56 protein-coding genes and 1 tRNA gene (2 of these 57 cut by a window edge) are annotated in these 57,157 nt (G+C 67.2%); 32 read left to right on the top strand and 25 right to left on the bottom strand.

The genetic code is table 11. The features are described 5' to 3' along the window. Window positions 1–727, bottom strand: partial view of an ABC-F family ATP-binding cassette domain-containing protein gene (locus IG65_RS0113320; protein ID WP_030515216.1) — the start only. 1,076 nt of this gene lie to the left of the window's left edge; 727 of the gene's 1,803 nt are visible here — the first part of the coding sequence; its start codon is at window positions 725–727; the stop codon falls past the left edge of the window. A 637-nt stretch (window positions 728–1,364) separates the two neighbouring features. Here IG65_RS0113320 and IG65_RS34665 point away from each other — a divergent pair. Beyond that, a complete protein-coding gene (locus tag IG65_RS34665; RefSeq protein WP_231509183.1) occupies window positions 1,365–2,231 on the top strand; it encodes an LLM class flavin-dependent oxidoreductase in 867 nt (288 codons plus the stop codon). 133 nt (window positions 2,232–2,364) lie between these two features. Here IG65_RS34665 and IG65_RS0113310 read toward each other — a convergent pair whose 3' ends face one another. Further along, window positions 2,365–3,291, bottom strand: a complete 927-nt coding sequence (locus tag IG65_RS0113310) for a 4-(cytidine 5'-diphospho)-2-C-methyl-D-erythritol kinase (RefSeq protein ID WP_030515215.1) — start codon at window positions 3,289–3,291, stop codon at window positions 2,365–2,367. A 285-nt stretch (window positions 3,292–3,576) separates the two neighbouring features. Between IG65_RS0113310 and IG65_RS0113305 the strand changes: the two genes are divergently transcribed. From IG65_RS0113305 to IG65_RS0113285, 5 genes are all read left to right on the top strand, one after another. Continuing rightward, on the top strand, window positions 3,577–3,783 hold the full coding sequence (locus IG65_RS0113305; RefSeq protein ID WP_030515214.1) for a heavy-metal-associated domain-containing protein: 207 nt from the start codon (window positions 3,577–3,579) through the stop codon (window positions 3,781–3,783). Further along, a complete protein-coding gene (locus tag IG65_RS0113300) occupies window positions 3,784–4,665 on the top strand; it encodes a hypothetical protein (RefSeq protein WP_030515213.1) in 882 nt (293 codons plus the stop codon). After that, window positions 4,662–6,899 (top strand): cation-translocating P-type ATPase, encoded by a 2,238-nt coding sequence (locus IG65_RS0113295; protein ID WP_030515212.1) that lies wholly within the window; start codon window positions 4,662–4,664, stop codon window positions 6,897–6,899. The genes IG65_RS0113300 and IG65_RS0113295 overlap by 4 nt, the downstream gene beginning before the upstream one ends. 149 nt (window positions 6,900–7,048) lie before the next feature. Beyond that, a complete protein-coding gene (locus IG65_RS0113290) occupies window positions 7,049–7,456 on the top strand; it encodes a hypothetical protein (protein ID WP_030515211.1) in 408 nt (135 codons plus the stop codon). Window positions 7,457–7,555: 99 nt separating this feature from the next. Continuing rightward, complete coding sequence (locus tag IG65_RS0113285) at window positions 7,556–8,257, top strand: VOC family protein (RefSeq protein ID WP_051755900.1); 702 nt, start codon at window positions 7,556–7,558, stop codon at window positions 8,255–8,257. On the opposite strand, the gene IG65_RS0113280 is transcribed toward IG65_RS0113285, so the two are convergent. From IG65_RS0113280 to IG65_RS0113255, 6 genes are all read right to left on the bottom strand, one after another. Beyond that, on the bottom strand, window positions 8,224–8,568 hold the full coding sequence (locus IG65_RS0113280; RefSeq protein ID WP_156055576.1) for a hypothetical protein: 345 nt from the start codon (window positions 8,566–8,568) through the stop codon (window positions 8,224–8,226). The genes IG65_RS0113285 and IG65_RS0113280 overlap by 34 nt on opposite strands. Window positions 8,569–8,580: 12 nt before the next feature. Further along, window positions 8,581–8,727 (bottom strand): hypothetical protein, encoded by a 147-nt coding sequence (locus IG65_RS39780; protein WP_369801534.1) that lies wholly within the window; start codon window positions 8,725–8,727, stop codon window positions 8,581–8,583. 95 nt (window positions 8,728–8,822) lie between these two features. After that, window positions 8,823–9,746 carry an amidase domain-containing protein gene (locus IG65_RS39570; protein WP_051755898.1) on the bottom strand — a complete coding sequence of 308 codons (924 nt, stop codon included), beginning with the start codon at window positions 9,744–9,746 and terminating at the stop codon, window positions 8,823–8,825. After that, window positions 9,743–10,063: a type VII secretion target gene (locus tag IG65_RS0113265; protein ID WP_030515206.1), complete on the bottom strand. Its 321-nt coding sequence runs from the start codon at window positions 10,061–10,063 to the stop codon at window positions 9,743–9,745. The genes IG65_RS39570 and IG65_RS0113265 overlap by 4 nt, the downstream gene beginning before the upstream one ends. Window positions 10,064–10,163: 100 nt before the next feature. Next, window positions 10,164–11,045: a 16S rRNA (adenine(1518)-N(6)/adenine(1519)-N(6))-dimethyltransferase RsmA gene (gene rsmA, locus IG65_RS0113260; protein WP_030515205.1), complete on the bottom strand. Its 882-nt coding sequence runs from the start codon at window positions 11,043–11,045 to the stop codon at window positions 10,164–10,166. Between the two features lie 22 nt (window positions 11,046–11,067). After that, window positions 11,068–12,225 (bottom strand): alpha/beta fold hydrolase, encoded by a 1,158-nt coding sequence (locus tag IG65_RS0113255; RefSeq protein WP_036524292.1) that lies wholly within the window; start codon window positions 12,223–12,225, stop codon window positions 11,068–11,070. Between the two features lie 220 nt (window positions 12,226–12,445). Here IG65_RS0113255 and IG65_RS0113250 point away from each other — a divergent pair, with 220 nt between their 5' ends. Continuing rightward, a complete protein-coding gene (locus tag IG65_RS0113250) occupies window positions 12,446–13,207 on the top strand; it encodes an SDR family NAD(P)-dependent oxidoreductase (RefSeq protein ID WP_030515203.1) in 762 nt (253 codons plus the stop codon). On the opposite strand, the gene IG65_RS0113245 is transcribed toward IG65_RS0113250, so the two are convergent. Both IG65_RS0113245 and IG65_RS0113240 read right to left on the bottom strand, forming a co-directional pair. Beyond that, window positions 13,208–14,335 (bottom strand): resuscitation-promoting factor, encoded by a 1,128-nt coding sequence (locus tag IG65_RS0113245; RefSeq protein ID WP_030515202.1) that lies wholly within the window; start codon window positions 14,333–14,335, stop codon window positions 13,208–13,210. A 196-nt stretch (window positions 14,336–14,531) separates the two neighbouring features. Next, window positions 14,532–15,368 carry a TatD family hydrolase gene (locus IG65_RS0113240; RefSeq protein WP_030515201.1) on the bottom strand — a complete coding sequence of 279 codons (837 nt, stop codon included), beginning with the start codon at window positions 15,366–15,368 and terminating at the stop codon, window positions 14,532–14,534. Window positions 15,369–15,481: 113 nt separating this feature from the next. On the opposite strand from IG65_RS0113240, the gene metG reads away from it, so the two are divergent. After that, the gene (metG, locus tag IG65_RS0113235; RefSeq protein ID WP_030515200.1) at window positions 15,482–17,044 is read left to right on the top strand and encodes a methionine--tRNA ligase; all 1,563 of its coding nucleotides are present in this window, start codon (window positions 15,482–15,484) and stop codon (window positions 17,042–17,044) included. 17 nt (window positions 17,045–17,061) lie between these two features. Next, window positions 17,062–17,709 carry a TetR/AcrR family transcriptional regulator gene (locus IG65_RS0113230; RefSeq protein WP_030515199.1) on the top strand — a complete coding sequence of 216 codons (648 nt, stop codon included), beginning with the start codon at window positions 17,062–17,064 and terminating at the stop codon, window positions 17,707–17,709. 76 nt (window positions 17,710–17,785) lie between these two features. Here the strand turns inward: IG65_RS0113230 and rsmI are convergent, their stop codons facing one another. After that, entirely contained in the window at window positions 17,786–18,631 is an 846-nt protein-coding gene (rsmI, locus tag IG65_RS0113225; protein ID WP_030515198.1) for a 16S rRNA (cytidine(1402)-2'-O)-methyltransferase, read from the bottom strand. A gap of 173 nt (window positions 18,632–18,804) precedes the next feature. On the opposite strand from rsmI, the gene IG65_RS0113220 reads away from it, so the two are divergent. Next, window positions 18,805–20,391, top strand: coding sequence for a dolichyl-phosphate-mannose--protein mannosyltransferase (locus IG65_RS0113220; RefSeq protein WP_030515197.1), 1,587 nt, complete (start codon window positions 18,805–18,807; stop codon window positions 20,389–20,391). Between the two features lie 12 nt (window positions 20,392–20,403). On the opposite strand, the gene IG65_RS0113215 is transcribed toward IG65_RS0113220, so the two are convergent. Continuing rightward, window positions 20,404–20,769, bottom strand: a complete 366-nt coding sequence (locus IG65_RS0113215; protein WP_030515196.1) for a GntR family transcriptional regulator — start codon at window positions 20,767–20,769, stop codon at window positions 20,404–20,406. Window positions 20,770–20,775: 6 nt separating this feature from the next. Continuing rightward, entirely contained in the window at window positions 20,776–22,002 is a 1,227-nt protein-coding gene (gene arcA, locus IG65_RS0113210; protein WP_051755928.1) for an arginine deiminase, read from the bottom strand. A 147-nt stretch (window positions 22,003–22,149) separates the two neighbouring features. Between arcA and soxR the strand changes: the two genes are divergently transcribed. Further along, window positions 22,150–22,710 carry a redox-sensitive transcriptional activator SoxR gene (soxR, locus tag IG65_RS0113205; protein WP_081879455.1) on the top strand — a complete coding sequence of 187 codons (561 nt, stop codon included), beginning with the start codon at window positions 22,150–22,152 and terminating at the stop codon, window positions 22,708–22,710. A 7-nt stretch (window positions 22,711–22,717) separates the two neighbouring features. Here the strand turns inward: soxR and IG65_RS0113200 are convergent, their stop codons facing one another. The 6 genes from IG65_RS0113200 to IG65_RS0113175 all read right to left on the bottom strand — a co-directional run bounded on the left by IG65_RS0113200 (window position 22,718) and on the right by IG65_RS0113175 (window position 29,230). After that, window positions 22,718–23,614 carry an SDR family oxidoreductase gene (locus IG65_RS0113200; protein ID WP_051755896.1) on the bottom strand — a complete coding sequence of 299 codons (897 nt, stop codon included), beginning with the start codon at window positions 23,612–23,614 and terminating at the stop codon, window positions 22,718–22,720. Between the two features lie 84 nt (window positions 23,615–23,698). Beyond that, window positions 23,699–24,826, bottom strand: coding sequence for a glycosyltransferase (locus tag IG65_RS0113195; RefSeq protein ID WP_030515192.1), 1,128 nt, complete (start codon window positions 24,824–24,826; stop codon window positions 23,699–23,701). A 98-nt stretch (window positions 24,827–24,924) separates the two neighbouring features. Then, a complete protein-coding gene (locus IG65_RS0113190; protein ID WP_030515191.1) occupies window positions 24,925–25,980 on the bottom strand; it encodes a GAF domain-containing protein in 1,056 nt (351 codons plus the stop codon). Window positions 25,981–25,989: 9 nt separating this feature from the next. Next, the gene (locus IG65_RS0113185; RefSeq protein WP_051755924.1) at window positions 25,990–27,804 is read right to left on the bottom strand and encodes a bifunctional diguanylate cyclase/phosphodiesterase; all 1,815 of its coding nucleotides are present in this window, start codon (window positions 27,802–27,804) and stop codon (window positions 25,990–25,992) included. A gap of 554 nt (window positions 27,805–28,358) precedes the next feature. Then, entirely contained in the window at window positions 28,359–28,790 is a 432-nt protein-coding gene (locus IG65_RS0113180) for an effector binding domain-containing protein (protein ID WP_030515189.1), read from the bottom strand. Further along, a complete protein-coding gene (locus IG65_RS0113175) occupies window positions 28,787–29,230 on the bottom strand; it encodes a GyrI-like domain-containing protein (RefSeq protein WP_030515188.1) in 444 nt (147 codons plus the stop codon). Before IG65_RS0113175 ends, IG65_RS0113180 begins: the two co-directional genes overlap by 4 nt. 460 nt (window positions 29,231–29,690) lie before the next feature. Here IG65_RS0113175 and IG65_RS0113170 point away from each other — a divergent pair, with 460 nt between their 5' ends. From IG65_RS0113170 to IG65_RS37720, 5 genes are all read left to right on the top strand, one after another. Then, window positions 29,691–30,407: a uracil-DNA glycosylase gene (locus IG65_RS0113170; RefSeq protein ID WP_030515187.1), complete on the top strand. Its 717-nt coding sequence runs from the start codon at window positions 29,691–29,693 to the stop codon at window positions 30,405–30,407. A gap of 89 nt (window positions 30,408–30,496) precedes the next feature. After that, a tRNA-Ala gene (locus tag IG65_RS0113165) sits at window positions 30,497–30,572 on the top strand. Between the two features lie 707 nt (window positions 30,573–31,279). Beyond that, window positions 31,280–31,678: a DUF5994 family protein gene (locus IG65_RS0113155; RefSeq protein ID WP_030515186.1), complete on the top strand. Its 399-nt coding sequence runs from the start codon at window positions 31,280–31,282 to the stop codon at window positions 31,676–31,678. A gap of 9 nt (window positions 31,679–31,687) precedes the next feature. Beyond that, window positions 31,688–32,332 (top strand): phosphoribosyltransferase family protein, encoded by a 645-nt coding sequence (locus IG65_RS0113150; protein WP_156055574.1) that lies wholly within the window; start codon window positions 31,688–31,690, stop codon window positions 32,330–32,332. Window positions 32,333–32,469: 137 nt separating this feature from the next. Continuing rightward, window positions 32,470–32,619 (top strand): hypothetical protein, encoded by a 150-nt coding sequence (locus tag IG65_RS37720; RefSeq protein ID WP_156055573.1) that lies wholly within the window; start codon window positions 32,470–32,472, stop codon window positions 32,617–32,619. Between the two features lie 341 nt (window positions 32,620–32,960). Here IG65_RS37720 and IG65_RS0113140 read toward each other — a convergent pair whose 3' ends face one another. Continuing rightward, window positions 32,961–33,329, bottom strand: coding sequence for a VOC family protein (locus IG65_RS0113140; protein WP_030515184.1), 369 nt, complete (start codon window positions 33,327–33,329; stop codon window positions 32,961–32,963). A 1,397-nt stretch (window positions 33,330–34,726) separates the two neighbouring features. Here IG65_RS0113140 and IG65_RS0113130 point away from each other — a divergent pair. The 3 genes from IG65_RS0113130 (at window position 34,727) to IG65_RS0113120 (ending at window position 35,764) form a co-directional block, all read left to right on the top strand. Continuing rightward, window positions 34,727–35,092: a MerR family transcriptional regulator gene (locus IG65_RS0113130; RefSeq protein ID WP_081879452.1), complete on the top strand. Its 366-nt coding sequence runs from the start codon at window positions 34,727–34,729 to the stop codon at window positions 35,090–35,092. A gap of 2 nt (window positions 35,093–35,094) precedes the next feature. Further along, window positions 35,095–35,313 (top strand): hypothetical protein, encoded by a 219-nt coding sequence (locus tag IG65_RS0113125; RefSeq protein WP_030515182.1) that lies wholly within the window; start codon window positions 35,095–35,097, stop codon window positions 35,311–35,313. A gap of 247 nt (window positions 35,314–35,560) precedes the next feature. Continuing rightward, window positions 35,561–35,764 carry a cold-shock protein gene (locus tag IG65_RS0113120; protein ID WP_030515181.1) on the top strand — a complete coding sequence of 68 codons (204 nt, stop codon included), beginning with the start codon at window positions 35,561–35,563 and terminating at the stop codon, window positions 35,762–35,764. Between the two features lie 144 nt (window positions 35,765–35,908). Here IG65_RS0113120 and IG65_RS0113115 read toward each other — a convergent pair whose 3' ends face one another. Further along, window positions 35,909–37,318, bottom strand: coding sequence for an acyl-CoA desaturase (locus IG65_RS0113115; protein WP_030515180.1), 1,410 nt, complete (start codon window positions 37,316–37,318; stop codon window positions 35,909–35,911). Between the two features lie 1,090 nt (window positions 37,319–38,408). On the opposite strand from IG65_RS0113115, the gene IG65_RS35850 reads away from it, so the two are divergent. Together IG65_RS35850 and IG65_RS0113100 are read left to right on the top strand one after the other, a co-directional pair. Further along, entirely contained in the window at window positions 38,409–38,849 is a 441-nt protein-coding gene (locus IG65_RS35850) for a DUF5994 family protein (RefSeq protein WP_156055572.1), read from the top strand. A gap of 142 nt (window positions 38,850–38,991) precedes the next feature. Beyond that, window positions 38,992–39,351, top strand: coding sequence for a DUF5994 family protein (locus IG65_RS0113100; RefSeq protein ID WP_231509182.1), 360 nt, complete (start codon window positions 38,992–38,994; stop codon window positions 39,349–39,351). Window positions 39,352–39,427: 76 nt separating this feature from the next. Here IG65_RS0113100 and IG65_RS0113095 read toward each other — a convergent pair whose 3' ends face one another. Then, the gene (locus IG65_RS0113095) at window positions 39,428–39,889 is read right to left on the bottom strand and encodes a hypothetical protein (protein ID WP_030515177.1); all 462 of its coding nucleotides are present in this window, start codon (window positions 39,887–39,889) and stop codon (window positions 39,428–39,430) included. A 394-nt stretch (window positions 39,890–40,283) separates the two neighbouring features. Here IG65_RS0113095 and IG65_RS0113090 point away from each other — a divergent pair, with 394 nt between their 5' ends. Genes IG65_RS0113090 through IG65_RS0113080 form a run of 3 tightly spaced genes read left to right on the top strand, consistent with a single transcriptional unit; the run spans window position 40,284 to window position 42,328 of the window. Then, a complete protein-coding gene (locus IG65_RS0113090; RefSeq protein WP_369801533.1) occupies window positions 40,284–40,805 on the top strand; it encodes a hypothetical protein in 522 nt (173 codons plus the stop codon). Next, entirely contained in the window at window positions 40,802–41,254 is a 453-nt protein-coding gene (locus IG65_RS0113085) for an RDD family protein (protein ID WP_030515175.1), read from the top strand. Before IG65_RS0113090 ends, IG65_RS0113085 begins: the two co-directional genes overlap by 4 nt. Window positions 41,255–41,305: 51 nt before the next feature. Next, the gene (locus IG65_RS0113080; RefSeq protein ID WP_156055571.1) at window positions 41,306–42,328 is read left to right on the top strand and encodes a hypothetical protein; all 1,023 of its coding nucleotides are present in this window, start codon (window positions 41,306–41,308) and stop codon (window positions 42,326–42,328) included. Window positions 42,329–42,481: 153 nt separating this feature from the next. Here the strand turns inward: IG65_RS0113080 and IG65_RS0113075 are convergent, their stop codons facing one another. Together IG65_RS0113075 and IG65_RS36805 are read right to left on the bottom strand one after the other, a co-directional pair. Next, the gene (locus tag IG65_RS0113075) at window positions 42,482–43,003 is read right to left on the bottom strand and encodes a MarR family winged helix-turn-helix transcriptional regulator (protein ID WP_030515173.1); all 522 of its coding nucleotides are present in this window, start codon (window positions 43,001–43,003) and stop codon (window positions 42,482–42,484) included. Window positions 43,004–43,339: 336 nt separating this feature from the next. Next, window positions 43,340–43,516 carry a hypothetical protein gene (locus tag IG65_RS36805; RefSeq protein ID WP_228796598.1) on the bottom strand — a complete coding sequence of 59 codons (177 nt, stop codon included), beginning with the start codon at window positions 43,514–43,516 and terminating at the stop codon, window positions 43,340–43,342. On the opposite strand from IG65_RS36805, the gene IG65_RS38455 reads away from it, so the two are divergent. The 8 genes from IG65_RS38455 to IG65_RS0113030 all read left to right on the top strand — a co-directional run bounded on the left by IG65_RS38455 (window position 43,500) and on the right by IG65_RS0113030 (window position 54,526). Beyond that, the gene (locus tag IG65_RS38455) at window positions 43,500–43,976 is read left to right on the top strand and encodes a hypothetical protein (RefSeq protein ID WP_197039831.1); all 477 of its coding nucleotides are present in this window, start codon (window positions 43,500–43,502) and stop codon (window positions 43,974–43,976) included. The two genes, IG65_RS36805 and IG65_RS38455, sit on opposite strands and share 17 nt — an antisense overlap. Window positions 43,977–44,321: 345 nt before the next feature. Next, window positions 44,322–45,254 carry an SDR family NAD(P)-dependent oxidoreductase gene (locus tag IG65_RS0113060; RefSeq protein WP_030515171.1) on the top strand — a complete coding sequence of 311 codons (933 nt, stop codon included), beginning with the start codon at window positions 44,322–44,324 and terminating at the stop codon, window positions 45,252–45,254. A 135-nt stretch (window positions 45,255–45,389) separates the two neighbouring features. Next, window positions 45,390–46,379 (top strand): alpha/beta hydrolase family protein, encoded by a 990-nt coding sequence (locus tag IG65_RS0113055; protein WP_051755878.1) that lies wholly within the window; start codon window positions 45,390–45,392, stop codon window positions 46,377–46,379. A gap of 309 nt (window positions 46,380–46,688) precedes the next feature. Next, on the top strand, window positions 46,689–47,453 hold the full coding sequence (locus tag IG65_RS0113050; protein WP_030515169.1) for an amino acid hydroxylase: 765 nt from the start codon (window positions 46,689–46,691) through the stop codon (window positions 47,451–47,453). 62 nt (window positions 47,454–47,515) lie between these two features. Then, window positions 47,516–51,466 (top strand): non-ribosomal peptide synthetase, encoded by a 3,951-nt coding sequence (locus tag IG65_RS0113045; RefSeq protein ID WP_030515168.1) that lies wholly within the window; start codon window positions 47,516–47,518, stop codon window positions 51,464–51,466. Window positions 51,467–51,636: 170 nt separating this feature from the next. After that, entirely contained in the window at window positions 51,637–52,371 is a 735-nt protein-coding gene (locus tag IG65_RS0113040) for an O-methyltransferase (protein ID WP_030515167.1), read from the top strand. A 156-nt stretch (window positions 52,372–52,527) separates the two neighbouring features. Further along, window positions 52,528–53,490, top strand: coding sequence for a hypothetical protein (locus tag IG65_RS0113035; protein ID WP_030515166.1), 963 nt, complete (start codon window positions 52,528–52,530; stop codon window positions 53,488–53,490). A gap of 193 nt (window positions 53,491–53,683) precedes the next feature. Next, complete coding sequence (locus IG65_RS0113030) at window positions 53,684–54,526, top strand: hypothetical protein (RefSeq protein ID WP_030515165.1); 843 nt, start codon at window positions 53,684–53,686, stop codon at window positions 54,524–54,526. Window positions 54,527–54,545: 19 nt separating this feature from the next. Here IG65_RS0113030 and IG65_RS34655 read toward each other — a convergent pair whose 3' ends face one another. Beyond that, window positions 54,546–57,157 carry the 3' portion of a M56 family metallopeptidase gene (locus tag IG65_RS34655; protein WP_036524287.1) on the bottom strand. The gene runs 226 nt beyond the window's last position, so only the last 2,612 of its 2,838 coding nucleotides appear in the window; its start codon lies beyond the right edge, outside the window — the gene reads right to left on this strand; it ends in the stop codon at window positions 54,546–54,548.

Raw genomic sequence — 57,157 nt, 5'->3', positions numbered from 1 at the left:
ATTCCTTGCGGGCCAGATTGCGGCGGCGCGCCTCGGTGGCATCGGCCTGGCGGGCCCGCTCGGCGCGGGCGAAGATCCAGTCGTTGTAGCCGCCCTCATAGCTTTCGACCTTGCCGCCCACCACTTCCCAGGTGCGGGTGGCGACGGTATCGAGGAACCAGCGATCGTGGGTGACCACCACGAGTGCACTGCGGCGCGCCAGCAGATGTTCGGCCAGCCACTGCACACCCTCGACGTCGAGGTGGTTGGTGGGCTCGTCGAGGACCAGCAGATCCAGTTCGCGCACCAGCGCGGCGGCCAGCGCGACACGGCGGCGCTCGCCACCGGACAGATTCGCGACCGAGGTGTCCATGCCCAGATCCGCGATGCCGATACCGTCGAGCACGCTGCGGATGCGCGGGTTGGCGGCCCACTCGTGTTCGGCGACGCCGTCCGTGCGCGCGTCCTCGGCGAGCCCGGCCAGCACCACCTCGCCGACGGTGGCCCCGTCCGGCAGCACACCGCGCTGAGTCACCACCGCCATGCGCAGGCCGTTGATCCGGCTCACCCGCCCGCTGTCGGGCTGCTCGAGCCCGGTCAGCACCTCGAGCAGTGTGGTCTTACCCCCGCCGTTGAGACCGACGACCCCGATCCGCTCACCCTCCTGCACGCCGAGGGACACATTGTCCAGCAGCGGAGTGATTCCGAAGCTCTTGTGGACCTGCTCCAGATTGATCAGATTCGCCAAGGGGTCAGTCCTCTCCGAGTATGGCGGGGCCTCCGGGTGTGCCACGAGCTCGGCGGATCCGGCCGCGTCGCGCGCGCCGGCTGCGCTCCCGCAGCGGCGGGACCACGCCCGTCGGCTTCACCCGTGAAGATTACGGCACGAGGGTGCGCACTTCCGGCGCGGGTGAACCGGGCCCGAGCCCGCGCTCTCCGAATACGCCGCCCTGACGGCGACCACCGGCGGTGCGTTCCATGGAGCTCGCGGGAGACGCGGACCGCACGCACGGGCCGGCCTCCGGCTACACCAGCACGCCGATCTCGGAGCCCCACGCACACCGGTCCCCCAGCCACAGGCGTATGCCGATCTCGAGGCCACGCACGCGTGCGGCGGCGCGGCCCCCACATGCACGCAGATCTCGGCTTCGCGTTTACCCGTAGCCGCCCCAGTGCGGCCGTTTCCCTCCTCTGCGGCGGACCGAACCGCAGCGGTACCGCGTGGCTCCACATGGATCGCGGTTGCGAAAAAGGTTGAGGCATAGGTACTCTGCGGGCAATCCAAATGGGCTCTCCAGAAGTATGGCCGTAGTGCGGGAGCCCCGCCTCATGAGGGCGCGGAGTGGGCGGCGCTGATTTGCCGACCCCACATTCGGAGGATTCTCATGACCGACTCGTCATCCGCCATTGCCACCTCGTCGTCCGGCGACAGTTCCGGACAGCCGGAAGGACTACGCACAGCCCACGGCGTGAAAATCGGCATCGGGCTGCCGATCGCCGACCCCCAGTCACTCGTCGCATGGGCCGAGCGGGCCGAATCGGGCCCGTTCTCCACCCTCGGACTGCTCGATCGACTGGTCTACGACAATCCGGAACCCCTTGTGACACTTGCGCATCTGGCCGGTGCGACGCAGCGGATCCGATTGCAGACCGAAGTGCTCCTCGCACCACTGCGGGAGACCGCGCTGCTCGCGAAACAGGTCGCCACCCTCGACCGGCTCTCGGGCGGCCGATTCACCCTGGGGCTAGGTGTCGGCGGCCGCGCCGACGACCATGAAGCGTCCGGGACGCAATTGCGCACGCGCGGAAAGCGATTGGACGAGCAGATCGCGACGATGCGCCGGCTCTGGTCCGGTGAACCCTACAGCGAGAGCTGCGCCGCGATCGGCCCGCTGCCGCACACCTCCGGCGGTCCGGAACTGCTGTTCGGCGGATTCCAGCCCGCCGCGCTGGAACGCGTCGCACGCTGGGGCGGCGGATTCCTCGCCGCGGCCGCACCCTCGTGGGCGCCGGGCCTGTTCGACACCGTGCGGCGGTTCTGGCGCGACTACGATCGCCCGGGTTCACCGCGCATCGTCGCGCAGGTCAACGTGGCCCTGGGTCCGCAACACGTCATCGACGACGCCCGCGCCGCCATGTCGGCGTACTACGCCTTCAGCGACTACGGAACATGGTCGAGGGCATGCTCACCACACCGGAGCAGATCCGCACGGTCACAAAGCAATTCGCCGATCTGGGCGCCGACGAAGTGATCTTCTACTGCTACGGGCGAGACCCGGAACAGGTCGACCGCCTCGCCGACGTCCTCAGCTGAACGGTCATACGTAGCTACCGGCCGGCGCCGACCCGCACGCGAGCCGATCGGCGCCGGCTCGTCACGTCCGGTCAGTGACGCCCGTCGGCCAGCACACGCGCACCGGGCACCGGACCGGTCGCGGTGCGGACGCTGCGGCACACCCCGGCACCCGAGAGTTCGGCCGAAACCTCCACCGCATCGTCCTCACTACCGCACAGGAAGGCGCAGGTGGGCCCCGAACCGGAGACGATTCCGGCGAGGGCGCCCGCCTCGACGCCGGCACGCAGGGTGCGGCGCAGGGCCGGATTCAGCGACAGAGCGGCGGCCTGCAGATCGTTGCCGAGCAGGGGTGCGAGCTGGGTGGGGTCACCGGAGGCCAACGCCTGCAGCAATTCCTGCGGGTCGCCGAGGCGCGGCGGATCGCCGTTCTCGCGCAACCGGTCCAGTTCGCCGAACACCTTCGGCGTCGACAGCCCCTCCTTCGCCAATGCCAACACCCAGTGAAAAGTGTTGCGCGACAACACCGGGAGCAGCTTCTCGCCACGGCCGCGGCCCAGTGCGGTGCCGCCGTGCAGCGCGAAGGGCACATCGCTGCCGAGTTCGGCCGCGACCTCGGCCAACTGGTCGCGCGACATCTCCAGCCCCCACAATTCGTTGAGCCCCACCAGCGTCGCGGCGGCATCCGCGCTGCCGCCGGCCATCCCCCCGGCCACCGGAATACCCTTCTCGATCTCGATCTCCACCAGCGGAGCGCGGCCGGCCAGATGTCCGAGCCGGACGGCGGCCTGCCACACCAGGTTCGTGCGATCGGTGGGCACCTGGGCGGCGCCCTCCCCGTGCACGGTCACGGCCAGCGATCCGGCCGGAGCGATCCGCACATCGTCGGCCAGCGACAGCGCCTGGAAGACCGTGGTCAGTTCGTGGTATCCGTCGCTACGCAGGTCATCGACCCCTAGATGAAGGTTCACCTTGGAGGGGGCGCGGACGACCACGGAACTGGGTACTACAGACAGCACGGGGCTAGGTTATCCGTCCGCGCGGCAAACGGTCGGTTTGCCGCGCGACGCGGGGCTCCCGCAGCTGGGAACTCGCCGGGCACCGGCCGACGCGACAGGCGGCCGACGCCGAATCGCCGGCCGACGCCAGGCCGATTACCTGCGCAGACGGGTGTCGCCGGAGATGCGCGCCACCGCGGGCGAAATTCCCCGTCGTTCCCCTTGCGTCGGGTACCCATGGGGGGTATGTTCAGTGGTGTCAGGGGATACCCCCTCACCGTATAAGAGCGAGCGAAGGAAGCGATCATGGCTACCAGCACCTACACCGTCACCGGGATGACCTGCGGCCACTGCGTGGCGTCGGTGCAGAAGGAGATCGGCAAGATCGACGGCGTCACCAGCGTCGACGTAGACCTCGCCTCCGGCCGCGTCCAGGTCGAATCCGCCGCACCGCTGACGGACGCCGAGGTCGTCGCCGCCGTCGACGAGGCGGGATATCAGGTGGCGAGCTGAATGAACGACAGACTGAAGTTCGCGGCATTCGGCGGCGGACTGGTCGTGTTGTTCGGGGCCGCGCTCGGCATCGGCGCCCTGGTGGGCGATCCGGCCGAGCCGGCCCCCGGCCACGGCACCGGACTTCAGGCCACCCAGGAGGGATACACCCTCTCCGAGGTGAGCGCACCTACCGAACCTCGGACCCCCGGCACCCTCCGATTCCGGATCACCGGCCCCGACGGCGCACCGGTCACCCGGTACACCGATCTGCACGAGCAGGACCTGCATCTGATCGCCGTCCGCTCCGATACCACCGAATACCGGCACGTGCACCCGGTCCGCGACGACACCGGCACCTGGTCGATCGATTGGACGTGGGCCCAGCCGGGCACCTATCGCATCTTCGCCGATTCCCGGCCCGCGGCGGCGCCGGATGAACTGGTGCTCAGCCGCACCGTCACCGTGACCGGCGCGACCGCCGATCGGCCCCTGCCGCCGGTCTCGCGCACCACCACCGTCGACGGCTACCAGGTCCGCATGGACGGCGATCTCTCGACCGCCGGCGGTGAGGTGGGATTCACCGTCACCCGCGACGGGCGGCCGGTCACCGATCTGCAACCCTATTTGGGTGCCTACGGGCATCTGGTCGCACTGCGCGGGAACGATCTGTCCTACCTTCATGTTCATCCCGAAGGAGAGGTCGGCTCGACACCCGCCGGGCCGCGGGTCGCCTTCCACGCCCAAGCGCCCAGTACCGGCGCTTTCCGGCTCTACCTGGACTTCGCCCACGGCGGCGCGGTTCACACGGCGGAATTCACCGCCGAGGCGGTAGCCGGGCAGCAGAGCGGGCACCACGACAACGAGCACAACAACGGAGAGCACGGAGGAGGTCACCAATGAGCGCGCCCACGACAGAGCGCTCCGTCGAACTGGATATCGGTGGCATGACCTGCGCCTCCTGCGCCGCACGCATCGAGAAGAAACTGAACCGGATCGAGGGCGTCACCGCCACGGTCAACTACGCCACCGAGAAGGCGAAGGTCAGCTTCCCCGAAACGGTGACGCCGGATCAACTCATCGAACGTGTCGTCGACACCGGCTACACCGCCACCGTCCACGACACGCGTCCCGCGCAAACCGCAGCGGCCGAAGAGGTTTCCACCGATTCGCCGCTGCGGCAACTGCGGCATCGGCTGCTGGTGAGCCTCGCGCTGGCGCTTCCGGTCATCGCCCTGGCGATGATTCCGGCGCTGCAATTCCGGAACTGGCAATGGCTTTCGCTGACGCTGGCCACGCCCGTCGTGTTCTGGGGCGGCGCCGCCTTCCATCGCGCCGCGTGGATCAACGCCCGGCACGCCACCGCCACCATGGACACCCTCATCTCGCTGGGCACCCTGGCGGCCTACTCGTGGTCGGTGTACGCGCTGTTCTTCGGCGATGCCGGAATGCCGGGTATGAAGCACGGCTTCAGCTTCGCGGTCGAGCGCTCCGCGTCGGCGTCGAACATCTACTTCGAGGTCGCGGCCGGTGTGATCGTCTTCATCCTGGCCGGGCGGTATTTCGAGACCCGCGCCAAGGAGCGGGCCGGTTCGGCACTGCGGGCGCTGCTGGAACTCGGCGCCAAGGATGTGGCGGTACTGCGCGACGGCGTCGAACACCGAATTCCGGTGTCGGAGTTGCGCGTCGACGATCTGTTCCTGGTGCGTCCGGGTGAGAAGGTCGCCACCGACGGTGTGGTCACCGACGGTAATTCGGCTATCGACATGAGCATGCTGACCGGTGAATCGGTGCCGGTCGAGGTGGGCCCGGGCGATCCGGTGATCGGCGCGACCGTCAACGCCGGCGGGGTGCTGACCGTGCGGGCCACCCGGATCGGCGCCGACACCCAGCTGGCGCAGATGGCCGCACTGGTGGAGGAGGCGCAGAACGGCAAGGCGCCCGTGCAGCGGCTGGCCGACCGGGTCGCCGGCGTGTTCGTCCCGATCGTGATCGCGATTTCGGTTGCCACACTGGGCTTCTGGCTCGGCAGCGGCGCCGCGGTGGCGGTGGCCTTCGGTGCGGCGGTCGCGGTGCTGATCATCGCCTGCCCGTGCGCGCTCGGCCTGGCCACACCCACCGCACTGCTGGTCGGCACAGGCCGGGGCGCCCAGCTCGGCGTCCTGATCAAGGGGCCGCAGGTGCTGGAATCGACCCGGCGCATCGACACCGTCGTGCTGGACAAGACCGGAACCGTCACGACCGGCACCATGTCGCTGGCCGAGGTCATCCCGGCCGAGGGCCAGGATCGCGACGAGCTGCTGGCCGTCGCCGCGGCGGTGGAACACGGATCCGAACACCCGGTGGCCCGGGCGGTGGTGCGCGGCGCCGCCGAACAGGGTCTGGCCGAGGAGCCGGTGCAGCAGTTCGTGAGCCACGGCGGTAAGGGCGTGCAGGGTCTGGTCGGTGAGCGGGCGGTCGTGATCGGCCGCACCGAACTGCTCGCGGATTGGTCGATCCCGCTGCCGGAGTCGTTGGCGCAGGCCAAGTCCGAAGCCGAGACCGCCGGGCGTACGGCGATCGTGGTGGCCTGGGACGGGCAGGCGCGCGGTGTGCTGGTCATCGCCGATGCGATCAAGGCCTCGAGCGCCGAGGCCATCGCGGACATGCGGTCGCTGGGACTGACGCCGGTGCTGTTGACCGGTGACAATGCCGCGACCGCGCGCACGGTCGCCGATCAGGTCGGCATCGACGAGGTGATCGCCGAGGTGCTGCCCGCCGACAAACTCGACATGGTGAAGCGCCTGCAGGATCAGGGCAAGGTCGTCGCGATGGTCGGCGACGGCGTCAACGACGCGGCCGCTCTCGCCCAGGCCGATCTGGGTCTGGCGATGGGCACCGGCACCGACGTGGCGATCGAGGCCGGCGACATCACGCTCGTCCGCGGCGATCTGCGGACGGTCGGCACAGCCATCCGGCTCTCCCGGGCCACCCTGCGCACCATCAAGGGCAACCTGTTCTGGGCGTTCGGTTACAACGTGGCGGCGATTCCGCTGGCGGCGGCCGGACTGCTCAACCCGATGCTCGCGGGTGCGGCCATGGCCCTGTCGAGTGTGTTCGTAGTGAGCAACAGCCTGCGCCTGCGGCGCTTCCGCTGAACGAATCCGCCGAATGTCCCGTCCGATCGGACGGGACATTCGGCGTTCCCGCCCCGTTCCGCCATACTTTCCGTCCGAAGAGAAGAATGCGCTGTCGCGTCGGCTGTTTCCCGGCGACCGGCCGCGCACGAGGACAAGGCAGGGACCACATGAGCATCCTGTTCGGGATCGGTTTGGTGATCTGGTTCGTCAGCATCGCCGCGATGTTTCTCGCACGCGCCCTCGACGACCACAGACAGCAGGTCTTCCGGGCGAGCCTGGCATTGTGTGCGGTGGGATCGATACTCCTCGCCATCGGCACGCCCTTCGTCAGTGGCAATTCGATGAATAAGAACATCCTGGTCAGCGGCGGATTCACCGTGATGGCGTCCCTCTGCGCCTACTGGGTCCTGATCACCCGCCACCGCCCCGCCACTCCCCCGATACCGCTTCCGATCCCGTTCACCCCGCCGAGCGACAACCCCGCCGCCACCGCCGCGCCGGCACCCCCGTCACAAGACTTGCCGACCCGCACACCGACCGCGGACTCCCGCCCACACGATCCGAGCCGCATGTGATCACCACACCTTTGCCCGGGTCCGCCGCCTGACCTTGACGTTAACCGCGGTTCAGGTTTTAGCGTCGGAGGCGACCGTTTCCCACCGAAGGGCGCCGCGATGAAGATCCTCGAAGTCGAGCTCACCACAACACATCTCGCCGCCACAGCGGAGTTCTACCGTGACGTACTCGAGCTTCCGGTCATCGCGCAGCCTGACGGTGTTGTCGTCCAGATCGGCTCCAGCAGATTGAGGGTGACCGCGGGCGCTGCCTTCGATGGCGTGCACCATCTCGCGTTCGGCATCTCGCCACACGACTTCGACCTCGTCCGCCGTTGGTTGCGGCAGCGGACCGAATTGCTCACGGTCGGCGGTTCCGACATCATCGACGGCCCGGAAGGATGGGATTCTCGATCGCTGTATTTCCGGGGGCCGGACGGAATTCTGCTGGAACTGATTGCGCGCGAGGCCGATCGAGCGACCCCGGGCAGCCCCGGCGAAACCCCGCACCTGTTGTCGATCAGCGAGGTCGGCATCGGCGTGCCCGACGTCCGCCAGGCCGTACGCCACCTCGCCGAGGCCTTCGAACTCCCACCCTTTCCGCCACAACTATCCGAATTCGCCCCGATCGGCAGCCACGACGGGCTGCTCATCCTCGCCCGTTCCGGCCGAATCTGGTTCCCCACGGAGGAAGACATCCCCGCCACCGGACCGGTATCGGGCCGCATCGAATCCGCCGGCCACAGCGAAAAGATCGCTCTGACCGACGAAGCCGTCGTCCAGTGCGCTCAGACACACCCTGAATTCAATACGTACGGATAGACCTTGCCGTCGAATCCGTGCACGTACAACACCCACGGTTCGGAATCACAATGCCGCGATGATTCCTCGATCCGGAACGGAAGCGGCCACCGGCGCCCGCTGTCGTGCGGCTTTCCGTACCTGTTCTGCAGTTTGTCGAGCTCGGCGCTGTCGGCCGGCGCGGCAACGCGACCGTAGTCGGTGCCGTCGATACGAGGCGGAGGCGTGAACATCCATGTCCACGCCTCGTACCGGACCGTGGAGTAATAGAAGTCCACCGCACCGAGGACGACGACGGCCACGCAGACAGCAAACACCAATTTCCGACGCATACCGATTCGCCTTCAGTCTCCGGGATAGTTGACTTTGATCATGTGATATTTGACCGGGAACGACGTCCAATCGCCCTGCTGCAACGACCAGGCGACCTGCTTGTTCTCATGCGAGTGGTAGTCGACGACATCGGCCATCACCGTTTGGCCGTTGGGCAAAGTGACAGGCTTCTGTCCTACATATATGACGGTGTGGTTGATCTGTCCCGAGTGTTCGCCACTACTCAGCTCGTACTGGACGATGTCGCCCGGCTTCAAACCGGCATGACTGAGCGCCAGCGGGTCGGCCTGCGAAGTTGTCGAATCGATGGTGCCGGTCTGTACCTCCGTGCCACTGGGCGTGCCCGTGCCGGATTGTTTCGCAGAAGATAGTCGTGGAGATTAGGGGCGCCGCTCCATGAATACGAATTGTCATCAGGCATATCGTCGTGGTGGTTGTAGTACCACCGGCCCGATTCGTCGTGGTGCATGTACGGCACCCCACCGTCGCCTTCGTCCTTGAACCCACCGGCACGCAAACACTGCGAAACGAAGTTCGTGCAGTCGGCGTCGCCGTGGTTGTCATACTCCGGATTACGGCCCAGCGCCCATTGATTCGCGTAGGCGACGGCTGCTGCCCGTTCCGGTGAGAGGCCTCCGCCCGCAATCGCTGCGTCCTGCGAATTGGCCAGAGGAACCATCTTGCGGATCTCGTCGATCGCGGCTTCGATCTTCGGCTTCCACTGCGCATCGGCATTCGCGATCGTGGTCGCGTATCCCACGAGAGTCCGGCTGATCTCGGCAGCGTCATCCTCGTCGGCCATGTTGTGAACGGTCCACGCTGCGTCGTTTCCGATCACGACGGGCTCGACCTCGTACAGCCGCACCAACGACTTGATTTGCGCCACCGGGTATTCGATCGCTTGGTAGACCTTCTTGTACACGTCTTCCAGGTCGTAGTACGCGGTCGCCACCGCACGCATTTCGCGCTGTTCGCGATCTGCCCGATCGTCGGCTGCGTTCTTGGCGTCACCCGACCAACGCAGATCATCGTGGATCGTGGTGTGGACGGTGTCCGATGCCGTCTTGATCGAATCAGCAATAGCGGCGGCGTTGGCGGCGACGGTCTGAATGCCTTCGATATCCCAGGACGTGACCTGATCCCGTGTGGGAAGCGTCGGCTCGCCCGGCTGGCTCATCGCTGGGCCCCAGCGTGTGGATCTCCGGAATTGAGATCGCCGAGTTGGCTCAGACGCGCAGCGATATCGGTGTCCGTATCACTGTATTCGGTTGCCGAAATGCTCAGTACCAGAGAAATTTCCCGCATCCGAGCATGCAAAACAGCCTTCGCCTGCCGGCTGGCATTGTCTGCCGAGTCGAGCAAGGACGCAGCGGTGAGGCCTGTGAGGTAAGCGGCCGCTGCGTTGCCGCCCAAACGACACCAGTTGTCGACGTCGTCAGCGACCTTGTTGATCTTACCTGCGGCTTGACGCAGGCTTTCCGGGTCGACATCCATGACCCGCCCCCTTCGTGAGTATCGAACCGGCTGAATCTAGCACCGCCGGATGGGGCGCGGCCTCGTGCGCTCGACGCCCTCGCAGTCCGCTGCGAGCTGATCACCCCTGCTCGGCGAGGCGTACGAAGGCTGCCGTGTCGAGCGTTTCCCCCCGCGCGGTGGGCGCGATTCCCGCCGCGACCAATCGCCGCTCCGCCTCGGCGGGTGATCCCGCCCACCCCGCCAGGGCGGCGCGTAATGTCTTGCGGCGCTGGGCGAAAGCGGCGTCGACTACGGCGAACACGCGCTCGCGGTGGGCGGTGTCGAGCGACCACGGTGGGTCGGTGTAGCGCTCGATGCGGACCAGTCCCGACTCCACCTGCGGAACCGGCCAGAACACCTGGCGGCCGACGGCTCCCGCGCGGCGGACGGCACCGAAGAATCCGGCCTTCACGCTCGGGACGCCGTAGATGCGGGAGCCGGGTTCGGCGGAGAGCCGGTCGGCCACCTCGGCCTGCACCATCACCAAAGCCGTTCGGATGCTGGGTAATTCGGCGAGCAGGTGCAGGAGCACGGGTACCGCTACGTTGTAGGGCAGGTTCGCGACCAGCGCCGTCGGCTCACCGGGGATATCAGCGGCCGACACCCGCAACGCATCGCCGGGCACCACGGTCAGCCGGTCGGCGAGTCCGGTGGCGCGATCGGACACGGTTTCCGGAAGATGCTGTGCGAGAACCGGATCCAGTTCCACCGCGACGACCCGGTCCACGACGTCGAGCAGTGCCAGGGTCAGCGAGCCGAGTCCGGGGCCGACCTCGAGCACCACGTCGTCGCGTCCGACGCCGGCCGTGGCGACGATTCGCCGCACGGTGTTGGCGTCGTGCACGAAGTTCTGTCCGAGCTGTTTGGTCGGGCGCACGCCGAACCGTTCCGCCAGCACCCGCACTTCGGCGGGGCCGAGCAGTTCGGCCAGGCCACGGGCTTCGCTCACAGGTTCGGACACGCCCGACAAGGTATCAGTGCGGCTAGGGCCGGTACGGCGTGGACTGCACCCGCGCGACGAACGCGTCGATCGCCGCCCACATCTGCGGATTCAGGTCGCAGTGCTGCCCGGTGCCGACCACCGATTGCGCGTCGACGCCGTTCGCGGCCAGCTGGGCGGCCAGCGCGGCGTGCAGCGGCGAGGGCACGGTGCGGTCGGTGGCGTTGAGCAGCAACAGGATCGGCGCGTCGTAGCCACTCGTGGGCACGGCCAGATAGTCGGTGAGCGCGGCCGTGAACCGCGGGTCGCCCAGCGGCCGCGACAGCAGATCGCCCAGCGATGCGCCGTTGACCTGCGCGATCATCCCGTCCAGGCACAGGGTGCCGATGCTGTCGAGCAGTTGGCGCCCACGCGGGCTCAGATAGCTGTCGACGTCGATATCGGGCTGGGTTTCCCGCATTCCGACGAGCACTCCCGCGATGAAGGCGGTGCTGCCGTCGCCGATCTCCGGAATATTCGGCACCCACGGCCCGGCGATGGGCAGAACGTGCTCCAGATCCGATTCGGGGTCGACCGCGATGGTCCCGCGGAAGTCCAGGTCGGGCGCATAGCTCTGCTGGAGATGACCCGTACCCAATGCGGCCTGACCACCCTGCGACGCACCGACGGCGATCCAGGTGCGCGACAGCTGCGGATAGATCGCACGCGCTGCCCGCAGCAGGTCGATGGTCGCGGTCGCCTCGGACTGCCGTTCCAGATACGGATGCGGACCGGTGTCGAACGCACCCAGCCCGAGATAGTCCGGCGCGACCACGGCGAATCCCTTGGACTGGAAGTACTGCAGGATGCGGTCTTCCTTGGCGCGGCCGGACGGGTAGGGCGCGGTACCCGGATTCGAGATGCCGCTGCATCCCATGCCGAGCCCGCTCGTGCCGTGGTCGTAGGCCACCACCGGCCAGCCACCCGCGGGCGGTTCGCCCGGCGGAAGGAACACCGCACCGCTGGCGGGGACGGGCTCACCGCGCGAGGTCGTCGTCCGATAGTCGAACAGCGCCGCCCCGGTCATACCGTGCCAGCCGTCCGGCTGCGCGGTGACCGACATCGTCGTTCCGGCCGGCTCGGCAACGGCGTCCGGCACCGCGACGGCCGAACCGGCCGCCAACGCGGTGAACAGGGCCGCGGCCACGAGCGGCCGCCGCATCCGAGCCGAACATTTCGACAACCGCATGGCCACCTCACATCATCTGGGATCTGCTGATTTTACGGTGCACACACCGCACGGTCCGGAAATCCCCAGGCCGGGGCGTCGCGGAGCGTTGACGTCAATTGATACACGTTCTAGTTTCGGTGTACTCGCGGAACAGGCGGTGGCACATCAGGTCTCACCGCACCCGAAGCAGCAGGAGAGGACGGCCGCAATGATGCGCAGGCACGAGGGACGACGGGTGGTGGTGACCGGGGCGGGCTCGGGCATCGGGCGGGGCATCGTGGTGCGCATGCTCGCCGAGGGAGCGCATGTGGTGGGCGCCGACATCTCCGAGCCCGGACTGAAGGAGACCGTGGCGGAGGTGGGCGCGGATCGCGAGCGGCTCCATACGGTCACCGTCGACGTGGCCGACCCGGAATCGGTGCGCCCGGCCGTCGCCGCGGCCGTCGACCATCTCGGCGGATTGGACGTGCTGGTCAACGCGGCCGGGATCATGCGTACCGCGCACACCCACGAGATGGCGTTCGAGAGCTGGAATCAGGTGATCGGCATCAACCTCACCGGCACCTTCCTGATGATGCAGGCGGCCATCCCGACGCTGCTGCAATCCGAACATCCGGTGATCGTGAACTTCTCCTCCACCGCGGCACTCGGCGCGAATCCGTATATGGCCGCCTACGCCGCGTCCAAGGGCGGGGTGAACGCGATGACCCATGCGGTCGCGCTGGAGTACTCGCAGAAGGGCCTGCGCGCGGTGAACATCGTCCCGGGCGGAATAACCAGCGGAATCACCAACAATCTGCAAACCCCCGAAGACGCCGACTGGAACCTCTTCTCCCGCCTGACCGGCTGGCTCAACGGCGGCGCCCTGGGCGAACCCGCCGACGTCGCCGGCGTGGTCGCCATGGTCGCCTCCGAGGACGGCCGCTACATCACCGGCTCGGAGATCCGCGTCGATGGCGGCGCCCTGATGTGACTAGCTGATCCCCAAGCGACTCGTGCACGCGGGCCAGGCACCCCAGCCCTGCCGGGCCCGCGTCACCTCGGCGATGGCGATCTGCTCTTCCCGGGTGGCGAGATCCGGCCGCTCGGCGTACTTCAGCCCGCCCTGCCGCGACCAGGTGCTCTGGTCGAACTGGATACCGCCGAAATACCCGTTGCCGGTATTGATGGCCCAGTTGCCACCGGATTCACATTTGGCCAGCGCGTCCCAGACCGCGCCGTCGCGCACGGGCGGAACTTCGGTGCCGGGCTTGGCGCCCTTGCGGACGGTCTTGGGCTGGGCGGGGACGACGACGGTATGCCCGACGGCCTCACGCGAGGTTTCCTTGCCGTTGACGATCGAGACGGCGTAGGTGACGTCCTGCACCCCGGCCTTGCCGGGATTCTCGACGACGGTCCGGCTCATGTTGAGGTCGGTGTCCTCGATGACGTTCTCGGTCGGGTCGAGGGGTTCGCGTTCGGTGACCTTCTCGGTGTGCTTGCGGGTGACGGTGATCTTCATACCGTCGTGCAGCGGGGTGACGGCCACCGGCTCCACGGTGTCCTCGCCGGTCAGCGGCACGCCCTGTACCTGCAGCAGCTCCCCGACCGTCGGTGCCGCCAGCCGCACGTAGCTCATCGGTTCACCGTTGTCGGACAGCTGCACCGTGCGCGGGCTGGTGACGGCCAGCGCGGCGCCCTGCAGCGGCAGCGGGGTGGGGCGCGAGGGCGAGACGAAAACGTCGCCGGGCAGCTGCAGTTGAGTCAGTGCGTCGGCGACGGTGTACGCGGTGGTCCACACCTGTTTGGTCTTGCCGTCGAAGGTCAGCGAGAGCTGCCGGGCGCGATTGAGCGTGATGGTCGCACCGTTGACGACGTCGGCATCCCCGGACGGCGACACCGAGTCCTTACCGGCCAGCTTGTAGCCGCCGGCCTTGAGCACACCCTTCACGCTCGCGGCCATGGTGGTGACGGTCGTGCGCTGACCGTCGACGACCAGGATGACGGTCTTGCGGCTGACGATCGCCAGACTCGCCCCGATGATCAGGGTGATCAGCATCGCGGCGATCGCCGCGTAGAGCAGCGGCGAGCGCGACGTGTTGATCCGCTGGAGAGCGGATATCCGAAACTCCGGCATGGTCACAATACGATAACGAGGGGGTCAGTCCCTGGCAACTACATGCCGTGGAACAGGGGATTTCCACATCACGATTCGATATCGACGATCCGGAAATATCACGACCGCGCAATCGTAAGTGAACTGGAGCACACCTCGCATTCCGGTCGCGAGTTATGTGACGCACCGCACGCGCGCGGCCTCAGCCCCGCGGCAGCCGGTAGACCCGCTCGGCATTGGCCGTCGTGATCTCGGCCAGTGCCGCCGGATCCTGTTCGCGCAGTTCGGCCAGGGCGCGCACGGTGTAGGGCAGGCAGTACGGCTCGTTCGGCGCGCCCCGGAACGGGTGTGGCGTAAGGAACGGCGCATCGGTCTCCACCAGGATCTGCTCGTCCGGCACCAGCTTCGCGGCCTCGCGCAATTCGTGCGCGTTCCTGAAACTCACGGTCCCGGAGAAGCTGAGCAGATACCCCTCGGCCACACAGGCCAGCGCCATATCGGCGTCGGAGGAGAAGCAGTGGAAGATCACCGTGTCCGGCGCACCCTCGTCCAGCAGGACCGCCAGCACATCGTGATCGGCCTCGCGGTTGTGGATCATCAACGGCTTCCCCAGCCGTTTCGCGAGGTCGATATGCCAGCGGAAGCCCTCCACCTGATCCTCGATATCGGCACAGCCGTCGAGTTTGCCGGGCCAGTAGTAGTCGAGCCCGGTCTCGCCGACGGCGACCACGCGGGGGTCGGCGGCCAGCTTCTCCAGTTCGGCGCGGGCGGCATCGTCCAGGGCATTCGCCCGGGTCGGATGCAGTGCGACCGCGGCGTACACACGCGGATCCCAGTGCGCGGCGTCGACGGCGAAGCGGGCGGCATCCAGGTCGTCGGCGATGGTCACCACCCGGCCGACACCGACCGCGGCGGCCCGATCCACCATGGCGGCAACCGATTCCGCGTCCTCGGCGCCGCAGGCATCGAGGTGGGTGTGCGCGTCGATCAACGGCGACAGCGCTTCGGGCGGCTCGGGTGCGGGTCGTTTACCGGGCATCGGACCAGATTAGACACACCGCGCCGACGGCAGGTGAACCCGGCGGGAGCGAGGAGTGGACGACGGGATATCGACGCGAGGGATTATCGGCGGCGGATTAGAGTGGACACACCATGAGCGCACCCGAACGCACGTCACCGGCCTTCTACATCACCACGGCGATCGCCTACCCCAACGGCGCGCCGCATATCGGCCATGCCTACGAGTACATCTCCACCGATACGCTGGCCCGGTTCAAGCGGCTCGACGGCTACGACGTGTTCTTCATGACCGGCACCGACGAGCACGGCCAGAAGGTGCAGCAGGCTGCGCGCGCCGCCGGCGTCTCCGTGGAGGAATACGCCGCGCGCAATTCGGATGTGTTCGAACGCATGGACAAGGCGCTCGACATTTCCTACGACCGATTCATACGCACCACCGACGAGGATCATCTCGCCGCCAGCATCGCGATCTGGGAGCGCATGCAGGCCAACGGCGATATCTACCTCGACACCTATTCGGGCTGGTACTCGGTGCGCGACGAGGCCTTCTACACCGAGGAGGAGACCACCGTCACCGAGGACGGGACGCGACTGGCGACCGAAACCCGGACCCCGGTGGAATGGACCGAGGAGTCGAACTACTTCTTCCGGTTGTCGAAATATCAGGACCGGCTGCTCGAACTGTACGAGAACACACCGGATTTCATTCTGCCCGCCACCCGGCGCAACGAAATCGTCAGCTACGTGAAGGCCGGCCTGAAGGATCTGTCGATTTCGCGGACCACCTTCGACTGGGGTGTGCCGGTGCCCGGTGATCCGGCGCATGTGATGTACGTGTGGGTGGACGCGCTCACCAACTATCTGACCGGTGTCGGATTCCCGAATACCGATTCGGCCGCCTTCCAACGGTTCTGGCCGGCGAATGTGCACATCATCGGCAAGGACATCACCCGGTTCCACACCGTCTACTGGCCGGCCTTCCTGATGTCGGCGGGTATCGAATTGCCGAAACGCGTTTTCGTGCACGGCTTCTTGTTCAACAAGGGCGAGAAGATGTCGAAATCGGTCGGCAATGTGGTGGACCCGCTGGCGCTGGTCGACCAGTACGGCCTCGACGCCGTGCGGTTCTTCCTGCTGCGCGAAATCTCCTACGGCCAGGACGGTTCCTACAGCCACGACGCCATCGTCGGGCGGATCAACACCGACCTGGCCAACGAATACGGCAATCTGGTGCAGCGCAGCCTGAAGATGGTGGCGCGCGACTTCGATTCGACCGTCCCGACTCCCGGCGAATTCACCGAGGCCGACCGGGAGCTGCTCGATCGCGCGAACGGCTTGCTGGAGCGCTGCCGCACCGAATTCGACGGCCAGCAACTACATCTGGCGCTCGAGGCGATCTGGCTGACCCTCGGCGAGACGAACAAGTACTTCTCCGCACAGCAGCCGTGGGCGCTGGCCAAGTCGGGCACGCCCGAGGACGTGGCCCGCGAGGCGACGGTGCTGTACGTAACCCTCGAGGTGCTGCGGATCGTGTCGATCCTGGTGCAGCCGGTGATTCCGGGTTCGGCCGGGCGGATTCTGGACCAACTCGGCCAGACCGCGCGCACCTTCGCCGATATCGCCACGCCGATCGAGGCCGGACTGGCCCTACCCGCGCCGGAGCCGGTGTTCCCGAAGTACATCGAACCCAAGTAGGGCGACCGGAGCCGGTTATGGATGCGGAATTCGCCGAGCGCCACCGCAGCGTTCGCGCGCAGGCGCTCGGCACCCCCCGGGGCCGACTCATCGGCGCTATGGTCGAATGCGTCGGCGCCCGTGGCTTTTCCGCGACGACACTCACCGATATCGTCGCCCGTGCCCACGTATCGCGAAGCACCTTCTACGAACACTTCGGCAACAAAGAGCATTGCTTCGTCGAGGCTGTCCACACGGGTATGGAGATGATCCGCGCCCGGATCGTCGACGAACTGGCACAACTGCCCCGGGATGCCGATCCGCGCTGCCGCATCGCCACCGTGATCACCACGTTCTGCGCGGTGATCGCGTCCGAACCGGATTTCGCGCGGCTGATCCTGGTGGAATCTCTGTTGGTCGGCGAAGCGAGCACCGACTTCCGGGACATGGCGCTGGACCGGTTCACGACCATGTACCGGAAATATCACGACAAGGCCCGCGCCGCCGACCCCGCGATACCGGAACTGTCGGACGAGCTGATAGCGCTGGTGCCCGATGCCATCGGCGAGCGCACCCGCCGTGTCCTGGTCCGCGACGGCGCACAGCGCGTACCCGAACTAGCGCCCACCTTCATCGAATTCGCCAACGCCGCGCTGGGATTGGCGCCGGCACCGGCGCACGCGTAGCGAGCGAGGCTCCTGTTTCCGCGCCGGGCACGGCGGCGACGGTGCCGCCGAAGCGCGGCAACCGGGCGACCCGGGACTATTCCGCGCGCGCGGCCAGGACCGCATCGTAGAGTTCGCGGCGCGACACCCCGCCCGCACGCGCGGCGACCTGTGCGCACGCGTCCTTGAGGCGAATTCCGTCGGCGACCAGTTCCTCCACCTCGTCCACCAGATCGACGGGATCGGCCGAAACCGGTTGCGCCCCTTCGACCACCACCGTGATTTCTCCGCGCGCACCCTCGACGGCCCACGCCGCCAGCTCACCGAGTCCGCCGCGCACGACCTCCTCGTAGGTCTTGGTCAGCTCCCGGCATACCGCGGCCCGGCGTTCGGGGCCGAGGACCTCCGCCGCGTCGGCCAGACAGTCGGCGAGCCGGTGCGGTGCCTCGAAGAACACGACCGCGCGCGGCTCGCTGACCAGGGTCGCGAGCCACTGCTTGCGCTGCCCGGACTTTCGCGGGGCGAAGCCGTCGAAGCAGAACCGTTCCATCGGCAATCCGGACAGGGCCAGCGCGGTGGTGACGGCCGAGGGGCCGGGCAGGCACGTCACCGGCAGATCCCGTTCGATACATGCCGCGACCATCCGGTAGCCGGGGTCGCTGACCGAGGGCATCCCCGCATCGGTGACCAGCAGGACCGTCTTACCGGACTCGATCTCGTCCAGCAGCAACGGGATTCGCGCGGCCTCGACGTGATCGTAGAAACTCACCACGCGTCCGGTGATCTCCACCTCGAGCGCCTTGGCCAGGGCCCGGGTCCGGCGCGTGTCCTCGGCGGCCACGACGTCCGCGCTCGCCAGAGCGTCGCGCAACCGCTGCGACGCGTCACCGATATCGCCCATCGGCGTCGCCGCCAGCACCAACCGCCCGTCGTGCTCGCCCATCGCCGTCCTTTCCACCGCCACCCGGCCATCCGGACCGGCCGCCACCAACGCACCCGCACCCGGTCCGGGCAAACGCTACCCGGGTGCGCAATCGCGCCCGAGTCCGCAGGTGCGCCGTGCGGGTCGGCTCACCGCCGCGCAGCCCACCGCCGCACACCGCATACGATCGGAACGTGACCCAGCTGACCGATACGCGACCGGCGATCGGCGCGGGCCCGGCCTTGTCCAGTCCGGCGCCGCTGCGCCCCGCACCCGACTTCGGACCGACCGACCGGGCCCGGGGCTGGCTGGTCACCATATTCCTGACGGCGGTCGCCGCGGTCACCCGGTTCACCATGCTGAACTACCCGACCGACGCCGGCACCCCGGTCTTCGACGAGAAGCATTACGCACCGCAGGCCTGGCAGATGCTCACCGGGGGCGGGGTCGAGGACAACCCGGCCTACGGGCTGGTGGTCCATCCGCCGGTCGGTAAGCAGATGATCGCGCTGGGCGAAGCGATATTCGGCTACACCAGCTGGGGCTGGCGCTTCACCGCGGCGGTCTTCGGGTCGCTGCTGGTCCTGCTGGTCATCCGCATCACCCGGCGGATGGCCCGGTCCACGCTGATCGGCGCGATCGCGGGCGTGTTGTTGATCGCCGACGGCGTGACGTTCGTGTCCTCGCGCATCGGCATGCTCGACATCTTCCAGGCGGTCTTCGTCGTCGGCGCCTTCGGCTGCCTGATCGTCGACCGCGACGAGATGCGGGCGCGCCTCGCCCGGGCCGACGCCGAGGGCCGAATAGCGCTGAGTGCCTTCGGCCCGCGACTGGGGGTGCGATGGTGGCGGTTCGGAGCCGGTCTGCTGCTGGGATTGTCGTGCGGAACCAAATGGTCGGGCCTGTATTTCATCCTGTTCTTCGGGCTGATGACGGTGTGCTTCGATGTGGCCGCGCGCAAGGCCTACGGGGTGTCGCGCCCCTGGGTCGGTACGGCGGTCCGCGATATCGGACCCGCCGTGTATGCGCTGGTGCTGATTCCGCTGCTGGTCTATCTGGCGTCCTATTGGGGCTGGTTCGCCAGCGAGGACGGCTACGACCGCTATTCGGTGGGCAATGCCGTGGGCGCCGGCGGCACCTGGTCGTGGGTGCCGGACGCGTTGCGCTCGCTGTGGCACAACCAGGCCGAATCGCTGAAATTTCATGAAAGCCTGACCAATTCGGCCGGTAACCATCATCCGTGGGAATCCAAGCCGTGGTCGTGGCCGATGGGTCTGCGCCCGATGCTGTACTACTACGCGGACAACGGCGTGACCGGATGCGGGCAATCGGTCTGCGTGAAGGCGGTGATGCTGATCGGCACACCGGCGATGTGGTGGTTGTCGCTGCCGATGCTCGCCTGGGCGTTGTGGCGCACCGCGACCCGGCGCGACTGGCGGTACGCGGCGATGCTGGTCGGTTACAGCGCCGGGCTGCTGCCGTGGTTCGCGGACCTGGACCGGCAGATGTACTACTTCTACGCGGTTCCGATGGCGCCGTTCCTGGTGATGGGTCTGGCCCTGACGCTCGGTGACATCTTGGGCCCGGCACCGCTCGTGCGGGCCCGGTCGGGACGATGGTTCGCGCTGGCCGGCGAGCGCCGGAGCCTCGGACTACTCCTGGTATGCCTGTATCTGGGTCTGGTGATCGCCAACTTCATCTGGCTGTGGCCCATCCTCACCGCCCTGCCGATCACGCCGAGCAACTGGCACGACCACCTCTGGCTGCCCAGCTGGCGCTGAGGTCCGATCCGGCTACGGGGTCTCGCCCAGCGCGGCCCGCACGTAGCGCAGCGCCGCCTCGTCGTCGAGACCCAATCGGCGCACCGCGGCAACGTATTCGGTGGCCGCGCGACCGGCCGCGTCGCGAGTCGGATCCCCGGAGGAGGCGATGAACGACCCGAGCCGGCCCCGGGTCTCGAGCACACCGTCCTGTTCGAGTTCGCGGTAGGCGCGTGCGACGGTGTTCGGCGCCAAGCCGAGCTGGACGGCGAGCGCGCGTACGGTCGGAATCTTGGTACCGGCGGTGAGTTCGCCGGATTGCACCCGGGCCACGATGCCCAGCCGCAGTTGTTCGTACGGCGGCACCGTCGATTGATGGTCGACCGGGATATCCAGCATCGGCTTTCACACCTCGTCACGCGACAGCGGGCAGGACAGGCAGCGGGGCCCGCCCCGACCGGAACCCAGTTCGGATCCCGGAATGGTCAGCACCTCGATGCCCGCGTCGGCCAGCCGCGTATTCGTATTCTCGTTGCGTTCATAGGCCACCACGACCCCGGGCGCCAGTGCGAGGGTGTTGTTGCCGTCGTCCCACTGTTCCCGTTCGGCGGTCACCCCGTCCAGCCCGGTGTCGATGACCCGGAGTTTGTCGATGCCCATCGCCTCGGCCGCGGCAGGCAGGAACGGGTCCGGCCCGCTCATCCGCACCGAATCGCCGTCGGCCCGAATGGTGAACGCGCGCAACGAATTCTGCACACCGGGGTACATGACCACCGCATCGCGGTCGACCATGGTGCACACCGTGTCCAGGTGCATGGTGGCCCGGTTCTGCGCGATCGGCACCACCAGCACGGTATGCGCGAGGGCGTCGTCGAAGAGACTGCGCGCCAAGGCTTCCGCCCCCGCCGGCGAGGTGCGCTCCCCGACCCCGATCGCGACCACACCGGGCGAAAGCAGCAGGACGTCACCGCCTTCCATCGGCGCGGTGTGCGATTCGTAGGCGCGGCGCACGCCGAGGAAGCGCGGATGGAACGCGTACACCAGATCGGTGAGCGAGGTTTCGCGGGCGCGGGCCGGCAGCGCCAGTGAGGTGATGGCCACCTTGGGCCCCACCCAGAACGACGAATCGCGGGTGAACAGCAGATTCGGCAGCGGATCGATGACGAAATCGGTGCCCTGGTGCATGCGCCGCACCAGTGAGGCGGCATCCGGTTCGAACGGCAATTCGTCGAAGGTCATGCCGGCCATGAGGATTCGCGCCAGATCGGGTGCGGGCACCGCGCGCAGATAGGTCTTCAGATCCTCGGCCAGGGCGTAACCGATGCGGCGGGCGTCGACGGCCGCGGTGATGCCCATACTGCGTCCGGCGCCGCTGACCGCAAGCGTCTCGGTGAGCAGATCGGCGAGCAACAGCACCTCGACGCCGCGGCCGCGCAGCACGTCGGCGAAGATCTCGTGCTCCTGCTGAGCCCGCTCCACCCAGGGGATGGCGTCGAACAACAGTTGATCGTTGTTGCGCGGCGTGAGTCGGCGCAGCTCATCGCCCGGGCGATGCAGCAGTACCGCGCGCAGCGTCCCGACCTCGGTCGTCACGGAAAACGGTCGCGCCGGGGGCACAGCCTCTGGTCCCATATCCCGACCGTAATGGGCCGCCGCCGGGTTGGCACGGAATTGTTCGCCGACCGGGCCGGATCCGGCGCCCGACGATATCGGCCGCTGCGCGGCGGCGAAGTTCCCGGTTCTCACCCGGCCACCAAAAACCTGAAGTATCGTTGAGGTATGCAGCATACGACGTGGCAAGCCAAGGAGCTCACCCCCGGCCAACTGTCGGAACGCAGCGGCGTCGCGGTGTCGGCACTGCATTTCTACGAACGCGAGGGCCTGATCGCCAGCCGCCGCACCAGCGGAAACCAGCGCAGGTACTCACGGGAAACGCTGCGCAGGGTGGCATTCATCCGGATCTCGCAGCGCGTCGGAATTCCGCTCAGCGAAATTCGCAAGGCTCTCGACACCCTACCGGAGGGGCGCACCCCCAATCGCAAGGATTGGGAACGATTGTCGGTAACGTGGCGCACCGACCTCGATCAGCGCATCGAACAGCTCACCCGGCTGCGCAACAGCCTCACCGACTGCATCGGCTGCGGCTGCCTGTCACTGGGCAGCTGCCGCATCGTCAACTATCACGACCGGCTCGGCGACGAGGGCCCGGGCGCGCGCACGCTGGATGTGAGCATCGACTGCACGAAAGGCGAGGGATGCGAGAATCCGGCCTCGGCGAGCGGTGCGGACGTGGCCGAGGACGCCGACGTGACGGAGTGCGCCGAAAAGATGTGCGGATGAGTCCCGCTCAGCGCAGGAAGCGGTTGAACTGGTCGTTGGCGCGACGCATCGTGAACTCGTAGGGCCAGGCGAACTTTCGCGCCCACCAATAGCCGAAACGCACGTCGAACGAGGTGTAGACGAGGAAGCGATTCTTCTCGATGCCGCGGAAGATGGCTCGCGCGGCCTGGTCGGGTGAGGCCGCGTGCGACTGGAAACGCTTCACATACCGCTGGATTCGCGGATCGTCGCGGTCCACACCGGCGATCTCGACGGTCTGCACCAGGTGGGTGTTCACCGCGCCGGGCACCACCAGATGCACCGTGATCCCGTGCCGGGTCAGATCGAAACGCAGCACCTCCGATACGCCGCGCAACCCGTACTTGCTGGCGCTGTAGGCCGCGTGCCAGGGAAATGCCAGCAGCCCCGCGGCCGAGGACACGTTGACCAGCGCCCCGCCGCGACCGGCGCGCACCATCTCCGGCACGAAACTCTCGATGACGTGGATCGGGCCCATCAGGTTCACGTCGACCAGCGAACGCCAGTGCCGGTGCTCGAGATTCTCGACGGTGCCCCAGGCCGAGATGCCGGCCACGTTCATCACCACGTCCAGGCTGCCGTGCCGAGCGTGCACATCCTGGGCGAAGGCGGCGACCGCCTCGTACTCGCTGATGTCGAGAGCCCGCGATTCCAGCACCTTGCCGCCGGTGCGCCCGATCTCCTCGACGGTGTCCGCGAGTCCGGCGGCATCGATATCGGTGAGGACGAGTTCGGCCCCCTGCGCGGCGGCGGCGATCGCGGTCGCCCGACCGATTCCGCTGGCCGCGCCGGTGACCAGAGTCTTCTTGCCGCTCACGGACTTCAAGCGATCACGCACGCCGTTCCTCGAATGCTCTGCGGTGTGATGTCGGTGCTGTGCCGGCATCCGGACTGACTATCTCCGTCGCCCTGGAGCATACGTGTTCCCCGACACACCGCATCCGTACCGGGCCGCACGGGCACGTCACGGCTACGACAATCCGCGCAATACCGACAGCATCCCGGCGACCGCGACCGGCCACGGGAACTGTTCGGCCCGTGAGCGCGCGGCGCGCCGTCGCTGCGCCGCCGGACGGGCCAGCACATCGGTGACGGCCTCGGCGAAGGCCGACGGGTGATCGGCGGCCACGGCCCCGCATTCGGCGGTCACGATGTCGGCCAGCGCCGAGGAACGACTGGCCACCACCGGGGTGCCGGCGGCCAGCGCCTCGAGCGCGGCCAGCCCGAAGGTTTCGTGTGGCCCGGGTGCGAGCGAGATATCCGCACTGGCCAGCAGGGTCGCCAAATGCGTTCGGTCGTCGATGAATCCGGCGAAATGGACGCCCGGACGCCCGTCGGGCAGCGCGGCCACACCGCGCGCCTGCCGGACCAGCGCGTCGCGGCGCGGCCCGTCTCCGGCGACCACCAGCCGCACGTTCACCCCGCCCCGGCGCAGCTGATCCACGGCCTCGATACTGCGATCGACCCGCTTCTCCACCGACAGCCGCCCGCAGTGCACCACCAGATGCGAGCCCCCGAGCCGCGCGCGCAGGGCCCGATCGTGGCGATGCGGCGCGAACAGCTCCAGATCCACACCCAACGGGACGAGCGCGACATTCGGAGCGTCGATCCGGTCGAATTCCGCGCGGGCGAACGCGGTGGTGCAGACCACCATGTCGTAGTCGGCCGCGGTGCGACGATTGGCGACGTCGGCGGCCCGCCGGGCGACCGAGGTGGGCAGCACCTGGCCGAGCAACCGGTCGAGGCGCTCGTGCGAGATCATCACCGACGCGACATCCCGGCGGCGGGCCCAGCGCCCGAACCCGCGCAGCGTCAGCCGGTCCGACACCTCGAGCGCATCCGGCGCCAGCCCTGCCAGCAGATCGGCGACTCGACGGGGATCGGCCGCGCGATATCCGCCCGTCCACGGAATCCCCAATGCCGGCACGGTCATCCGCACCACACCGTTGGGCAGGACCTCCTCGTCCCGGCGCGCGCCCGGCACGATCAGCACCACCTCGTGCCCGGCCGCCACATATCCGGCGCCGAGATGATGCAGTGCGGTGCGAAGCCCGCCCGAACGCGGCCCGTAGAAGTTCGCCAGCTGAGCGATGCGCACGCGCCGATCGTCCCCGCCCCGCGAACCGGTGGGACGAACACCGGATGAATGCTCGCCGAAGGATGCACCAACCGCCCGCACCGCCCTGTCACGACGCGTCACCCAGCGGCGGGCCGGACCCGGATCATGCCGTGCGCGCGCTCGGCCCCCAGGCGCGACAGCTCGGCGCGCACCGGGATCCATTCGGTGTCCTCGAATCGCAGCCGAAACACGAGTTTCCTTGCCGGGGAGTCGATTTCGCCGGCGAATACGGCCGCGAACGCCGCCCGGTAGTCCCGCTGATCATCCGGATGCACGACCGGCCGTTCGGTGCTCCACCGTTCCAGCGGCGGTGGCGGCGGACTGATCCACTCGTACACCAGCCCCATCGCCAGTTCGACGAAGCCGACGCCGGCGTCGGCCGACCGCGACACCGCCCGGGTGATCGCCAGATCGGTATCCGGGCGCGGCGGGCTGACGTCGGTGATCTCGTGCAGCAGCGCCCGGGTGACATGCGCGGTGCGGGTCGAGACGGCCAGATGCGGATCCTCGCGATGCACCCGGATCACCAGCTGAAAGTTGCGCACCATCTCGTCGTCACCGCGAATCGCCAGCTCCCCCTGCCAGCGCCCGGCCGGGTCGGTGCCCGCCACCACCGCGGTGTAGGCCATCCGCTCGTCGAAGCGCACCATCCGCCCGAACACCTCCGGCGGCGTGCGCACGACCCGCACCTGGTCGCGGGCTCGGGCGAAGGCGAGTTCCTCCAGGCCGGGGCCGTGGTGGGCGAGTTCGGTATCGGAATCCCAGTCCCATGCCGCGACCGCGCGCCGCGGCGGCGGTTGCCGCCCCTCGACGCCGACCCACAGCTGCACCCCGTGCACCGCCCCGAACGAGCAGAAGACCGGCACCGCGATCGCGGTCCAGCCGCCCTCGGACAACACGATCCGGCCGTCGGCCGTGACCGCCCCGGACGTCGCGGACGGAACGGCCGCTGCCGCGGTATCGACGGCGACGGCGGCCAGCGCGGAGGCACCCGCCCCGAGCGAGCGCCCGCCGCGCGACAGACTCGTCCATTCCCGGACGCGCGACCCGTCGGCGACGATGGTCGGACCACTCGCGGGCGCGAGCGTTTCCACCAGCAGCCATGGCGAACCCACGGATTCGGCGCCTGCCATACCGAGGAATCAGATCCGATGCGCCCCACGGGAAACCCGCGGGAGTTCGAGGTCGAGCGGGATCCGCCCCTCCGCCAGATGCGGTTCGGCCTCGTCGGCGGGCATCGGCCGCGCGATGAGGAAGCCCTGCGCCCGGTAGCAGCCCAGGCCGACCAGGGTGCGCGCGGCGACCGCCGTCTCCACGCCTTCGCCGACCACCCCGAGGCCGAACGAACCGGCAAGTCCCACAATGGATTTCACGATCGCCAGATCGTCGGTGCTGGCGCCGAGCCGCTGCACGAAACCGCGGTCGATCTTCACCGCGTCCACCGGCAGCGCCTTGAGATGCGACAGTGAACTGTAGCCGGTGCCGAAATCGTCGATCGCGATCTGCACGCCCATGCGCTTGAGTCCACGCAAGGTCACCTGGGTGCGGGTCAGATCCGAGACCACGACGTGCTCAGTGATCTCCAGACATACCGAACTGCCGTCGATTCCGTGCCGGCGCAGCACATCCTCGACGCATTCCACGAAGTCCAGGCTCACCAACTGCACCGGTGAGACGTTGATCCGGATCACCACGTTCGAGGCCAGCCCGGCGCGCCGCCATTTCGCGAATTGCGCCAGGGCCGTGCGCAATACCCAGCGACCGAGTTCACCGGCCAGATTCGTCGCCTCGGCCACGCCGACGAACGCACCGGGCGGCAGCAGCCCGCGGGTGGGATGCTGCCAGCGCACCAGCGCCTCCAGCGCCACGATGCGCCCGGTCCGCAGGTCCACCTCGGGCTGATAGTGCAGCAGCAGCGAACCGTCGGAGACGGCGCCGCGCAGATTCAACTCGACATCGTCCTGCAGTTCGAACTGCGCGCGCATGGCGTCGGTGAACACCGCGACCCCGTTGCCCCCGCCGGATTTCGCCGACAACAGCGCGTGGTCGGCGCGGCGCAACAGATCCGCGACGGTGGTCTCGCCCGGCATGCCCAGCGCCACACCCACACTCGCGCCGCGACTCACCGTTTCGCCGCCGACCGACACCCGGCGGGTGATCAACTGCTGAATCCGGGTCGCCTCGAGTTCGGCCGCGACCGGATCCACGGGTTTGGCCGGCACGATGACGAATTCGTCGCCACCCAACCGCGCGATCATGTCGTTCGGATCGAGGTGTTCCTTCAGCCGCGCCGACAGCGTGCGGATGAAATTGTCACCGGCGGTATGCCCCAGAAAATCGTTGAGCGCCTTGAGCCGATCGAGGTCGAGGAAGAATGCGGCGACCGGTCCCGAACTGCCCGGACGCAGCCGCTCCTCCATATGTTCGAGCAGGGCGCGCCGGTTGGCCAGGCCGGTCAGGTCGTCGTGCAGCGCGATGTAGCGCAGCCGTTCCTCGGCCACCACCCGGGCCTGCAATTGCGCCAGCAGCGCCGCGATCGCCTTCAGGACGTTGATCTCCCGGGTGCTCCACTGCCGGTCGCCTCGTTTCATGAACCCGAGCAATCCGGTCGGCTCACCGCGCGACATCAGCGGAACGGTCGCGGTCGTCACATCGCTCAGCCCGGAACGGCGAATCGTCTCCTGATAGTCGGAGAATTCCGGGGTGGGGCGGGCGATCATCGGTTCGGTGGCGTGTTCGACGGCTCGGAACACCGAATCGGCCTGCTCGAAATACACCACCCGCAGCGGGTCGGGGTCGGGCACGTCCTGGCGTTGCGGCCATTCGGCGACCAGCACCGTCGCCCGGCGTTCCCGGTCGGTATGGCGGACGAAACTGAAATCAACGTCGAAGTAGTCGACCAGTTTGGCCAGCACTCGTTCGGTCGCCGCCACCATCGTCGTGGCGTCGACACCCATCAACTCCGCGGCGACCTGGGTCACCAACGAGTCGAGTGTTCGCCGAGGCACCTTGTCTCCGATCGCGCTATCCACGGCATGTCAAGGGAAGGACGTCCACGCCCCGAGCGTCGATGAATTCGCCCTGAACCGACGCTAGTGTATCGACGTATTGCGATGAAATCGCGGTGAGTTCGCGGAGAGGTGCGGCGGAGAATTCGCCGAGGATCGCGACGAGGCCCGTTCGGCGGGGTCGCACAGGGTGGTCAGCAGCCATATCGTCGCAGCGCCTCCGGTGCGACATCCAGCCCAGTCATACGGTTCCTACTCTGTTGCTGCGCGGCGCGGCGCGATCTTTCGGCCACCTCCGCTCGGCATGCGGTACCGCCGGTGTCGGGTATGGCCACCTAGGGAAGTATCCGTCATCCCTCCGGAATTGACCAGATGTCCGGCAAATCTTCCGAAACCTGAGCGTGGCGCGCGGTATCGATCGAGGTCATCCAGTCGGTGTCATACACCGCACAGAACAAAAAGACCGCCCGGTTCCCAATTGGTTACCCGTTGGCAATCGAAAATCACACCAGAATTGAGATGAACAACTCCAGCCGGTCGGGACCACGCCACACCTCGATCTCCTCGCGATAAGCGCGGGTGATCTCGGCCGACGCGGTGGCGTCGTCGACCTGAGCCCAGACGTCCTCGACCGGATCGTGATAATCACCGTTGGGTTCGAATCGGGCATATACGCCCTTCGGGACGCGAATCATCACATCGCCGACCGGCACCTGTTTCGGCGCCTGATATTCGTAGCTGACCAGCACGTTGTAATTTCCGGCCGGGTCGGGCACGTACACGGTGTAGAGCGGACCGCCGATCTCACGATCGCGCAGCCGGTCCCGCAGGAATTCGATCAGTTCGCTGTTGCTGACCTTGAAACTCGGCCGGACCCGCGGCACCACCAGACCGCCGTATATGGCCGCGTCGCGGACCACGATCGAATACGTCATCGGGGGTCTACCGCCAGGTACAGATCGATCTTGTACGCGTGCGGATAGCATTCGAAATCCCCGGTGAAGGTGCGTTTGATCTGATTGTGTTCCTCGGCGTAGGCGATCTGGGTCCACAGGTCGGTCATGATCTGCGGGAAATTGCCGACAGCGGAGAAACGCGCATAGGCGCCGGCGGGCAGACGGGACACGATATGCCCGCGCGTCACCCGGTCGAACGAGAGGCATTCGTAGCCGACGATCTGGGTGTTGAACGTGCCCAGATCGTGGGCGTAATCGGTATAGGAGCAGGCCAGCGGGCCGCCCAGTTCCTGATGCAGGACAGCGGCCCAGGCGGCCTCGAGATCACGATCGCGCAGTTCTCCGAGGGCACGTTTCGGACTGCGCACCGGTAGCCCGGCGACCCACGTCTCGTCCCGCTCGACGATTTCGAACTGCATGCAAGAACTCTCTCGATGTGATCGCGTTGGGCCGCGCAACCGGTGCTGCGGCGGACCGTCCGGCTGGAAACGCCATGCTATCAACATCGAAAGCTACGGACCTGCACGTCTGCTGCCGGGACAGCTGATCATCCGACCGGTCCGGTACCAGCGACCTGTCGGCTTTTCGACCGACAGCGGCCTCCGTCCCGGGAATCGGGGATTCTCGTCGCCACCGCGAATACCTCGCGCCGGATCGAACGAATCGCCCACATGCCACGAATCGGCAGATACCGGACGGCGTGGCGGGGATCGCAAACGGTCAGCTATCAGAAGCGGTAGGTGTGACACGACCGCCACCGAACGGGCAGACTCGCAGGGGCATCGACCGAACGGAGGACCGATGGTGCGTCGCACCAGCCACAGCGAACCACCGAACGCCGGCGCGGCGGCATCCGCCGACTATCCCGACCTCGAGGCCATGGATACGGCACTGACCGAATGCCGCGCCTGCCCGCGACTGGTCGCCTGGCGCGAACAGGTCGCCCGCGAGAAGCGGGCCGCCTTCCGCGACGAAACCTACTGGGGCCGCCCGGTCACCGGTTTCGGCCCCGCCGACGCCGCCATGTTGCTGGTCGGCCTCGCCCCCGCCGCCCACGGCGGAAACCGCACCGGCCGCATGTTCACCGGCGACCGCAGCGGCGACGTACTCTTCGCCTCCCTCTACGCCATCGGCGCCGCCACCCAGCCCACCGCCACCCGCCGCGACGACGGCCTCCGGCTGCTCGGCACCCGCGTCACCGCCCCCGTGCACTGCGCGCCCCCGGACAACAAACCCACCATCGACGAACGCGATCGCTGCCGGCACTGGCTGATCAACGAACTCGAATTACTCGCCCCCACAGTCCGTTCCGTCGTCGTCCTCGGCGCCTGGGGCTGGCAGGCGCTCATGCCCGCCCTCACCGCAGCCGGCTGGCAGGTCCCCCGCCCCCGCCCCCGATTCGGCCACGGCGTCCACTACTCGATCGCCCCCGCCCGGCCCGGCCGCCACCGCCTCGAACTGTTCGGCAGTTACCACGTCAGCCAGCAGAACACCTTCACCGGCCGCCTCACCCCCGCCATGCTCCGCACGGTCCTCGGCGAAGCCGCCACCAGTGCCGGCCTCCACCTCACCCCGCCCACCCCCGAACCCACCTGACCCCGCATTTCCCCACATCGACCAGCCGATTCGGAATCTCCGGCCCCCACCTGCTAAAGTTCTCCTCCGTTGGCCCGGAAACGAGCCATGGGGCTATGGCGCAGTTGGTAGCGCGTCTCGTTCGCATCGAGAAGGTCAGGGGTTCGATTCCCCTTAGCTCCACCAAGTTTGTCATTACGCGAACACTTTTTTTCTGCGGCTCTGACCGGCGGTTTTTCGCTGGTCAGAGCCGCGGTTTTGTTTCGGGTGGCGATGGCGTGTGGAGCCCTGGCTGTTGCATGGGGGGCGGGGGTTGGCGTGGGGTCAGTGGGTGTTCGGGGGATGCGAAAGACGGGGACGACGGTGTCGGGGCCGGTGATTTTGACTTCGCCGATGAGTGTTTCGATCAGGGCTTTCCGGGTGTGGTCGGTGCCGGTGGTGATCAGCTCGGCGACGCCCGATCGGAGCGTGTGAGCGGGCGGCGGTGCGGGTATCGCGCTACTGAACGCGTACTTCGATGTGTGGTGGAGTCCGGTGGCTGATTGGGGTCGGGAGATGTCAGGCGGGAGGAGCGCGGCCGGTGGCCGCCAGTTCGAGTCCGTGCGCCAGGCGGTTCGCCGGTCGCGGGAGCGGACCGACTTGGCCAACGAGCGATTGGCTGCTGCTGTTGCCCGGCTGGACGTTGCCCGCGCCAGGTGACAGGGGCGCCGAATCCGACACGGAAAGCCCATTTCGCACACCGCCCTTCCAACCCGATTGATGCAGGTCGCAGGCAGGTGTCGGCGAGTAGGCTGGACGATATTCGGAGGTACCCCGTACGTCGGCCGGCCAAGGCCGCGTCGTCTCCGGTTCGGATTCCGGCTCTCGCGCGGGAGCTGTGACAGGAGCGTCTCATGACGCCACGATCGACGAGCTTGCATCCTGCACCGCCTCGTCGCCTACCGCTCGACACGCCACGATTGCGATTGCGCCCGCGCGCCGACGGCAGTGCCTATGTCGACGGTGTCTGGTGGCCTCGCACGCACGACCTTGCCGCCGAACTTCCCGGACTGCTCACCGCTCTGCGGCCGTGGCTGGATCCGGTTGGCCGGGTCGTCTACGACCCGGCCGGATGGGCGCCTTCGGCTGGGCACTTTCAGCTCGGCAGTCGTCGGATCCGTGTGGACCCATATCGTTTCGAGCTGTTCGACACGATGCATGTCTGCGGTGTGCGTGGACTTGTGGTCGTGCTGCAGGTCATTCCCTCCACCACCGCCGACTGTGTCGCGAACGCTGCGCTGGCAGCGGCGTAGGTGAACCCGGTGTCGCCGTTCATCGACCGCAAGGACGCAGGTCGGCAGCTGGCTGGGCTGCTGCCGGCGTTCCGCGGTCCCGATGTGGTCGTCCTGGCTCCGCCCGGCGGCGGTCTGCGCGTGGCATCCGAAATGGCCGCAACGCTGCAGGTACGGATGGATGTCATTCTGGTCGGCGCCCTCAGCACCGCCCGCTGGCCCGGTCTCACCTACGGCATCCTTGGCGAAGACCACACGCTCATCCTCGACACCGCCGCCATCGCCCGGGGCGCGATCGCCCCGGCCGAACGCGTCCGCGCCCAACAGAGCCAGACCGCCGTCCTGCAGCGCAAAGCTCATGCCTACCGTCGCGACCGCCACCGCGTCGACCTCGACGATCGCACGGTCCTCGTCACCGACGATTGCCTGCTCGACGCCGCCACTGCCGTTCGCGACGCCTGTCGAATAGTCCGCTTGATAGGCGCAATCCGCACAGTTATCGCCGTCCCCGTCGGCAGCCGCCGGTCCCTGGGCGCCCTGGCTCCTTACTCGGACAAAATCGTGTGCCCGAACGCCACACCCGAAACTCCCGACCCCGACCGGTGGTACCGCCACCCTGACGACACCAGCTGCTCCAGCTTGGCCGCGTTACTCGACAGCGGCAGCGAAATATGAGCGTTGCGAAAGGTCGGAAGCGATCCGCACCAGCCTGACAAACAATTCGTAGTCCGTTCCGCCTAGGATGAAGTTGACAAGGGGCGCGGATCTTTGCGATAGCGCGAGATCATCGTTCCGACGAGGAGATGATCGGGATGCCCGTCACGAGCGGCTCCAGAATCCACACCCATCAGACGCCCCCGCCGCCGCCCGCCGAGCAGAACCCGGTCGTGTACTGGCCCGACCCGAGCCCGCTGGATGCCTGGTGGAGCGAGATCATGTCAGGTCGCGACGCCGGACAATGACCGCCGCGAGGCTCTTGCGAGACAGTTAGGGCACTCGCGTGAGAGCGTTGCAGGACGGCATTACATCCTGCCGCCGGATCCGGCGGCAGGTCTCGGGTACCGCGTGCGAGGAAGACCCCGGCAGCGGGTTTCTTGCGAGTAGCGGCGGCGTCCGCCGGTCGAGCGTTGCGGGGCCAGCAGCTCGGCGGCGTCCAGTCCCCAGAGGAACGCTTGGGTGACGACGCCGAGGATTTCCGCGGCGCGGGGGCGAGACGGCCTCACGGGAGAGCCCACGATGTATGAAGTTCTCCGAGCCTTCGCGGGCGAGCGCTGTTCGGATGGGCCGGGATCCGAATCCGACGCTAGCCCCAGTTGGCAGCGAGGGTCAGGCAGAAGGGGTGGCCGCTCGGATCGAGCAGCACCCGCCAGCTCTCACCGGGCTGAAACTCCGGCACCGTGGCGCCCAGTTCGACCAGTTGCTTACTAGCGATCTCGAGGTCTTCGACCGCCAAATCCAGATGGAACTGTTTGGTGCCATGCTCGTTCGGCCAGGTCGGCGCCTGATAGCCCGGGATCGTGCCGAATCCGAGCGCGTGATCCGGACCAGTGAGCATGGCGTACTCGTCCTGCGCGTGTGCGATTTTCCAACCGAGCGCCGCCGCCCAGAACTCCGCGTCTCGCCTTGCGTCGGCACTGTCCAGAGTGAGCATTTTCAACGTGGCAACCGCCATGGGTTTTCCTCTCCGCAACAAAATTACTGTCAGTCAGCCTGCAACATCGACGCCGCACGCGATTGCAAAAACGCGACACTGGCCCGCGCTCGAGATCGGCGGCCGCAAGCGGTTCGCCGAGGCCCACGCGCCGAAGGTGTACGCCGGATCCTTCGCGACGTCCGCCGGCGAGGAAACGGTTTACCCCATATGTCACCTCCAGCTCGACTGTGGATCTGGCACAAAATTCATGATTGAGCGGTTCGGTACGCGAGGCTCGACAGTTCGTCATGTCGCGGGTGTGTTTGAGACCGGAGCGGTGAGAGTGCCGTTCCCGCGCCCTGAAGTTTGCGGATCGAGGCGACCCGCGCGGCGGGCGCGACGGGCGGATCGAGGCTGTTACCGGCGAAACCCTGGCCAGACCCGCTCCCATGCTCGTATTCGCCAATCGATGTGGGACCTACAGAGTTTCCTGGGCCAGCGCCGTGGTTGGGGGAGGTCGATGGTGACTATCGAGGTTCCGCAGCAGCCGAACGGTCGGCTTCCCCGCAGAGGCTGTGACAGGAGCGTCTCATGCGCCACGCTCGGCGAACGTGTAGCCCGCACCGGCTCGTCGCCTACCGCTCTGTACACCACGATTGCGTTTGCATCCGTGCGGCGACGGCTCCGGCCATGTCGACGGCGTCCGGGGGTTTCGCACGGTAGGCCCTCGCCGCCGAACTCCCGGGACTGCTCACCGTCCCCGGCCGCACCCGGGACCGGTACGGCGGGTGTCTACGACCCCACCGAATGGCCATCCTCTATTCGGCACCTTCAGCTCGGCAGTCATCGAATTCGCTTGGGCCCCTAGCAGTTCGAGCTGTCGAACACGATGTACGTGTGCAGTGGGCAGGCATCGTTGTCCTGCCCATCACCCTGCCTGCGTCGTTGCTCGAATCCTGGACCTAGCCGGTCCCCGCAACGCGAAACCCGTCTATCGATGTGACATAAGCACCCACACCGGTAGCCGAAAATCTGTCGTGTCGGGTGTAGACATTCGCTGAAGGTCGTTATAGAGTCGCTGTCGTTCGAATTAATGAGAGTCCGAGTGGCCGGGCAGGTGAACTGCCCGGAAGTAGTAAGTTCCACCGTCCCCTTCCGGCGGATGACAGATAGACCCGGTGCACGTTGGCCGGACCTGCCGGAAGGGGACGAAGCACGACCGAACAATCGAATTCGCAGCACCGTAGGAAGACCGGCGATCCAGGAGGTGGTCACGTAGTCGTTCATCAGGTCCGCATCCCGGAAAGCCTCGGATGCGGTGTGCGACAGCGGCCCTCACGGGTCAGTGAACAGCGATGACATCATTCCCCCCTTCGTAAATCCCAGGCCCCGGCGTAATCGCGCCGGGGCCTGTCGGCGTTGACCCGAGAGGCCTTGTGCAACAACCCGACCCTCACCCCACCAGTGGCCCCAGTGCTGCCGACAAACTCGATGACGACGATTACCCCGCCCACTCGATGGGACGCGCCGCGGAAATCCTCGATGTCACCCCAGCGTTCCTGCGCGGCCTCGACGCCGCGCAATCACCGACCCCGCAACGGTCTCCCGGCGGGCACCGCCGCTACTCGCGCTACCAGCTGCGTATCGCCGCCCGCGTGCGCGAACTTGTCGACGCCGGCAACGCCCTCGACGCCGCGTGCCGCATCGTTATCCTTGAAGACCACCTCGCCGAGGCGCAGCGTCTCAACACCGAACTGCAACACACTCTCGACCAGCGCAGCAACCCGACCGAAACGAAGTGAACGTGCCCGACACACGCACCGGCCACATGGACCTCTTCCTTCCCCAGGCGATGGACACCGCCGTCCTCGACGCAGTGATCCGCCTAAACGTCACCTCCGCACTGGCCCGAACCGGCGAATCGCCCGCCACCATCGAATACGGCACTGGCCAACCACAGTCACCAGGCGTCACGCGGTGGCCGGTGACCTACACCACGAGTGTTGCCCCGCAAGCGGACTGAGCCCCTGGACCGCGGCCGGCGCTGGCGCGATACTCGCCCCGGCGTGGGGCCGGACCGGGACGTAAGCCATGCGCGGGTCATATCCGCACTTGACCCGACGTTCCCGTTTGGCGCGGGTCCGATCGCCTACGGGCGCGTTACGCAGCCCGCTGCTGCGCGGAAATGAGGGGATGTGTGGCATGCTGGGTAGTGAGCACGGGTTGTTGCAGTGATCGCCCGGCTCGCAACAGGAAGTTACCGAAAAAGTATGTCTCAAGGCAGTGTGAAGTGGTTTAACGGCGAAAAGGGCTTCGGGTTCATCGCGCAGGACGCGGGCGGCCCCGATGTGTTCGTTCATTATTCCGAGATTTCCGGCTCCGGCTACAAGTCCCTCGACGAGGGCCAGCGCGTCGAGTTCGAGGTCGGCCAGGGCCAGAAGGGTCCGCAGGCTCAGAGCGTCCGCGTTATCTAGGAGCAGACGAGAACAGAAACCCGCGCGATCCGCGCGGGTTTCTTGCTTTTCCGGGACGGATCCTGCAGGGCGCGCGATGGCGCCCCGGCAGGATCGTATTCGCGGCCCGGCTATGTCGGGTTCGCGATCAGGACCGCAGTGCGTTCACCGCCGGGCCCGCTCCTGCCTTCGCCTGGCCCGCCTGATCGCCCTCTCACGCAACGCTTTACGGCGCAGGATCTGCTTTTCCTCGCGGGCCTTGTCCCGCAGGGTCTGTTTGGCCTCACGTAGCACCTGCTTTTCGTGGCGCGCTTTCTCCTTCAGCGTGGCCTTCGCCTCGGCCAGTGCCGAGCGCAGGCCACGCCGGTGACCGGTCTGTGGGTCGATTCCGGGCCAATGATGTTGAGCCCACTGATCGGCTGTAGGCAACGTCACCCGCGTCAGTCCGGCGAATTTGCGTTCGGAGGAGGTCTCGGGGGCATCGTCGGCGGTCCGGCGCAGGAAGCGGTCTGGCAGCGCCAGCTTGTGAATCGTGCGGAAGGCCAGCAGATACTGTTTGCCGAGCGAACCGGTGGTATAGGGCAGGTCGTACTTGTCGCACAGCTCGCGCACCTGTACGGCGATCTCCGGATACCGATTACTCGGGATGTCCGGGAAGAGGTGGTGCTCGATCTGGTAGCAGAGGTTGCCGCTCATGAACGCCATGACCGGGCCAGCCTGGAAATTGGCGCTGCCCAGCATCTGCCGCAGGTACCATTCCGCGCGGGTTTCGTCGGCGAAGTGGGCCTGGGTGAATTTCTGGGCCCCATCGGGAAAGTGCCCGCAGAAGATCACCGCGTAAGCCCACAGATTGCGGATCAGGTTCGCGGTGGCGTTCGCTTTCAGGGTCTGCTTCCACGCCGGGCCGGTGAGCAGCGGGTAGATGACGAAGTCCTTGGCGACCTGCCGTGCGGCCTTGCGCGCGAACGCCTTGTTCGGCTCCGACAGCAGCTGAGTCTCCGACACCCCGGCATACGCCTGCTCAGCCGACAGGTCATGCCAGGCGATGCCCCACTCGAACGCCGCAGCGAGGACGAGATTGGCCAGCGGCTGGATCAGGTGGATCGGGCGCCACTGCTCGTCGCGGGTCATCCTCAGGATGCCGAAGCCCAGATCCTCGTCTCTGCCCAGCACATTGGTGTAGGTGTGATGAGAGTAGTTATGGGCCCGCTTCCACTGAGCCGACGTCCCGGTCATATCCCACTCCCAGGTCGCGGAGTGGATTTCCGGGTCGTTCATCCAATCCCATTGCCCGTGACTGATATTGTGCCCGAGCTCCATGTTCTCCACGATCTTCGCGACCGACAACAAAGCCGTGCCGGCCAACCACGCCGAACGCTTCCTGCTCACGAACAGCACGGCCCTGCCGGCGACCTCGAGCATGCGTTGAGCGCGGATCGCCCGCCGAATGTATTGCGCGTCCCGCTCGCCCAGCGACTTCTCGATGTTGCGGCGAATCGTGTCGAGTTCGCCCCCGAGGGCTTCGACATCGGCAGGAGTCAGATGCGCGTAAGCATTGATGTCGGTGATGGCCACCGTCGGTCCCTTCTGTATCCGAATAGCTCGGCTGCCGCGTGGCGGAGGCTCCCCGACCAGGACCGGGCGCGGCAACCCGACCGGCATCGAGAATATCGACGCGAGCCAACAGCGGCTCCACCACACACGCGCGGACGGTCACCAGCGCGGTCAACCAGTGGTAACGATGCGAGCCTCGCCGACCTCGCAAACGAAGGGCACAGCGCCAGACGCGCCGCCACCATCCACCGCATCATCAGTGGACCCCTCCATGCCGGGGATAGTCTCCTGTAGAAGGGTGGCCAACTCTGCGGGACTGGTGTTCGAAGCACCATGGTCGTCACGCTGTTCGTGGTTCATCGCACACCGTTCATCTCGTGGAATACCCGGTGCCGGCGGCCAGAGCGTGGGCCACCGGGTCGAACCGCCGAGGCGATGACCGCGCTGAAAGCGCCGAGGCTCGTCTGGACGCGCGCAGATCCTCGTTCGAGACGGCAAAAAGCGCCCGGACCGCATCCTAAGATCGGCGACATTGGCAGCATCGCACCGGGATACCAGGTGTCCCAACCCAGTGGCGCAGTAACCGGACCGACACCGCTCCGCCGCTGATGTCGATGTCTTGCTGCCGGCTACATCGATGCCACCTGGTGGCCAAGGGCAGGCAACCCGGGCTCCCCGATCTGATCACCGCATTTCTCTGGGTGCAACGTTTATCGCCGCCTACGCGCTGTAGTCGCAATTCATGCAAATCCGCGGGTTGATCGACGGAGGTACGGGTAAGTCGTGGGCAGGTAACCAAGTCTCCCGGGAGACGGCAGTCGCCGAGAGCGCGCCAGTTGAAATAAGCAGCTGGCGCGATCGCACTTCCGCGTCGACGCTGCCGTACAGGCTGTGAGCCCGCGCGTACCTATCGCTCCCACTGCCTTCACGGCCCGCCCCGCTCGATGTGGTGCAGGCCGTCTGAAGTGTCCATCGCTGCCCGTGGCGCGTCGAGCGGCGCATACCGGGCGTAGGCTCGAGATATTCGGCACACACGCACGCTGACCAGCAGAGGTAGCGTCGTTCCCGAATCCGACATGCGTCCTTTCCGGGGCCGCGGCAGGAGCGTCCGATGACGCCACAATCGATGAACGTGCCCTCGGCGCCGCTCGAGCGCATGATCGATGACGCTCCCCGGTTACGCCTGCGTCCGGACACCGAGGCGAGCGGCTACGTCGATGCGACCTGGTGGCCCCGATCGAAGAATCTGGTTGCCGAAATTCCGGGACTGATCACCGCATTTCGTTCGCGAGCAGGGCCGATAGCGCGCATCGTCTACGATGCGCGCGAATGGTCACCGACCGGGGGACACTTGCTCACGGCCGACCGCAGCATACGGCTGGACCGGTATCCGTTCGAACTGTTCGGCACCATGTATTTGTGCGGAACAGACGGTACCGTGGTCGTCTTGCAGGCCATCGCCTCGGGCACCGACCCACTCCTGGCGCGGTCCGCGCTCGCGGCGGCGGGGCATCCTGTCTCGACTCCCCCGGTCCAGGAGCGACGGTCATGATTATGGACCGCGGCGACATCTTGTCGTCTCCGATTCGAATGCCGGCCCCTCGCGGAGGCTGTGACAGGAGCGTCTCATGACGCCACACTCGACGAGCTTGCATCCCGCACCCGCTCGTCGCTTACCGCTCTGTACACCACGATTGCGTTTGCGGCCGCGCCGCGATGGCACCGGCCATGTCGACGGTGTCTGGTGGCCTCGCACACAGGACCTCGCCGCCGAACTCCCGGGACTGCTCGCCGTCCTCCGGCCGCACCTGGGACCGGTGCGGCGGGTAGTCTACGACCCCACCGGATGGTCACCCTCCACTCGGCACCTCCAGCTCGGCAGCCATCGAATTCGCTTGGACCCCTACCGGTTCGAGCTGTTCAACACGATGTACGTGTGCAGTGCGCGCGGCATCGTCGTCATCCTGCAGGTCGTCCTCTCCACCACCGCCGACACCGTGGCGAACGCGGCGCTGGCAGCGGTACCGAGTGCACGCGAACCAGGTCGATCATGATCCACGCCGGCGCACCACATCCCCTCACCGCGCCGGCCGACACGGCGTATTCCGGTCGTCGCGGTCACGCCGCGGTTCACTCTGTCGAATGCCTACTGGCCTGATCCGAGTCGCGGGCCCTTCGACCGTCAGCGGGTTCGGGTTGTGGAGCGTTAGGCCCACTTTCGAGCCGCAGGTTATCGCCTGCGGCTTTTTCCGTTGTTCGGTGTCGCACGAACACGCGTGCGGTGCGCAGCGCGTCATCGCCCGAGGGGCCGGTTGCCGTCGCGGGGAGGGCGGCCGCGATGGCGGCCGCGAGTCGATCGGAGCCGGCGGACAGGCGGGCCGACATCTCCGGATTACGCGCGGCTCTGTTGACGACGGCGAGCCAGGCCATCACCTGGATGCGCCGGCTGTCATCGGGTTGATCGGCCGCGGAGGCGATGGCTGCTCCGGGGAGCATGCTCCGAAGTACTTCGCGCACAGTCGATTCGGCGTCGCGCGGGTCGGTGAGTGTGGTGAGTTGATCGACCAGCCGCTCGTCGAGCATGTCGACCACTCCCCCGACGGAATTGTTCTATGCCCCACCGTAGATCGACCAGCGAGGGTCCGGAACGGGCCGGGAACTCGTCTGCGGATTCACCACGGACGAAGCTCGGATGTTCACCGCCGATGTGGACCTGTCCGGATCTATGTACGAGTTCGCATGGCCGAGCCCGGGGCGCAACGGCGCACTACGGGCCTGCCACGGCCTCGACGTCCCCTTCACTTTCGATACCCCCGCGGCCCTCTCGCCGCGCAGCTCATCGGACCGGAGATTCCCCCGGACTTCGCCGGCCTCTCGGCAGCCATGCGCAACGCCGCGCCCGCGGTCGGCCGAGTTCGGCCGACGTCCGCACACCGAATAGCTCGAAAGGCATACCTATCCGGTATCGAGCGAGTTTGATGGTGATGTGGACGGCACCCCGATGTCGAGGCCGGTGAACCTGGTGGCGGGAGCCGCCGCGAGGGTCGGCGGAGCTGCTGGGCGCGTGCTGGGTTTCGGGTTCGGCGTCGCGCGGCGGGTGCCGGGCGTCGAGCCGGTGCTCGCGGAGCTGGAACAGCGGGGCGCGGACACCTTGGAGGCCGTCGACGACCTCACCGAACGGGTGCTGAGTGCGGTGGTCGGCCGGATCGTGCGGACCGCGGTCGGCGCTGTCGACCTCACGGAGCTCGTCGTCGACAACGTGGATCTCGACGCGGTGGCCGAACGGATCGATGTCGACAAGATCATCGAGCGGGTCGATCTGGTCGGGCTGGCCGACAGCGTGATCGAGGGCGTCGATCTACCTCGGATCATCCGCGAATCCACCGACTCGATGTCCGCGGAGGCAGTTCTCGGCATCCGGAGCCAGGGGATGCATGCGGACGATGCCGTCGCGGGGTTCGTCGGAAAGTTGCTCCGGCGAGCACCGTCCGAATCGGGCGCGGAGTGAGTGCCCCTGCGCACCGTCCCGCCGGCATCGTGACGCGGTCGATCGCATCTGGGGTCGACGTCGCCGTCGTCCTGGCGATCATGGCCGCGATCTACCTGTGCCTGGCGTTCGCTCGGCTGCTGTTCTCACCGCAGGATTTCACGTGGCCGGACGCCGGTGCGGTGATGTCGACGGGCATATTCATCGTGGTGTCGGTGCTGTATCTCACCGGATGCTGGGCCGTGAGCGGTCGCACCGTCGGCGCCGTGATGATGGGGCTGCGGGTGGTGACCCGCGGCGGCGAACTCGTGGGATGGCCGCGGGCTCTGGTGCGGGCGGTGTTCTGCGTGATGTTCGCGGTCGGATTGTTCTGGGTGGTGGTCGATCCGCGCCGGTATTCGCTGCAGGACATCGTTTTGCGCACCACGGTCGTGTACGACTGGCAGCCGGAGGCCCATTCGCCGGCTTAGGCGCGAAGGATCCGGCGACAACCGCCGATGCTCGAGTGCATCCACGATCGCGTGATCACCTATCCCGCTGCGGCTTTCGGTGATGTGATCGGCGGATGTGCGATCGACGGAATCGTCGGACGCGCCGACTTCGTCGGCATCGGAGGTTTCGTCGATGCCGGGGGCTTCGTCACCGACGCCGTGGTCGTGGGCCTCGTCGATGTGGGCGTCCCGAGTGTCGTGGCGACCTCCGGCGACGCGGAAGTCGTCGAACTCGCCGCGATCGTGGTACTCGCGGATGCTGTCGCGGACTTGGTTGTCGTGCCCCTGGCTGCCGTCGTCGTGGTGCCGGCTGGTGCCGTAGTCGTGGTGGTCGACAGGGTGGCGGTCGGCACTCCTGTGGAAGGCAGAGTGGCGGTCGGCACCGTCGTGGCCGGCAGGGTCGTGGTCTCCGTCCTCGGATCGGCAGTTACCGTCACCGTCGATGTCTCCACCGAAGTCGTAGGGGCCGTGGATATCGGGGGTGAGACGACCGCGCCCGGATCCGGCACACCGGGCAAGATCTGGATCGAAAGGCTCGCCGTGGCAGAGAAACTCGCGCCGGCCGACGCCGCCGTCGAGGTATCCGTCGTCGTGGCCGTCGTGGATTCTGTCGCGGTGGCCTGGCCGGCACCGGGATCGATGGGATCCGCGGCCGGTGGCGCGATTCCGGAATCGGCGGTGGTGTCGGTACTGCCCGCGCCGTCGCCCGGTACGGAGATTTCGCTCGACGCGTCGGAGATCGGGCTCGCGTTCACCGCGCCGGCTTCGCTGGGAACAGCGCCGCAGTCGAGAGTCTGCACGGCGGGTTCGCCGGGGTGCGCCTGCGCCTCGTTCACGTGCGCCGGCGGGCCCGAATCCGCTCGTACCACGAGCGTTATCCCGATCGCCGTGGTCACCAACGCGGTGACCACTCCCGCGCGCGAGATCTGCCGCCGGAATCGTCCGCCCGACCGCGGAATTCGACGCCGAGGCTCATCATCGATATCGGTTGCTGTCACTCGATGTTCGCTGTTGTCGACGGTTCGCATCCGCCCACCGCTTTCTTCCTTGTGATGCGCCGACCGCCGGAACCGGTGCGCACACCGCCTCCGAAAACACGCCCGAGCGTCGGAAGTCGAATTCCGGCAGTTCCGCGAACACCGACACGCGCGCATTACGGTGTCGCCTCGCCGAACAGGCGGGACCTCAAGGCTTCGCGGCCGGGTTTCAGGACCTCGAGTAGGGATCCACGTCGCGCAGTCGTTGCCGGTGGATTTGTTGCAGCTCACCCGCGCGGGTGAGAAAGTCGGCGATTATTTCGAGTTCGTGCGAGTCGTACCAGCTCGACAACATCTTGTAACTCTCGACGAGCATCGGCACGACGATTTCTCGTATGCGATACGCCGCGAGTTCGGTGGCCATCACTATCACGCGACGACGATCGGTCGGATGCAGCGAGCGGGCGATATAGCCCTGCTTCTCCAGCCGATTGAGCATGATCGTGACGCCGGCAGCCGTGATGCCGAGCCGTTCGGCCAGCAGTCCCGGCGTCGTCGACTTCTCGTCGTCGGCCAGCACGATTTCCAAAGCACGCCGGTCGGTTTCGTTCACGCCCAGCACTCTGATCAATTCGCGGGCCAGGTCCTCGACGGTTCCGTGGTAGAACTCCAGGGCCCTTTTGAATTCGACCGAGAGTCGGGCGGGTTCGGCTGTTCTCCGGGATCGCCGCTGGGCGATTGAAGCGGGCATGTGTGCTCCTGTCAATCGATTCGGACGACAGCCGAACCGCGGCTGACGAACATCACGAAAGCTGGCACCGCCGCGGCCGGCGAAGCGACCGTGGGCAGTGTCGGACATGCACTGTACGACACACCGACCCATGCGATACGGTGCATTTCAGAATTCGGTCCAACGGTTTCCCGTACCCCAAACGTGAAGCGGGGCAACCACTATGAGGAACAGCAGTCACCCGCCCCGTCCGGGTGAGACCTGGACCGGGCTGCTGACACAACCCGGTCCAGGCATGTTCACCACCGGCCGCCGGCGCGGACACCGGCCGTCACGCCGTGGCCCCTGTCCGCGGAATCAGCTGACAGATGTGGTGGTGAGGGTCGGGGACGGATTCGGATAACACGAGGTCGCCACGTTGCCGACCAAGGCGACGTTGGTCGTCATGGTCATACCGGGATTCGTGTAGCTGGTCCCCGCGTACTTGCTGGTGATCGGCGTGCCGGGAGTACCGGCTGTGACGTTGATGGTCACCGCCGGCGGCGTGAAGCTGGTACCGCCGGCGATCGGACCGGGCACGGTCAGAACGACGTTCCCACCCGACGTGGTGACGGTGCCGGCCACGGTCCCCCCGGAGGCGGTGGCCGAGACCAATGTCGAATTCGCGGGAGTCGGGAAGGTCATCTTCAAGTTGCTGATGTTGTTCACCGTGAAGCCGGAAGCCGAACTGGGCACCGACGAGGAACCCGGCGTGAGGGTGATGGCCACCGCGGAGCCCGACGCCGCCGAACTCGGCGCGGTGCCGGTGACCGATGTGGTCATACTCGAGGTCTGGCCGATCCCGAGAATGGTGCCCTTACAGCTCCAGTTCACGCTGACCGGGGCGGCATTCGCCGGTGCCGCCAGACAAAAGACGGTGGCGACCGCCACCGGAGCGAGAACGCCGGCACGAACGAGGGAAGAGATCGATCTCATGACTAACTCCAGAAAATAGCGAGCAACGGTACGACCGGATGTCGGACCGCAACATCGAGTTTCTAAAATATAGCTTCTTCTCATCTTTCCATGGTCGAAATCGCGTAATTAAAACGCGTCCAGAATTTCATTATCCGCTATTAATTATTCAGACTGGAAAGTTAATTCCCACAAGATTCTTTTCGTAAAGAGCGCAATTCCACGCCGCATCTCTTCCCGCAATTCCCCCGAATACAACCTTCGACCTGAGAATATATCCCCCCGCGCCGATCGTCAGCTTTCCGGTGGTTACCGTTCACGACATCCGCCCGCGTGCCAGTGGCACGTGAGGGCGGTGCAAGAGCACGGTGTCAGGGTGGCCGGCATGACATGGCACAGCGGCTGCGGAGCCGAGGGGAAGACGATTCTGGTCACCGGCGCCAGTGCGGGCATCGGATACTTCGTCGCCGAGCAACTCGCCACCGTGGGCGCCACGGTAGCGCTCGGGTGCCGCGACACCGCCAAGGCCGGCCTCGCGATCAAGGCGATCCGAACACGCGTTCCGCACGCTCGACTGCTGTCGGTGCCGCTGGACCTCGAGGACCTGTCCGCACTGCCTGCGACCGTCGACGCCCTCGGCGTCGAGCGCTTGGACGCGGTCGTACTCAACGCCGGAATACTCCTGTCGGACCCACAGCGCCGGGTGAACTCGCGCGGACACGAATCGATGTTCGCGACAAATCTTCTCGGGCATCTCGCGCTGGTCGCGCACCTGATGCCGAGGCTGACAGCCGCATCGCGGAGCCGGGTGGTCACGGTGGGCAGCTTCGCCGCGCGGTCGGAGCGGCTGGATCTCGCCGATCTGCAGTCGGAGCGCGACTATCGGCCCAAACGCACCTACGGGCGATCGAAACTGGCGCAGATGATGATCGGTTTCGAATTGGATCGCCGGCTGCGGGCATGCGGCGCCGGCACCGCGAGCATCGTCGCCCATCCGGGCGGCGCCCTGGACTCGCTCACCCCGTCGCGACCACCGTTGTTCGTCCATCCTCCGGCCCAGCGCCTGCGCGGCCTGCCCGCGGGCGTTGCGCTGCACGGCAAGCACGCGGGCGCCGAGAGCATCGTCCGAGCCACCCTCGATCCCGAGGTCACCGGTGGTGAGCTGTGGGGGCCGAGGGTTTTCGGTCTTCGTGGACGACCGCACCGCGAAACACCCCATGCCCATATGACCGACGTCGACACCGCGGCCGAGCTCTGGGACGCCTGCGCCGACCTCACCGGGGTCGATCCGCTGAGGTGTCCGGCCCTACCCCGTTGAGCCTGGCCGCGGCATTCGCCGACCTCAGCGCCAGAAGACTCGCTCAGCAATGTAGCGGCAAACCGGGAGTTCCCCGCTCGCCGTGTAGTAGCTTGACTGATCACCGTTGTTCGCCCGAGAAGAGCGGAGGGGCCGATGCCGAACCTGCCCGCGGGAGGTTTACGGTGGCTCGCCGGGGTCTTCGTCCTGCTCCTCTCGGCGACGACCGTGGGGGCCGCGTCAGCCGGCGGTGATCCGGTGGATCGGTCGCCGGTCGCCGCGCAGGCCGCATTGAACGTGTACTCACCGGCGATGGACCGGTCCGTCCCCGTACGGGTGCTGCGCCCGGCGGATACCTCGGCGCCCCGGCCGACGCTGTATCTCCTCGACGGCGTCGAGGGCGGGGAAACCGGGTCGGGATGGCTAGACCGCACCGAGGTGGCGACGTTCTTCGCCGACAAGAACGTGAATGTCGTGCTGGTGCTGGGGGGCCGGGCGAGCTATTACACGGACTGGGAGCGCGACGACCCGGCGCTGGGTCGCAATAAGTGGGCAACCTTCCTGACCAGGGAATTGCCTCCGGTCATCGACGCGACGTTCGGCACGAGCGGGCGCAATGCGATCGCCGGATTGTCGATGTCGGCGTTGTCGGTGCTGAGTCTGGCCGTGCGTGCGCCGGGCGTGTATCGAGCCGTGGGCTCCTACAGCGGTTGTGCGCAGACCAGCGATCCGGTGGCGCAGGCGTACGTGTCGATGATGGTGGCCCGCTACGGGGCGAACCCGGTCGACATGTGGGGTCCGCCCTCGGATCCGGAGTGGGCCGCCAACGATCCGACGCTGCACGCGGACAGCCTGCGCGGGACGGCGCTGTATATATCGGCAGGGACAGGGATGCCCGGCCCGCACGAGTCGATGAGCGATCGCGACGTCGCGGGCAACCCGGTCGCGCTCGCCGATCACGTCGTCATCGGCGGCGGCTTCGAATCGGTGGTCAACGGGTGCACGGCTCGGCTCGCTGCGGCGTTGGGCGCCGCCGGCGTGCCGGCGCGAATCGATTTCCGGCCGACGGGAACTCATGCATGGGGATATTGGCAAGACGCCCTGCACGATTCGTGGCCGATGTTCGCCGCCGTGATCGACGCCTGAACATTGGTGAAGGCGCCATGAAGATTTCGGGAGAAAAGCGACAGATCGGGCAGGAATCTTCCGCTTGCCGGACAACACGTTTCACTTTTCGCGCAGGTCCGCAGACGGCGAAGAATCTTCACCGAATATTCCCCGAGATGTATTGTGGGAAGCCGCGTTCTACTTTATGCTCGCCGCCTTCGCCGATTTGTTTGCAGGAAATAGCCGGGGGTACTCGCGCACACAGAACGCACCTATTGTCAGCGCCGATCGATTCCGAGTGGTGATGACCTGCGCACTTTAGGCAACTCGAGGAGAGGATTGATTGCGATGACGGTTGGTCTCGACGTTCGTTCCGAGCGTGAGCGCGTCGCCCGCGCATGCCGCCCCGGGCAGCCGTTGCCCGAATTCGTCTACAGCAGCGACGAAGACGCGCTGTGGTCACGGGTTTTCGCGACGCTTCGGGCCATGCACGAGGAACTGGGATGCGCGGACTATCGTGCCGCCGCTCGCATCGTTCAACTGCCCGCCGAACGGGTACCGCAGATGAGCGAGGTTTCCCGCACGCTTCGGTCCCTGACCGGTTTCGAGCTCGCACCGGCCATCGGAAGCCAGCCGGGCAGCCTGTTCTACGGCCCCATGGCCGACGGCATCCTGCACGCGACCCCGGACGTGCGGCCGGTGACCGAACAATCGTTCTCGCCCGATCCCGATGTCATCCACGAATTGGTCGGACATGCGGTGATACTCGCCGATCCGGAATTCGCGGAACTGTATCGCTGCTTCGGCCGCGCCGCCAACCGCGCCACCTCCGACGAGGAGCGGGCCGCGATCGCGCGCTTGTTCTGGTTCACCCTGGAGGTCGGCGTGGTCGCCGAAAAGGGTCATCCGCGCGCGTACGGAGCCGCGATTCTGTCCTCGGTCACGGAGATGGAGTCCTTCGTGCATGCGGATCTGCGAGAGTTCCGGGTCGAGGACATACTCACCAGCGATATCGACGACAGCATTTGCCAGCCCCTCCTCTTCGTCGCCGATTCGGTCGACCGGATGACGGCGGAAGTCGAGGGCTTTCTCCGGACGCGGGTCGGTTCGTGATGTCGCCTTCTCGCACAAACACTTTCGTCGATATCCTCGCCGTCGAGATTTAAGGAATTGCGGTGGTAGACCTGTCGAGTACAACGCGTCGTCACGACGGCGTGGCTCCGGACGCGGACTTCTTCGAATTGTCGGTAGCGCAGTCGGAACTGTGGCTGGCCCAGCAATTACATCCCTCGGTTCCGTTCTCCATCTCCCAATACACCGATGTGCAGGGCGAACTCGATCTGGGCCTGCTCCAGCAGTGCGCCCGCCGCGCCGCGCGCGAATTGCAGTCGCCGCATGTGCGATTCGCCGTCGTCGGGGGCCGACCGCGCCAATACCTCGACCACGAGCTGGACGCCGGATTCGACTGCATAGACCTGAGTGATCACCCCGATCCCGAACGCGCCGCCGACGAGTGGATGAGCCGGGATCATCATCGGGGCATCGACCTGACCGGCGACGACGTCACGAAGACGGTGCTGTTCACTCTCGGCCCCGGCCGATATCGCTGTTATGCGCGCAGCCACCACATCGCCGTCGACGGTTTCGGCGCCGCTCGGGTGTTGCAGCGAACGGCCGAATTGCATTCCGCCGCAACCGAAGGACGGCCCCCGGCACCGTGCCGGGCGGTGTCACTGACCGAGATCGTGGCGGCCGAGCAGCGGTATCGGTCCTCGTCCCGGTTCGCCGCCGACCGCGAGTACTGGGGCAAGGAGCTGGCCGGCCTCGATCACGTGACGCGCCTCAGCGAGCGGTACGCGGCGCCCTCGGCACGCCCTCATATCGCGCACGCGATTGTCGATGCGGAGGTCATGGCACGGCTCGGCGCCGCAGCGCGGCGGTACGGCACGGGGATGGCCGAGGTGCTGGTCGCGGCGGTGACCGCCTTTCTCGCGCAGATGACCGGTGATACCGATGTCACGGTGTCGCTGCCCGTCGCCGGTCGCACCACGGGAGCGCTGCGGCAGTCGGCCGGGATGGTTTCCAACGTGGTGCCGTTGCGAGTGCGGGGCGTGGCCGAGAGCACGGTGGGCGACCTCGTCCGCCAGGTGCGCCTGAACATGATCGGCGCGCTGCGCCACCAGTTGTACCGGCACGAAGACCTGCTCCGTGACCACGGCGTGGGCCGGGCCGGTCGCCACGGCTACGGCCCGCTGATCAACGTTCTCAGCCTGCCCGACAGCATCGACTTCGGCGCCGTTCGCGGTCGGACGCAACTGCTTTCGGCCGGGCCGGTGGAGGATATGGCGATCAGCTGCTACCGCTTCGGCGACGAGCCGTTCGTCGTCGACTTCCACGCCAACCCGGAGCTGTATCGGGCAGACGAGGTGGAGGGGTATCGGCAGCAGTTCATGGAGTGCCTGTCCCGATTGCTGTGGGCCGACGATACGGAGAAGGTGTTCGCGGCCGTCGCCGGTACCCACACGATCGCCGCACCGCAGCAGCGGCAGCACCAACGGTTGCTGCCGGAGTTGCTCTCCGGCGGAATCGATGCCGGTGAACGGATCGCACTGAGTGGGCCGGACCGATCGGTGACCTATCGCGAACTCGACGAGACGACCGCGCAGTGGGCGCGCGAGCTGATCGCGCACGGCGCCGGGCCGGAAGTCGTTGTCGCGGTGGCGTTGTCCCGGTCGGTGGAATCGGTCATGGCGCTGTGGGCGGTCGCCCGGGCCGGCGCGGTGTTCTTCCCGGTCAATCCCGCCGATCCGCCGGCGCGCGTGTCGAAGCTGATCGCCGATTCCGGTGCGGCGCTGGGCATCACCCGCACCGAGTGGCGCACGCCTCTGGAGAGCACAGCGGTCGATTGGCTGTTGCTCGACAGCGACGAGTTCACCCGTGCCGCCGCGGCCCGGTCGACCGCCGCGGTGACCGACGCGGATCGGATACGACCGCTGCGGGCCGCTCACCCGGCCTATCTGATCTACACCTCCGGATCGACCGGTGAACCCAAGGGGGTGCTGAGCACCCACGAAGGTCTGGCGACATTGGCCGACGATCTGCGCACCCGTAACCGCATCGGCAGCGATTCGGTGGTGTTGCAGGCACATTCACCGTTCTGCGATGCGTCGATGCTCGAATATCTCTCCGCGTTCACGCCCGGAGCCAAGCTGGTGGCACTCGCGCCGGATATCATTGCGGGACAGCGACTTTCGCAGGTGATGGAGGACGAGGGCGTCACCCACCTGGTGGTCACACCGGCCATTCTGGCGACGCTCGACCCGGACCGATTGCCGGCACTGCGGACGGTCACCGTGGGCGGTGACAAATGCCCGCCCGCACTGGCCGAACGCTGGGCGGGCCGGCTCCCGATGTTCAACTCCTACGGCCCCACCGAGGCCACCGTCGTGGTGACCCAAACCGAACCGCTCGATCCGAACGCGCTCATCACGATCGGCCGCGGACTGCCCGGCGTGCAGACTCCGGTACTGGACGCCCGACTGCGCCCGGCGCCACGCGGCGCCCGCGGCGAACTGTATCTCGCCGGTGACGCATTGGCGCGCGGGTATCTGGGGCGGCCCGGAATCACCGCGCAGAGCTTCGTGGCAAATCCTTACGGAGAGCCCGGAACTCGGATGTATCGCACGGGTGACATGGTCCGCGAACAACCCGACGGCACGCTCGAGTACCTCGGCCGTGGCGATGTTCAAATCTCGCTGCGGGGGCAGCGCATCGAGCCGTCCGAGGTGGAGCGCGCGCTGGCCGCGGACGAGACGGTGGATCAGGCCGTGGTGCGGGTGTGGACGTCCGAGGCGCTCGGCGATCGGCTGATCGGCTATGTCGTCCCCACGGCGGCCGCGAAGGAACACTTCGACCGCACCGCCGTCCTGGCGCGGCTACGAACCGTGCTGCCACCCGGCATGATTCCGGCGATGCTGGTGCCGCTGCCCGAGATACCGATCAATCCGAGTAGCGGCAAGACCGATCGATCCGCGTTGCCGGATCCGCAGACGTTGCCGCGTCCGGCATTCCGCGCGCCGACATCGCCGATCGAGCGCACGGTCGCGGAGACCATCGCCGAGGTCACCGGGCAATCTCGGGTCGGCCTGGACGACAACTTCTTCGAACTCGGCGGCAACTCGTTGCTGGGCGTCGAGCTGTGCCGGCAACTGTCGGAGCGGACCGGCACGACGGTGACGATTTCCTCGCTGTTCACCCCGACGGTGCACACCTTGGCTGCCGCCATCGAGGCCACGGCGGCCGGCGGGAACAGCGATGCGGCGGTCGGCGGTTCGGCGCTGGAGCCGGTTCTTCCGTTGCGTGGCAGCGGTTCCGGGACGCCGCTGATCTGCCTGCATTCCGCCGTTCCGCTCTCGTGGTGCTACTCGGGCCTGCTGCGGTACGTCACCGACCGGCCCGTCTACGGTCTGCAGTCTCCGGCCGTCTCCGGGCAGTCGCGCAGGTACCACACCGTCGACGAGCTCGCCGAGGTGTATCTGCGCGAACTCACGCGCGTCCAGCCGGAGGGCCCCTACCACCTGCTCGGCTGGTCGCTGGGCGGGCAACTCGCGCACGCGCTCGCCGTCCGGCTGCGCGCCCGGGGGCACGCCGTGGGACTGCTCGTGATGTTCGACAGCGTGGCCTTCGACGACGGTGCGCCCCAGCCGGAATCGCCCACCGTCCGTGATCTGGTCACCCACCTGCAGGGCAACGAGTCGGCCACCCCGGACACGCGGCCACTCACCCTGGACGAAGCTGTGGACGTGCTCGCCGACAGTCCCGGTCCCGGCCGTGGGTTGAGCCGTGAGCAGCTCGAACGCCTCCACCAGGGATATGTCGACAGTGTCGCCATGTCCACGAGCTACCGGCCGGCACGGTACGACGGCGATCTGCTGTATTTCTCGGCAACCGAAGGCATCACCGGCGAGCTGACCGGCGAGATGTGGCGGCCCTTCGTGTCCGGGCAGATCACGCAACACCGCGTCGACGTCACCCATGCCCAGATGACCAACCCCGAGGCCCTCGCGGTCATCGGGCCGATCCTGGAGGCCGAATTGCATCGGCACGGCGAAGGGAAGAACAGATGAGCAGGCATTCCACTGCGATCGTGGCCGCCGCGGTGTCGGTTGCTTCGTCGATTCTGCTGGCCGCGCGCCGGCCGGCTGTGTTCGGTCGCCGTCTCCCGCGGTTGGCCCTGGCCGCCGTCGCGGCGGTCGCCCTGGCGATCGCCGCCAACGAGAGCGTGGGCAAACCGGTGATGTTCCTGCGATGGTCGTATGTGCGGTTTCTGTTCGGCCTCCGGCATATGGGCGCCACCTGGCAGGTCGGTGACGGCCGGGAACAGGCGCTGGCCGACTATGTGTGCGCGCATGCGCGAAAAGGCGACATCGACGACGTCATCCGGGCGATCGACGAGTTCTGCTACACCAAGAGTTACCTGATCAACATCGGTGACGAGAAGGGCCGGATCCTCGACCGGGCCGTCGCCGCCGCGCGGCCGCGGCGCCTGCTGGAGCTCGGAACCTATTGCGGGTACAGCGCATTGCGCATCGCGCGGGTCATGCCGGCCGATGCCGTGCTGTACTCGATCGAGTTCAACGCGGCGAATGCCGCTGTCGCCCGGCAGATCTGGGATCACGCGGGCGTCGGCGAGCGGATCGTCGTCATCGTCGGCACCCTGGGCGACGACGGGAAGACGCTCAGCGCGCTGGGTAACGAGCACCAGTTCTCCCCCGGCACACTGGATTTCGCCTTCCTCGACCACGAGAAGGACGAATATCTTCCCGATCTTCGCCGGATCATGGATCAGGCCTGGCTGCGTCCCGGCTCGGTCGTGGTGGCGGACAACGTGAAATACCCGGGCGCCCCGGAGTATCGAGCGTTCATGCGCCGCCACGAGGGCACCCGGTGGACAACCCGAGAGCATGAGACCCATGCCGAATACCAGAAGGTGCTCAAGGATCTCGTGCTCGAATCGACCTATCTCGGTTGACCGAATCAGGACCGCTCGGCCGATCCACCGCTGCCCCCTGCCGCGATCGCGTTGTCGCCGAACATGTTAATCCTCGGTTATGGCGGGTAGTCGCAGATATGGTGCAACGTTGCGCCCCGACCTGATGCCGTCTATACGCCGAAGGACGAGATTCGCATGAGCACTCCCGATACCTCCACCCTGCTGGCCCAGCTGCGAGCTGTGCTGACCTTGACCAACACCGAGATCCAGGTGGCCGAGACCCGGATCGCTCAGGCCCGGACCGAGGCGGTCCGCCGGGAGCTTTCCGAGAACGCCGACAAGGGCCGTGCCCGCGCCGAGGCCATCGAGGCGGCCATCCGCGATCTGGGCAGTGTGCCCGAGGTGGTCGGCCCGTTCCTCGGCCGCGCGGTCGCTGCCATCAAGGCGATGGCCGAACAGGCTCAGCCGTTCGACGAGGCGCTGCTCGGCGACCTGGCGCTGGAGCACCAACTGCTCGACCGCGCCCGCTACATCAAGGCCCTGGCGACCGCCGCGGGGCAGCGCGAGGTCGTGACGTTGGCCGACCGCCTGATCACCGCGCATTCGGCCACCGTGGAATGGCTGACCACCGTCCTGGCCGAAGACGCCCTCGGCGGACCGGCCGCGTTGCGCCGCACCGTTCTTCAGGCGGCGACGGGGACGGCGGTGAAACTGTTCAACCTGCCCGTCACGTGGTCGGCTCGCGGCCTCGATCGCGCGCTGGACTCCGTTCGCACCACCCCGCCGGCGCTCGGTGAGCTGCTCGCCCGGGGAGCCCACGCCGGTGATGTCGCCGTCAAGACGCTGTCGGCCTCGCGCGATGCCGCGCTCGAAACCGCCGAGCAGGTCACGCGTCACGAAGGCGCCGGTGCGGCCGCCGATGCCCTGCATTCGATCCGCGCCACCACAGGTGTTCTCGAACCCGGCGAGCTCCCGGTCGGCGACTACGACGAGCTGAACGTGTCCCAAGCCGTCGCCGCGGTGAAGGAGCTCACCGAGCCGGCCGACATCCGCGCGATCGTCGCCTACGAGGAAGCCCACAAGAACCGCCACGGCGTCGTCTCGGCCGCCCAGACGCGGCTCGCCGCGATCGCCCAGGAAGTGACCGGTCTGAGCTGACGGGCACTCCCCCGAACGAGCTCGGTACTTCGTTCAGAGCTTTTCCGACCGATCGGCCGGCCCGATTCCGGGCCGGCCGATCGCGTTTCGAATCCGGTCGTCTTCTTCGTCTCACTTGTCATGGGTTGCGTATACCCCCTGGGGGTATTAATGTCTCCGATGTCGGACGAGAACAGATCGGAAGGCCGGGACGATGACCACACACACTCACCTCGAACACCATGGGGCACAGGCGAATTACAGGACTCACGGCCCGCGCGAGCAGCATGCCGGGCACGAAGGCCACGGCGGGCACGCCGAACACGCCGCGCACGGTGGTGGGCTGCCGGGCGGACTCCAGATCACCCAGGACGGTTACACTTTGGCGCTCGCCGAGCCGATCCTCGCACCGGGTGAGGTCGACTTCCGGTTCCGGATCCTGGGGCCGGACGGCGCACCGGTCACCGATTACACTTCGATCCACGATCGGGAGCTGCATCTGATCGTGGTGCAGCGGGAGCTGACCGGGTTCTGGCACGTGCATCCCGAACTCACCGCCGACGGCATCTGGACGGTGCGGCTGAACCTGCCGGCGGCGGGCGCGTATCGAGTCTTCACCGACATCGCCCCGCGCGCACTCGGCAAGACCATCACCCTGGGCGCGGATCTGGCGGTCACCGGGGCGTACGAACCGCGGCCGACGCCCGCGGCCGAACGGACCGCGAAAGTCGACGGCTACGAGGTGACTCTCGACGGGGATCTGGTGCCCGGCGAGGGCCGCCTGCTCACCCTGACCGTGCGGAAGAACGGCGAACCGGTCACCGACCTACAGCCGTATCTGGCGGCCTACGGCCATCTGGTGATCCTGCGGGCGGGCGACCTGGCCTACGTGCACGTCCACCCGAACGGCGAACCCGGCGACGGCGTCACCACCCCGGGCCCGGACGTCACCTTCCACACCGCCGTCCCCGGCCCCGGAACCTACCGGCTGTTCCTCGATTTCGAGCACGGCGATGTGGTCCGCACCGCCGCGTTCACCCTGCCGGCAATCGGGTGAGCGGTCTCGCATGCCGCGGTCATCCCCCGGCCGCGGCGTCGCGGATCTCGTCGAAGTGGCGCAGCAGCGTCGCGTACGCGGCGTCGGCCGCGACGTACTCGGTCATCGATCGGTCGAACAGGGCGTCGTTCTGGTCGTCGAAACTGCGCCGGCAGTCGTCACCGGCGCGTTTCGCCACGGCGAGCCATGTCGCCCAATCGGCCTGGGCCAGGTCGTCCGGAATCGGAACGAACGCGGCCGCACGGTCGGCGTCGGCGGCGATCGCGGCACACAACGGCGCAAATATCTCCGGATCGACGGCGACCGTCGGCTGTCCCTCGGCAGCGCGCACGGCGGCCGCAGTAGCCGCTCGCAACCGTTCGTTGTCGTCGTGCAGCCTGTTGGCTTCGGCCGTACCACCGACCCGAAGCCACGCATCGATCCGGCGCGCCCGCGCCTCGGGGGTGGGCTGTGGTTCCCGCCCGAGTGTTCCGACGGCGGAACCCCCGACATGTCCACGGTCGTAGAAGGAAATCGCGGTATTCGCGACCAGAGCGATCACCGCTGCGGCCGCGAGCACCACGACGACACCACGCACAACCGCCGATCGCGGCAGCTCGGGCTCCACGTCGAATCGCGGTGCCGTGGCCCGCGCTCGGCCGGCGAGCCGACGGCCGGCCACGGCGACGGCCGCACCCAGCAGCGCGGCCACCGCCGCGAGATAGATCGCGAGACCGAGGACGAACGGCACCTGCAACGTGACGACCATCCAGGCCGGGCCCGGTCGCCAGCGGCAGGTGTGTGCCATGACCCGCATGGGTGCGATACATCCGTCGGTCGCCGCGAGGACGAACAAGCCGGCCAGACCGAGCAATCCGGCGCCGCCGGCGGCGGCGAGCCCCATGAGCAGCCGGAATCGCGCCGCGGTCGCCGACACTCCGATCGCCGTCAGCATGAGCACACAGCCGAGACCCGCGCTCAGCCACATCGGATAGCGGAACACCCACTCGTCGGGTAGCTGCCCGAAGGGCGGCTGGTCGGGATGCAGTCGCGCCATGATCACCACAACGGTCAACCAGCACAGTCCACCGCCGACGACCGCACCCGTGGCAGCGTGCCGCACCGGCACGGCCCGATGCACCACCGCTCCCGCGTCCGATGCGTCGGTGCGGGCGCGTCGCACCCACGCGGGCGGGGATGTGTTCCATCGCCGCACCACGGCGAGCAACGGGAACAACCACAGAACGGATGCGCCCACGAGTACCAACGGTCTGTTGCCGAGGTCGGCGACGACCCAGAACCATCCCGGGGTTCCCGGCAAGGACAAATCGGGCGACCGCAGCGCCCCCCTCTGCAAGAGGAAAAGCCCGTTCATCCAGTAGCCGTACCAAGTGCCGAACACGATCAGGGCCGCGGCGAGTCCCAGTATCCGCACCCGGCGCAGCGATCGGCCACGACTACCCCGAATCCAGATTTCGGCGCACTGGGTGACCCAGCTCGTGAACACCGGAGCACTGACCAGCAGGACGATCAGAATCTCGGGGTCGGGGGGCAAGAGTCTCACACCGGCAGTGCGGAAGGACAGCAGTTCGCCGACCGCCAGGCCCGCGCCGAGCCAGACGCCCGCAATCCATCCCGAGGGCACCGGCCGATCGATGAGAACCGCGTAACCGACCGCGCGCCAGAGGATGTAACCCGCGATGCCGACGACGAGTACGGCGGTCGTCCAGGTCGCCACCTCGGCCATAGTGCCGGGACTCGACCAGATGGTCGCCTGAACATTCGCCACCTGCGCGGTGACTCCGGTGAGGAACATCGGGAGTGCGGTCGCGCCGAACAGTATTCCCGGGTCGTTTCGCCATCGACTGCGGTCGGACCAGTCGGGGTGCGTGCGCACCAGCCCCAGAAGGCGATGCCGGGCAAGGAGTTTCGGACGACGCGCGCCGGGTCGATCCCGCCATGCGAACGCGGTATCCCCGGCGAGGCGCGCGGCGTCGATATCGGCATAGACCTCGCGGGTACGCAAGATGTCCGCCCGGACCAGATAAGTCAACGCGATGAGGACCACGACCCGGATCAGGCCACGCAACCCCAATTCCCATTGACTACGCCAGATATCGGGATGCTGGAACAGTGATACGGCCTGCCCGACAATGTTGGGCAGCAGCGCGCAGATCAGGAATGCCCGCCACAGCGCGACCGTGGCGTAGGTGATATCCACGTCGCGATTGCGGATGTGCGCCAGTTCGTGCAGTACCACGTCGCGCAGCACGGCGGGCTCGGCGCCGCCCCGTGCGACCAGGCCGGCGTCCAGGCATACGGTGTAGCGGCCCATCCGGCCGAAGACGACCGCACCGACGGAATCCGCCCTCGGATCGATGGCGAACGCCGGTGTCCTGCGTAAGTCGGCCCGCTGCACGAGATCTCGCAACTGCAGCGCCAGTTCGTCGGACGACTCGGGATCCACCGGCAGCAACCGGCCGCGTCGGCGCCGCCACATCGGGCCCAGCACAAACAACGCCGCGGCGAGCGCGAACACCACCGCGAGGGCCGATATCACCGTCACCGGATCGCTGTGGGAACGCACCCCGTGAGCCGCGTCGCACGAGGCGACGAATGCCGCGCGCGTCATCATCGCTGCGGGTATATACG

It is taken from the genome of Nocardia sp. NRRL WC-3656, from assembly GCF_000720265.1.
Taxonomy (GTDB): domain Bacteria; phylum Actinomycetota; class Actinomycetes; order Mycobacteriales; family Mycobacteriaceae; genus Nocardia; species Nocardia nova.
The sequence above is the reverse complement of the archived record's forward strand: the minus strand, read 5'-3'. Positions and strand labels throughout refer to the sequence as shown.

Bases quoted from the DNA above. Each gene is read 5' to 3' on its own strand.
- IG65_RS34665 (WP_231509183.1), top strand. From the start codon at position 1,365: ATGACCGACTCGTCATCCGCCATTGCCACCTCGTCGTCCGGCGACAGT.
- IG65_RS0113305 (WP_030515214.1), top strand. From the start codon at position 3,577: ATGGCTACCAGCACCTACACCGTCACCGGGATGACCTGCGGCCACTGC.
- IG65_RS0113300 (WP_030515213.1), top strand. From the start codon at position 3,784: ATGAACGACAGACTGAAGTTCGCGGCATTCGGCGGCGGACTGGTCGTG.
- IG65_RS0113295 (WP_030515212.1), top strand. From the start codon at position 4,662: ATGAGCGCGCCCACGACAGAGCGCTCCGTCGAACTGGATATCGGTGGC.
- IG65_RS0113290 (WP_030515211.1), top strand. From the start codon at position 7,049: ATGAGCATCCTGTTCGGGATCGGTTTGGTGATCTGGTTCGTCAGCATC.
- IG65_RS0113285 (WP_051755900.1), top strand. From the start codon at position 7,556: ATGAAGATCCTCGAAGTCGAGCTCACCACAACACATCTCGCCGCCACA.
- IG65_RS0113280 (WP_156055576.1), bottom strand. From the start codon at position 8,568: ATGCGTCGGAAATTGGTGTTTGCTGTCTGCGTGGCCGTCGTCGTCCTC.
- IG65_RS39570 (WP_051755898.1), bottom strand. From the start codon at position 9,746: ATGAGCCAGCCGGGCGAGCCGACGCTTCCCACACGGGATCAGGTCACG.
- IG65_RS0113265 (WP_030515206.1), bottom strand. From the start codon at position 10,063: ATGGATGTCGACCCGGAAAGCCTGCGTCAAGCCGCAGGTAAGATCAAC.
- IG65_RS0113255 (WP_036524292.1), bottom strand. From the start codon at position 12,225: ATGCGGCGGCCGCTCGTGGCCGCGGCCCTGTTCACCGCGTTGGCGGCC.
- IG65_RS0113250 (WP_030515203.1), top strand. From the start codon at position 12,446: ATGCGCAGGCACGAGGGACGACGGGTGGTGGTGACCGGGGCGGGCTCG.
- IG65_RS0113240 (WP_030515201.1), bottom strand. From the start codon at position 15,368: ATGCCCGGTAAACGACCCGCACCCGAGCCGCCCGAAGCGCTGTCGCCG.
- metG (WP_030515200.1), top strand. From the start codon at position 15,482: ATGAGCGCACCCGAACGCACGTCACCGGCCTTCTACATCACCACGGCG.
- IG65_RS0113230 (WP_030515199.1), top strand. From the start codon at position 17,062: ATGGATGCGGAATTCGCCGAGCGCCACCGCAGCGTTCGCGCGCAGGCG.
- rsmI (WP_030515198.1), bottom strand. From the start codon at position 18,631: ATGGGCGAGCACGACGGGCGGTTGGTGCTGGCGGCGACGCCGATGGGC.
- IG65_RS0113215 (WP_030515196.1), bottom strand. From the start codon at position 20,769: ATGCTGGATATCCCGGTCGACCATCAATCGACGGTGCCGCCGTACGAA.
- arcA (WP_051755928.1), bottom strand. From the start codon at position 22,002: ATGGGACCAGAGGCTGTGCCCCCGGCGCGACCGTTTTCCGTGACGACC.
- soxR (WP_081879455.1), top strand. From the start codon at position 22,150: ATGCAGCATACGACGTGGCAAGCCAAGGAGCTCACCCCCGGCCAACTG.
- IG65_RS0113200 (WP_051755896.1), bottom strand. From the start codon at position 23,614: ATGCCGGCACAGCACCGACATCACACCGCAGAGCATTCGAGGAACGGC.
- IG65_RS0113190 (WP_030515191.1), bottom strand. From the start codon at position 25,980: ATGGCAGGCGCCGAATCCGTGGGTTCGCCATGGCTGCTGGTGGAAACG.
- IG65_RS0113185 (WP_051755924.1), bottom strand. From the start codon at position 27,804: ATGGGTGTCGACGCCACGACGATGGTGGCGGCGACCGAACGAGTGCTG.
- IG65_RS0113180 (WP_030515189.1), bottom strand. From the start codon at position 28,790: ATGACGTATTCGATCGTGGTCCGCGACGCGGCCATATACGGCGGTCTG.
- IG65_RS0113175 (WP_030515188.1), bottom strand. From the start codon at position 29,230: ATGCAGTTCGAAATCGTCGAGCGGGACGAGACGTGGGTCGCCGGGCTA.
- IG65_RS0113170 (WP_030515187.1), top strand. From the start codon at position 29,691: ATGGATACGGCACTGACCGAATGCCGCGCCTGCCCGCGACTGGTCGCC.
- IG65_RS0113155 (WP_030515186.1), top strand. From the start codon at position 31,280: ATGACGCCACGATCGACGAGCTTGCATCCTGCACCGCCTCGTCGCCTA.
- IG65_RS37720 (WP_156055573.1), top strand. From the start codon at position 32,470: ATGCCCGTCACGAGCGGCTCCAGAATCCACACCCATCAGACGCCCCCG.
- IG65_RS0113140 (WP_030515184.1), bottom strand. From the start codon at position 33,329: ATGGCGGTTGCCACGTTGAAAATGCTCACTCTGGACAGTGCCGACGCA.
- IG65_RS0113120 (WP_030515181.1), top strand. From the start codon at position 35,561: ATGTCTCAAGGCAGTGTGAAGTGGTTTAACGGCGAAAAGGGCTTCGGG.
- IG65_RS35850 (WP_156055572.1), top strand. From the start codon at position 38,409: ATGACGCCACAATCGATGAACGTGCCCTCGGCGCCGCTCGAGCGCATG.
- IG65_RS0113075 (WP_030515173.1), bottom strand. From the start codon at position 43,003: ATGCCCGCTTCAATCGCCCAGCGGCGATCCCGGAGAACAGCCGAACCC.
- IG65_RS0113060 (WP_030515171.1), top strand. From the start codon at position 44,322: ATGACATGGCACAGCGGCTGCGGAGCCGAGGGGAAGACGATTCTGGTC.
- IG65_RS0113055 (WP_051755878.1), top strand. From the start codon at position 45,390: ATGCCGAACCTGCCCGCGGGAGGTTTACGGTGGCTCGCCGGGGTCTTC.
- IG65_RS0113050 (WP_030515169.1), top strand. From the start codon at position 46,689: ATGACGGTTGGTCTCGACGTTCGTTCCGAGCGTGAGCGCGTCGCCCGC.
- IG65_RS0113040 (WP_030515167.1), top strand. From the start codon at position 51,637: ATGTTCCTGCGATGGTCGTATGTGCGGTTTCTGTTCGGCCTCCGGCAT.
- IG65_RS0113035 (WP_030515166.1), top strand. From the start codon at position 52,528: ATGAGCACTCCCGATACCTCCACCCTGCTGGCCCAGCTGCGAGCTGTG.
- IG65_RS0113030 (WP_030515165.1), top strand. From the start codon at position 53,684: ATGACCACACACACTCACCTCGAACACCATGGGGCACAGGCGAATTAC.